Here is a 57,671-nt window from a genome sequence, read left to right on the forward strand (position 1 = left end):
GAGAGGCCAGCGCCTCCAGCGCGCAGGCGGCCTCGCCCTCATAGCTAAGCGATGCTGGCGTGCAGCGAAGCGCGGCAGCCACCGCGTCGAACAACCTCCCGCAGGAAGAGGCCAACGGGGCATTGACGCCGCGCTCAATGGCACGCGCCAGGACATTCCAGTTTTGCTGTTGCAGCCCCGCTGTCTCCGGATAATCCTGCCAGTCCGGCACAAAGCGCAGGCACTGCGCCAACAGATTACGCCACGGATGTTTGGCAGCCAGATCGCCTCCCGGCAGCGCCACGGCGGGTAAACCGCCTAAATGTTCGCACTCGCGATAATTGACCCGCAGACATTCTCCGCCCCATAGCGCGCCATTCTCACCCATGCCGATACCGTCTACCGTCAGGGCAATCACCTCTCCGCCGTCCAGCGGCCAACCATGCTCGGCCAGGCAAGCCGCCGCATGGGCATGATGGTGTAACACCGTCTCTGTCGGCAGACGCATCTCACTGGCCCACTGACTGGAAACATAGCCCGGATGCGCATCACAGACGATACGCTCTGGGGTAAAATCGTAGATTGACTGGATCAAACGCAATGCCTCGCGCCACTGCGCCTGGATACCGTCATCGCTGAGATCGCCTAAATGTTGGCTGACAACCGCCTGTTCGCCGCGTACCAGACAGAACGTGTTTTTCAGATCCGCGCCCAGACAAAGTATCGGCGGCACATCGCGAAATCCGGGCGGCAACGCAATCGCGTCCGGCACGTATCCCCGCGAACGACGCAGCATTTCGCCGCTGTCGCGCACAACAGAGTCGTCCATGCGCTGTACAATGTCGCGATTGTGCAACAGAAAACCATCGGCAATATCGTGTAAATCGTCCAGCGCCTGTTCGTTGGTGATGGCGGGCGGTCTGCCGCTCAGGTTGCCGGATGTCATCACCAGCGGGTAATTAAGCGCCTGCAACAAGAGATGTTGCAATGGGTTGGCTGGCAGCATCACGCCCACCTCCGTAAGCCCTGGCGCGATGCCCTCACTCAGCGAAGGTACATACTGCTTATCCACCAGTACAATCGGGGCCGCTGGCGTGGTCAGCAGCGAACGCGCCGCGCTCGGCAGCGTTTGCGCCGTGGGCAACATCACCGCCAATGGTTTCGCCGGGCGATGTTTACGCGCCCGCAGCATCGCCACTGCGTTATCGTTGCGCGCATCGCAGGCCAGATGAAAACCACCCAGCCCTTTAACGGCAATAATGCCTCCGGCGTTCAGTTGGGCGACCGCCGCCTGCAAAGCCGCCTCTTTTTCCGCTCGTTCATGTTGGCTCCGCCACTCAAGATGCGGCCCGCATGACGGACAGGCAACGGGCTGGGCATGAAAACGGCGATCGTACGGATCGCGGTATTCGCTGTCGCATTCCGGACACAAGGGAAACGCCGCCATCACCGTAAATGGCCGGTCATAGGGCATAGCGCGAATAATGGTGAAGCGTGGTCCACAGTGGGTGCAATTGATGAAAGGATAACGGTAGCGCCGCTCGCCTGGGGTATTCATCTCGGCAAGACATGCCGGGCAGGTCGCCGCATCCGGCACGATTTGCGTGTTCATCGAACCGCCTGCGCTCTGACGAATGGTAAAATCCGTCGGTGCGCGCTCCCATACCAACGACGCGTGTTCAACGCTGTCAATGCGCGCCAGCGGCGGGCAATCCTGATAGAGCGCGGCAATAAATTGCGACGGCTCTTCCAGCAGCCGAACGACGACGCCGTCGCCGTCATTACACACGTCGCCGTGTAATCGCAACTGCTGCGCCAGCTGCCAGACAAAAGGACGAAAACCGACGCCCTGTACTTTGCCCCGAATGCGTAGCTGTACGCCGGAAGGTGTGTCTATCGCCATCTTATTTTCCCGCCATCATCGAACCCGGATGCCTGATGGCGCGACGCTTATCAGGCCTACAACCGCACGGACCGTAGACCGGATAAGGCATTGATGCCGCCATCCGGCAATGCTTTGTGGCGTATTCTACGCGCAATCGCAGAAATCAGAAAAGCAGCGATGCCGTTGAATCCAGCGCCGCACGACGGCGTTTTTCCGCGCTTAGCTGTTCAAGCTTATTGCGGTCCACGCAGATGAGGGCGTGCGTTGGGCAAGCAGCCATACAGGCCGGACCGGCCTCACGGTGGTGACACAGATCGCACTTGTTGGCTTCGGCTTTTTCAGCACGCACGTTCAGCCCCGCGCCGCTATTGCGAACCACCGGACGTACCACCACTTCCATGGCGCCGTAAGGACATGCCACTACGCAAGTTTTACAGCCAATGCAGCGTTCCTGCATCACATGAACAAAGCCTTTGTCACGGCTGATGGCGCCATTCGGGCAAACGTTGGCGCACGGCGCGTCTTCACACTGGCGACACAGCGTTGCCGTGGAAACGTTCACGCCTTTGATGACATGGATACGAGGTAAAAAGGTTTCAGGGGTCAGCGATGCGCAATCCTGATTTTCCTGATGGGATACGACGCAAGCCACTTCACAGGTACGGCAACCAATGCATTTACTCGCGTCTGCAATGATGAAACGGTTCATCAAATTCTCCAGCAATAACAGATGATGTGCCGATATATACACGAATCGTGCCAATTTTTATTTCATTGTTATTTAAGAATATTATTTCTATTTTCGTGAGCATTTACGTGTCATCGTCACAAGTGTCGATGACACGTAATGTCGCCAGTGGTGGTCAAGATTTACAGTGATAGCCATCCGATTCTGCACCGAAACTGGCATCAATCCTGATTAACGCCCGGCAATACGTTACCGCGTATTAAACAGCGCTGCGTAAGGGAAAGATCGTCCGTTTGCGGATTCCTTCCGGCAATAGGTTTGATAATTAATTTACGGCCAGGATAGTGATTAAAGCGGGTCAGCGCCGGATAACTCAACCGGCCAAACCAGCCGTGTACGCGCTGCCAGCGGGCGTCCTTCACCTGATATAAATTGGTTATCCAGTAGCCTGAGTCAAACTGCATATCCAACAGTTGCGTGCGACCATTGCCCTGTAAATCAAGCAAATCATCGACGCCAGTATCGGTGGCGGTATAAAACCCCCACGGTTCAAAGACGCAGGGGCGGCCATTCTTGAGAAAGGTGAAAATGATGTATTGCGCGCTCGGCGCCAGGCCCAACCCAGGATTGCCCAACCAGATAACCAGGTCCTGAATGCCGTTACGATCGAGGTCAGCGCGATAAAATTGCGCATTACCCGCCAAATTAATCAGCCTTCCCACCGGGACAACCCACGAATTACCGGCTCTGTCTTTTCCGCTAATCCGCCATTCGTTATCTTTTTTCGGCTCCGGCAGTAGCGTCACGCCACTGACTCCGACCTGGCGAAAATGCCAGGTCTGGTCGGGCGATACAGAATAAGGCAGGATCAACAGCGGCTTCAGCGCACGCTTTTGCGCATATTCACCGTCGCTCATCGGCAGGTAACCGACAACACCGGTAGCCAGTGCGCGTGCGGCGAGGCAGAGAAATAGCAGTCCGCTCCATACGATAATCTTCACGTTCTTCTTACCGCCTATGCCGGGTAACACAAATCCATCCAGAATGGGTACGCATTTTACGCCTCCGGCGCGTCCAGCGCGGCAAATCCGCCGTTTCCCTGCCAGCCTTCCAGGCGCTGATAGACGATGTTTACCGCGTCCTTAATCGGTTGAGTCATCGGATAATAAAACCCGACGATATCCGGCTGGATACCAACAAAAATCACCTCGCCGACATCCTCTTTCAGCTGATCGATAAGGTAGTTCAGCGGCATATTGTGGGTGGTCATCATAAACATTTCGGCGATATCATCCGGATCGATGATGCGGATCTCGCCCGGATTAAGTCCCATATCGGTGGCGTCGACAATCAACAGACGCTGCGGGCGCAGTTCGCGAATCGCCACAATGTCGTTTTCCGGCGCGCTGCCGCCGTCGATGACAACCCAGTTGCCCTTCGGCTGCGCCGCGCACATTTCCGCCAGTAACGGGCCTGCGCCGTCGTCGCCCATCATGCTGTTGCCGACACAGAGTAAAACGTCAGTCACGAAGCCTCCTCACCATCAGGTAGATGGCGCTTTCCTGATGAATGTCATGCAGCATACTGAGCATCAGTTTGCTCCATTCTTGCTGCTGCGGGGTCTGCGCGGCGCGCGCCTCATCAAACGCGCGCGCCAGCATTTGCACATGGTTGAAATCGATAACGATCTCGCCATACTTCGGCACGCCTTCCATTTTACGCCGGGCATCGCTACCGGCTTCCAGGGTGGCGATCCACGCCAGATACTCATCCCATGGGCAGGTGAGCGCGGCCTCCAGACAATCGATGACCCCCAGGTGGTGACCAATCGCCAGGCTGTAATAGACAACCTGCTGCGCCTCGGCAAGCGTCGCATCGTTCTCATCAATAAACTTACGGCTCAGTTGACTGAACACCACCTGTTCGCTCATCGGATACGCGCCTCTTCAACAACATGATTGAGATGGGTGACAATTTCGGTTAAACGCGGATCGTTTTCCGCTTCCAGCCAACGCGCCACTTGCTGCTCGCCCTGCCCCAACTGTGTCAGGTAATCATCGGCGATCTGACGACCATAGCGATAACCCGCCAGCCGGCGCGCCGCGCGATCCACCTTCACGCGCAGCGGCTGCACCATATCCGGATGCAGGATCTCTGCGGGCTGATCGTCCAGCTCACCCGGCGCGCGGGCGTGGATTTTCTGCTCCAGCAGGCCAAGCGCCATCGCAAAGCCATACAGCGTCGCCGCAGGCGTTGGCGGGCAGCCTGGAATATACACATCCACCGGTACGATTTTATCCGTACCGCCCCAGACGCAGTACAGATCATGGAAGATGCCGCCGCTGTTGCCGCAGGCCCCATAAGAGATACAGATTTTCGGGTCCGGCGCCGACTGCCAGGCGCGCAGCGCCGGAGAGCGCATGGCGCGGGTCACCGCGCCGGTAAACAGCAGAATATCGGCATGACGCGGCGACGGTACCACTTTGATGCCGAAACGCTCGGCATCAAACAGCGGCGAAAGCGTCGCAAAGATTTCGATTTCACAGCCGTTACAGCCGCCGCAGTCCACGCGGTAAACGTATGCCGAACGCTTAATATTTTTCAGTAGAGACGCCTTCATGCTGGCGATGGATTCATCCACCGTCATCGGTACCGGAATGCCGTTGGCGTCACGCGGGCCTAATAAATTGCTCATTAGCTGACCTCTTTCATATGGCGAGTCAGTTCAATACGGTCGGACGGCACCAGGCATTTCTGACGCTTACAGTCCGGGCAGGTCTCAAAGCTTTCGCGGTGGTTTTCCGCGCGGCTGTCGCCGTTGTGCGCAAGCAGCGCAATGGCGTAGTCAATCTCTTTCTGTACCGCGAAAGGACGATTGCACACGCGGCAGTTGCACAGCGCGAAGCGGGACTGTTGCAGGAAGTCTTCTTTCTTCCACACTGCCAGTTCGTACTCTTGCGACAGCTTGATCGCCGCCGTCGGGCACACCTCTTCGCAGCGACCGCAGAAAATGCAGCGGCCAAGATTGAACTGCCACGCCAGCTCATTGGTTGCCAGTAAGGTTTCCACCGTCAGCGCGTTCGACGGGCAGGCATTAACGCAGGCGGCGCAGCCGATGCACTGCTGCGGATTATGTTCCGGCTTGCCGCGGAAGTTTTTATCAACCGCAATCGGCTCCAGCGGATAAGACGAGGTCGCCGTGCCGGTTTTGATAACTTTTTTGATAAAGGTAAACATGGCGATTCCTTATTTCAGCGGCGAGTTTTTACGCTCAATGCTGTAGCGCTCAAGTTCTTTGTACGGCACGACTTTGCTCTTCTTCTTACGTACATCGACCACGGTCATCCGGTCGGTACAGGAGTAGCAAGGGTCGAGGCTGCCGATAATCAGCGGCGCATCGGAGACGGTGTTGCCGCGCAGCATATAGCGCAGCGTCGGCCAGTTGGCGTAGGTCGCCGCACGACAGCGCCAGCGGTAAAGCTTTTGGTTGTCGCCAGTCATGCTCCAGTGGATATCGTCACCACGCGGCGCTTCAGCGAAGCCGAGCGCAAAACGGTGCGGAATATAGGTAAAGCCTTCCACCATCAGCGGGCCGCCCGGCAGATTATCCAGACCGAAATCGATCATATTCAGCGAGGTGTAGACTTCGTTGATACGGACTTTCAGACGAGAAATCACGTCGCAACCCTGCTCGCTATGTACTTCCATCGGCAGCAGGCCGTAGCCGACAAACGGGTGGTCGGCGCGGGTGTCGCGGGCGTGACCGCTGGCACGCACCATCGGGCCGACATTACTGAAGTCGCGGGCAATTTCCGGGTCCAGACGACCGATACCCACGGTACGCTGTTCCATATTCGGCGTGCTCAGCAGCATGTCCACCAGCTCCTGCACGTCACGACGCATCTGCTGCGCCAGTTGACGGGTCTGGATCATGTCCTCTTTGAGCAGATCGCGGCGAATCCCGCCGATCAGGTTCAGGCCGTAGGTTTTACGCGCGCCGGTAAGGATCTCTGCCATTTTCATGGAGGTTTCACGCACGCGGAAGAACTGCATAAAGCCGGAGTCAAAACCGGTAAAGTGGCAGGCGAGGCCTAGGTTCAGCAGATGCGAGTGCAGACGCTCCACTTCCAGCAGAATGGCGCGGATCATCTGCGCACGCTCCGGCACCTGAATGCCCATCGCGTTTTCCACGGAAGTGGTGTAGGCAGTGCTGTGGGCGAAGCCGCAGATACCACACACGCGATCCGACAGGAAGGTGACTTCGTTATAACCCATGCGGGTTTCCGCCAGTTTTTCCATACCACGGTGGACGTAGAACAGGCGGTAGTCGGCGTCGATAATGTTTTCACCATCGACGAACAGACGGAAGTGGCCCGGTTCATCGGAAGTGACATGCAGCGGGCCAATCGGCACCACGTTATTTTTCTTGTCACCCAGCTCGTTAATGAACTCGTAGGTTTCCGCATCGGTGGTCGGCGCCGGGCGCTGACGATAATCCATGCTGTCTTTACGCAGCGGATAGAGTTCATCCGGCCAGTCGTCCGGCAGCACCAGACGGCGCTCGTCCGGCAGACCGACCGGGATTAAACCATACATGTCGCGTACTTCGCGCTCACCCCACACGGCAGCCGGCACGCGCGGCGTAACGGATGGGAATTCCAGCTTATTGACATCCACTTCAACGCGGACGGTAATCCAGCACTTCGTGCCCTGCTCCATCGACAGCACGTAATAAACGGCATAGTGGCCGCACAACTGGCGTTCGTCATTACCGAACAGCACCGACAACCACCCACCCTGCTGGTAGTAAAGAAACTCCACCACTTCCGGCAGATAGTTCACTTTTACCGTAATAGTCAGCTGATCTTTGGTCTGCCAGGCTTCGTCCAGCACGACGCCCGGAAACGCCTGGTGCAGCGCCGCAAGGTATTGTTGACCTAATTTTTCTTCAGACATGCTCAAACTCTCTTAAATCACGCCGCCAGCAAGGAGACGAAGGCTAAAAACGCAAACCCAAAACCGGCCCAGGTCACGCGTGAAGTGGCGCAAAAACGCAGTCGCGCCATGCTGTTTTCAAACAGGGCGATCACCAGTACGCCGACAATCAGCTTGACGACGGCAATCACCAGCGCCAGCAACAGTCCGCCTGCGCTGAAGGTTTCCATCTGTCCCCACGGCAAAAACACGCCGACGAACATTTGCAGCACCACCAGTTGTTTAAGGCTGATGCCCCATTTCAGCACCGCAAAGCCGCTACCGCTGTATTCGGTCAACGGCCCTTCCTGCAACTCCTGCTCCGCTTCCGCCAGGTCGAACGGCAGCTTGCCCATTTCGATAAAGGTGGCGAAGGCGCAGGCGCACAGCGCCAGAATCAGCGGAATACTGCGCGCGACAGGCCAGTGATAAATGGTATCGGCGATATTGCTGATATGCGTTGAACCCGCAACCTGCGCAGCAACCCACAGACCCAGCAGCAGAATCGGCTCCACCAGCACGCCGAGCATCGCTTCACGGCTGGCGCCGATCGCAGTGAACGGACTGCCGGTATCCAGGCCTGCAATAGAGAAGAAGAAACGGGCGATGGCGAACAGGTAAATCAGGGTGATTAAATCACCCAGTTGCGGCAACGGAGATCCAACGGTGACAACCGGCAGCGCGGTGGCGATAGTCAGCATCACGCCGACCATCACAAACGGCATCAGGCGAAAAACCCAGCCAGAATCAGCGGGCGCAATACTCTGACGACCGAGCAGTTTGATAATGTCGCGGTACTCCTGCAACACGCCCGGCCCACGGCGATTGTGTAGACGGGCGCGCGCCACGCGAGTAATACCGGACAGCAATGGCGCAACGGCAAATAGCACCAGCGCCTGAATTAACGGATAAAACACACTCATTTTCAGGCTCCTCGTGAAACCACAATCACCACCAGCACCGCCAGCTCAATCAGCGCCAGACGACGGAACAGCACCGCGGCCGCCGCGTTCTGCCAGCCCGGTACCAGCGATACCGGGTTAAGCCATTTACGCAATTTGAGTACCGGGGCAAAGGCCTCTTTCACCGGCATGGCGAAACCGTGCGCGGTAATCACCATCGACTGCTCATGGTCGTAGCCGCACACCCAGGCCGCGCCGCGAGAACGCGACGGCAGACGGTTGCCTTTGAACATCGCCATAATGATGAATGGCAGTAGCGGACAGGCGACCAACAGCAGCGTGATCATCGGCTGCGATACGGTGGTGTGCGCGGTTTCCAGCGGCAACGGTACCGCAGTGGAAATCATCGGCAGCAGCCACGGCGCGGCAACCCCGCCCAGTACGCAGCAAACCGCCAATGCCACCACGCTGACGCCCATCAGGATCGGCGCGCAGCTGGCATTTTCAGCTTCCTTCGTGCGCGGCGCGCCAAGGAACGTCACGCCATACACTTTCGCCATACACATCACCGCCAGCGCGCCGGTAATCGCCAGGCCAACCGCCAGCAGCGGTCCTAACAGACGACCAACAAACGCGCCGCTGTTGCCCAGTTTGAAGAAGGACTGGTAAATCACCCACTCGCCGGCAAAGCCGTTCAGAGGCGGCAGCGCCGCCATCGCCATCAGACCGACCAGCATGGCGATAGAAATAACCGGCATCCGTTTACCAATACCGCCCAGTTTTTCGATATCGCGATGACCGGTACGGAACCAGATGCTGCCCGCGCCCAGAAACAGCACGCTTTTGAACAGGCTATGGTTCAGCAGGTGATAGAGCCCGCCGGTCAGACCCAGCGCGATCAGTACCGGCTGATTGAGAGCAATCCCGGTAACGCCTGCGCCCAGACCGAGCAAAATGATGCCGATATTTTCCAGCGTGTGATAGGCCAGCAGGCGCTGAATGTTATGCTCCATCAGCGCGTACAAACCACCGACAAAGGCGGTGATCATCCCAAGCACCAACAGCGCCACGCCCCACCACAGCGGCGCATTGCCGCCAAGCAGAGATAGCGTGAGAATGCCCAGCAGCCCGATTTTCATCACCACGGTCGAGAACAGCGCGGCGGCGGGAGCGCTGGCGTTGGCGTGCGCCTGCGGCACCCAACCATGTAGCGGGATAATCCCGGCCAGCAGACCAAAACCGATAACGCCGAGCAGCCAGATATCGGAGCCCAGCGGCAGTTGCTGAGCGCGTTGATCCAGCAGCCCCAGATCCAGCGTGCCGTAGCGCTGCCACACCAGCCAGCAGGCGATTGCCAGCAGCAGCGTACCGAGACGGCCCAGCGCAAACCACAGTTTGCCCTCTTTGCTACCGCCGGTGAGGAACACGGCGCAGAGCGCCATGATTTCCGCCATTACCACCATCGTCCCAAGATTACTGGCGACCACGGCGCAGACGGCTGCCGCCATCAGCAGGTTGATCAACAGTCCGTTGGCTTTTACCTGTGGATGGCGATGCCAGTCGATATTGAACAGGCTGACGAACAGGCCGCACAGCCCCAGCGTAATCAGCCAGATAGCATTCAGCGGCGTTATTTGCAGCATGTGGCCGGTAAACGGCATCACGCCGCTCACCGTAACGGCGCTGGTCAGTGCGGTGAACCCCGCGCCAGCCGTATACAGGCTGCCGACCACGCCGCCGATACCGGCAATCCAGCCACTCAGCGCTTTATGAAACGAAAACAGAAACGCCAGAACGGCGGCGGCGGCAAACCACGCGACGCCGCTAGTAATCAGTGAAAGTGAACTCATTATGCATCCCCACTCTGAGCCTGCTGAAACAAGGTGAGATCGCCAAAATCGGTATTAAACGTCAGCTCACGTTTACGTTTGCTGGCGCGGGCGATATCCGTGTTATCCACCAGGTGTAGCGCTTTAGTCGGGCACATCCGCACACAGGCCGGGCCTTGCTCGTCAAAGCTGCACAGGTCGCATTTCACCGCGATAGCGCGTACGCCCGGCACCCAGTCGAGCAACGTACTGACGCGCGCAGGCGCTGGCGGCGCGGGCGGCGCTTTCGGCGTATTGGCGTTCGCCGGAATATGCAGCGGACGGCTGCCGGAAAACTCAATAGCGCCAAACGGACAGGCAATACCGCACAGTTTGCAGCTCACGCACAGGCTTTCATTAAGCTGGACAGCGCCGTCAACGCGATTAATCGCGTTAACCGGGCATACCGTGGCGCATGGCGCATCTTCACAGTGGTGACAGAGCTGCGGCGCAGATTCTTTTTCATTCAGCATCACTTTCAGGCGCGGCATTGACTGCAGGCCATGCTGGCGATGCGTCTCTGAACAGGCGGCCTCACAGGTGTGGCAGCCGATACAGAGAGTGGAGTCAGCAATTACAAAACGATTCACCAGGCATTCCTCAGGTGATTGTCATTTTTGACGAAAACATGCCGTTGAAATGTCATTTTCGACACTTATCGACACGCCCATCCCCAAAACATTCATGACATGGCGCAACGCCACATCGCGAATCAAAGCGGGCAACGCCTCAGGCTTATACAGCCGGGCTGTGTCCCTTTACCAATTGACGCAAATTAACCGGCGAGTTGGTTTCTACAGCGGTATAGAGGCTGTCGTAAACGCTGGCGATTTTTTCCAGATAGTGCTCCAGCACCTGCTCGCGATCGCGGTTGTTAACCCGTTCATCAACCTTGCCGTCGATATCGAGCTGCGCCTGTGCAATCAATTGCTTATCTTCGCCATCTTTGGTTTCAACGTAGTACTCAATGGTGTGGCTGTTAAAACCATCCGCCAACGCGACGTAAATACGAAAGTGCTCAAACAGGACAAAGCAAAGATCCCTTTCCGGCGCGCAGCTCATTGCGTGATGCAGGCGCGCTTTCGAGAGGGTGATCCCCTGAACCAGCGAGTTGCAGTAAATATGCCACTGGTCCTGTAGGCGACGATGCCGTTGCGCGATGTAATCGGCCTTTTCGCTTATTTCCCAAATAGTCATGTCAGGTTACCCGTTTAACAGAGATGCCTGCGTTAAGCATTTTCCATGCCAATTTTTAACTTATTGTTTTTAATGGCAGACGAGCACAGTCACTGCCGTTTCGACGCGGTGACGACATGTCATTTCGTCATCGTCGACATTAACCTGCCAGGGGATAAAAATATTGGCATAAATATTGCTTTACAGGGGCAACCACTACGGGAGGCGATATGCACGAAATCACCCTCTGCCAACGGGCACTGGAATTGATTGAACAACAGGCTTCAGCATACGGTGCAAAACGTGTGACAGCCGTCTGGATCAAAATTGGCGCATTTTCTTGCGTGGAAACCAGCGCTCTTTCCTTTTGTTTTGATCTGGTATGCCGCGGCACGATAGCAGAAGGTTGTAAACTGCACCTCGAAGAACAGGAAGCCGAATGCTGGTGTGAGCATTGTCAACAATATGTCACGTTGTTAACCCACCGTGTACGTCGTTGTCCGCAATGTCATAGCGATACGCTGCGAATTGTGGCCGATGACGGCTTACAAATTCGGCGCATAGAGATTGATGAAACTGAAGATTAATGCCGGATAGACGCTCGCGTCGCCATCCGGCAGAAAGCCTGTAACAAGAAAAAGATCAGGAGTAAGCGATGTGTACGACTTGCGGTTGCGCTGAAGGCAACCTTTATATAGAAGGCGATGAACATAATCCGCACTCAGCGTTTCGTAGCGCGCCCTTTGCCCCAGCGGCTCGCCCGGCGCTGAATATTACCGGCATTAAAACGCCTGACTTTGCCCCAAGTCAGACCGCAGAAGGCGATCTGCATTACGGCCACGGCGAAGCCGGAACCCACGCGCCTGGTATGAGTCAGCGGCGGATGCTGGAGGTTGAAATCGACGTGCTGGACAAAAATAATCGTCTGGCTGAGCGCAACCGCGCCCGTTTTGCCGCCCGCCAGCAACTGGTGCTCAACCTGGTGTCCAGCCCCGGGTCCGGTAAAACCACCCTGCTGACCGAAACGCTGATGAAATTGAAAGACCGTGTACCGTGCGCGGTGATTGAAGGCGACCAGCAGACAGTGAACGACGCCGCCCGCATCCGCGCTACCGGCACGCCCGCCATTCAGGTCAACACCGGTAAAGGCTGCCATCTTGACGCGCAAATGATCGCCGACGCCGCGCCGCGCCTGCCGCTGGATGACCACGGTATTCTGTTTATCGAAAACGTCGGTAATCTCGTCTGCCCGGCCAGCTTCGATCTGGGCGAAAAGCATAAAGTCGCAGTGCTTTCCGTGACCGAAGGTGAAGATAAGCCGCTGAAGTATCCCCATATGTTTGCCGCTGCGTCGCTCATGCTGCTCAATAAAGTCGATCTGCTGCCCTACCTCAATTTTGACGTTGAGAAGTGCATCGCCAGCGCGCGTGAAGTGAACCCGGAGATTGAAATTATCCTGATTTCCGCCACCAGCGGCGAAGGCATGGATCAGTGGCTGGCCTGGCTGGAGGCGCAGCGATGTGCATAGGCGTGCCGGGTCAAATCCGCGCCATTGACGGCAATCAGGCAAAAGTTGACGTCTGCGGCATTCAGCGCGACGTCGATCTCACATTAGTCGGCAGTTGTGATGAAAACGGTCAGCCGCGTCTGGGTCAGTGGGTGCTGGTTCATGTCGGATTCGCCATGAGCGTCATTAACGAAGCGGAAGCGCGCGACACGCTCGACGCGCTACAAAATATGTTTGATGTTGAGCCGGACGTCGGCGCACTGCTGTATGGTGAGGAGAGATAATGCGTTTTGTTGACGAGTACCGTGCGCCGGAACAGGTAATGCAGCTCATTGAACACCTGCGTGAACGCGCCGCCCTTCTTCCTTACACTGCCGAACGTCCGTTGCGCATTATGGAAGTCTGCGGGGGTCATACCCACGCAATTTTTAAATTTGGTCTCGATCAGTTACTGCCCGAAAACGTGGAGTTTATTCACGGCCCCGGTTGTCCGGTCTGCGTGCTGCCGATGGGACGCATCGACAGTTGCGTGGAAATCGCCAGTCATCCGGAGGTGATTTTCTGCACCTTTGGCGATGCCATGCGCGTGCCGGGGAAACAGGGTTCTCTGTTGCAGGCTAAAGCGCGCGGCGCGGATGTGCGTATTGTTTATTCTCCGATGGACGCGCTGAAGCTGGCGCAGGATAACCCGACCCGCAAAGTGGTATTTTTCGGGCTGGGCTTTGAAACCACCATGCCGACCACCGCCATCACGCTACAGCAGGCAAAACAGCGTGACGTGCGAAACTTCTACTTTTTCTGCCAGCACATTACGCTGATCCCGACGCTGCGTAGCCTACTGGAGCAGCCGGACAACGGCATTGACGCCTTTCTTGCGCCAGGCCACGTCAGCATGGTCATCGGCACCGAGGCGTACCAGTTTATCGCCGCCGATTTTCATCGCCCGCTGGTGGTAGCTGGATTCGAACCGCTTGATCTACTGCAAGGCGTGGTCATGCTGGTTGAGCAGAAAATAGCGGCCCTAAGCCAGGTTGAAAACCAATACCGTCGCGTGGTGCCGGATGCCGGAAACATGCTGGCGCAGCAGGCCATCGCCGATGTGTTCTGCGTTAATGGCAACAGCGAGTGGCGCGGTCTGGGCGTGATTGAATCCTCCGGCGTCCACCTGACGCCAGAGTATCAGCGCTTTGACGCCGAAGCGCATTTCCGCCCAGCGCCACAACAGGTCTATGACGATCCGCGCGCCCGCTGCGGCGAAGTGCTGACCGGCAGATGCAAGCCGCATCAGTGCCCGCTATTTGGTAAAACATGTAATCCAGAGACCGCGTTCGGCGCGCTGATGGTCTCTTCCGAAGGCGCATGCGCCGCCTGGTATCAGTATCGTCAGCAGGAGTGTGAAGTTTGAACAATATACAACTCGCCCACGGCAGCGGCGGCCAGGCTATGCAACAGTTGATTAATAGCCTGTTTATGGAGGCCTTTGCCAACCCGTGGCTGGCGGAACAAGAAGATCAGGCGCGTCTGGAGCTGGCGCAGCTGACGGCGGAGGGCGACCGTCTGGCGTTTTCTACCGATAGCTATGTGATCGATCCGCTCTTTTTTCCCGGCGGCAATATCGGCAAACTGGCGATTTGCGGTACGGCGAACGACGTAGCGGTGAGCGGCGCGATCCCCCGCTATCTCTCCTGCGGCTTTATCCTTGAAGAAGGGCTGCCGATGGATACGTTAAAAAGCGTGGTCAATAGCATGGCGGCGACCGCGCGGGAAGCGGGTATCGCCATTGTAACCGGCGACACCAAAGTTGTGCAGCGCGGCGCGGCGGACAAATTATTTATCAACACTGCCGGCATGGGGGCGATTCCCGCCGATATTCACTGGGGCGCGCAAACGCTGAGCGTTGGCGATGTGCTGTTAGTCAGCGGTACGCTTGGCGATCACGGTGCCACTATTCTCAACCTGCGTGAGCAACTGGGACTGGATGGCGAGCTGGCGAGCGACTGCGCAGTATTAACGCCGCTTATTCAGACGCTGCGTCATATTGACGGAGTGAAGGCATTGCGTGACGCCACGCGCGGCGGCGTGAATGCGGTCGCCCATGAGTTTGCGGCGTCCTGCGGTTACGGTATTGAATTGTCCGAATCCGCACTGCCGCTCAAACCTGCCGTGCGCGGCGTCTGCGAGCTGTTGGGGCTGGATGCCCTGAACTTTGCCAACGAAGGAAAACTGGTGATTGCCGTTGAACGGCAGGCCGCAGATCGGGCGTTGGCGGCATTACGCGCGCATCCGCTGGGACGTGATGCAGCGCTGATTGGCGAAGTCGTGGAACGCAAAGGCGTTCGCTTAGCCGGACTCTATGGCGTGAAGCGAACCCTTGATTTGCCACACGCCGAACCATTACCTCGTATATGCTAGCAGCCTGTTGGCAGCATACTGTAGGCCGGATAAGACGCATTTGCGTCGACATCCGGCATTAACGCTGCATTAACGCCTGATGGCGCTTTGCTTATCAGGCCTACGGAGTGTGTGACCAGCGAGTTTGCGGTCAGCCATCCGGCAATAACTTACGACTTATACCTATAATTCATTTACCGTTTTCGCACCGTTTTGCGGTATTTTCCTGGAAAAGCAACATGTCGTATACACCCATGAGCGATCTTGGACAGCAAGGCTTGTTCGATATCACTCGTACCTTATTGCAGCAGCCCGATTTGGCGTCGCTCAGTGAAGCGCTTTCGCAACTGGTAAAGCGTTCAGCGCTCGCCGACAGCGCCGGCATTGTGCTATGGCAGGCGCAGTCGCAACGCGCACAATATTATGCGACGCGAGAAAATGGCCGTCCTGTTGAATATGAAGATGAAACCGTACTGGCGCACGGCCCGGTACGTCGCATCCTTTCTCGCCCCGATGCATTGCACTGTAATTTCCATGAGTTTACCGAAACCTGGCCGCAGCTTACCGCGAGCGGCCTCTACCCTGAATTTGGTCATTACTGTCTGCTTCCTTTAGCCGCGGAGGGCCGTATTTTCGGCGGCTGCGAATTCATCCGTCAGGAAGATCGCCCCTGGAGTGAAAAGGAATATGACCGTCTGCATACGTTTACCCAAATTGTCGGCGTGGTCGCCGAGCAAATTCAAAACCGGGTAAACAATAATGTCGATTATGATCTGTTGTGCCGCGAACGCGATAACTTCCGTATTCTGGTTGCGATCACCAACGCCGTCCTGTCGCGTCTGGATATTGATGAGCTGGTAAGCGAAGTCGCAAAAGAGATCCACCACTATTTCAATATCGACGCGATCAGCATCGTGTTGCGCAGCCATCGCAAAAATAAGCTGAATATCTACTCCACCCACTACCTTGATGAGCATCATCCGGCGCACGAACAGAGCGAAGTCGACGAAGCCGGCACGCTCACGGAGCGCGTCTTTAAAAGTAAAGAGATGCTGCTTATCAACCTCAACGAACGCGATCCGCTTGCTCCCTACGAACGCATGCTGTTCGATACCTGGGGCAATCAGATCCAGACGCTTTGCCTGCTGCCGTTGATGTCCGGCAAGACGATGCTTGGCGTGCTCAAACTGGCCCAGTGCGAAGAAAAAGTGTTTACCACCGCCAACCTCAAGCTGCTGCGTCAGATTGCCGAACGAGTAGCCATTGCCGTGGATAATGCGCTGGCCTATCAGGAAATCCACCGACTGAAGGAACGCCTGGTCGACGAAAACCTGGCGCTCACGGAGCAGCTTAATAACGTCGACAGCGAGTTTGGCGAGATCATCGGGCGCAGCGAAGCGATGTACAACGTGCTAAAGCAGGTTGAGATGGTGGCGCAGAGCGACAGTACCGTGCTGATTCTGGGCGAAACGGGAACCGGTAAAGAGTTGATTGCCCGCGCCATTCACAACCTGAGCGGACGTAGCGGGCGCAGGATGGTAAAGATGAACTGCGCCGCGATGCCGGCGGGGCTGCTGGAAAGCGATTTGTTTGGTCATGAGCGCGGCGCGTTTACCGGCGCCAGCGCGCAGCGGATTGGCCGTTTCGAGCTGGCGGATAAAAGCTCGCTGTTTCTGGATGAAGTGGGCGACATGCCGCTGGAGCTACAGCCTAAGCTGCTGCGCGTCCTTCAGGAGCAAGAGTTTGAACGTCTCGGCAGCAATAAACTGATCCAGACCGACGTGCGGCTGATCGCCGCGACTAACCGCGATCTGAAAAAAATGGTCGCCGATCGCGAATTCCGTAACGATCTCTACTATCGGCTGAATGTTTTTCCGATCCAGCTTCCTCCGTTGCGCGAACGTCCGGAAGATATTCCACTACTGGTCAAAGCGTTCACTTTCAAAATCGCCCGCCGAATGGGGCGTAATATCGACAGCATTCCCGCCGAAACGCTGCGCACGCTTAGCAGCATGGAATGGCCGGGGAACGTTCGCGAGCTGGAGAATGTCGTCGAGCGCGCCGTGCTGCTGACGCGCGGCAATGTGCTACAACTGTCGCTGCCGGATATTACCGCCGTAACGCCCGATACCTCGCCTGTTGCGACTGAAAGCGCCAAAGAAGGCGAAGATGAATATCAGCTTATTATACGCGTGCTGAAAGAGACCAATGGCGTAGTGGCTGGACCAAAAGGCGCGGCGCAGCGTCTGGGGCTTAAACGAACCACCCTGCTGTCGCGTATGAAGCGATTGGGTATTGATAAAGACGCGTTAGCGTAACGGGTTGCCGGATCTGATCCGGCCAGGAGATGATGCGCGCCGTAGGCCTGGCGCTTCCCCTTCACTTCTTGCGCTGATATTTTTCCGGCAATTCCGGAACGGGGCGCTTATCGTCGATAAGGTGCCGCACGGTCAGGACAGGATGCCGCCAAAGCATTCGCGGACCTGCCCAACGCATAATCTGCTTCATCTCCTCGCGTTTAGCCGGCTGATAGCAGTGCACCGGGCACTGCTTACAGGCGGGTTTTTCCTCGCCAAATACGCATTTATCAAGACGTTTTTGCGCGTAGGCGAACAGCGCGTCGTAATGCCCCTGCACCGCTGACGCCTGTGGGCACTGGCTTTCATACAGCGCGATCATTTTTTTGATCGTCAGTTTTTCACGAGCGATACGTTTACCAGGCATCGTGCTCTCTCCGAACATTAAGGTGCATTTATTTTACATCTTATCCCTCTTTAGCACTATCACTGCATATCGTCGCCATTACGCAAATAAGAATTATTTTCATTTATTCATGCCTTGTGCTATATAACATAGCAAAGGCTATATTCGATGATTAATTAACCACATTGTTGCGAGGGATACTATGACGAATCTACATCGTCTGAAAACACTCCTGCTTGCCGGTATTGTCGCGATACTCGCGCTATCGCCAGCCTATGCAAAAGAGAAATTTAAAGTCATCACCACGTTTACCGTTATTGCCGACATGGCGAAAAACGTGGCGGGCGACGCAGCGGAAGTCAGCTCGATTACCAAACCCGGCGCTGAAATCCATGAGTATCAGCCAACGCCCGGCGATATTAAACGAGCGCAGGGGGCACAGCTTATCCTCGCGAATGGTCTGAACCTGGAGCGATGGTTTGCCCGCTTTTATCAGCACCTTTCCGGCGTGCCGGAAGTCGTCGTCTCCACCGGTGTCAAACCGATGGGCATTACCGAAGGCCCGTATAACGGTAAACCGAACCCGCACGCCTGGATGTCGGCAGAAAACGCGCTGATTTATGTCGATAACATTCGCGACGCCCTGGTGAAGTACGATCCGGATAATGCGCAGATCTATAAGCAAAACGCCGAGCGCTATAAAGCGAAAATTCGCCAGATGGCCGATCCGTTGCGTGCCGAACTGGAAAAAATTCCCGCCGATCAGCGCTGGCTGGTCACCAGTGAAGGCGCGTTCTCTTACCTGGCGCGCGATAACGACATGAAAGAGCTTTATCTCTGGCCAATTAACGCCGATCAACAGGGAACGCCAAAACAGGTGCGTAAAGTGATTGATACTATTAAAAAGCACCATATTCCCGCCATCTTTAGCGAGAGTACGGTTTCCGATAAACCGGCCCGTCAGGTCGCGCGTGAATCCGGCGCGCATTATGGCGGCGTGCTGTATGTCGATTCTCTGAGCGCCGCTGACGGCCCTGTGCCAACCTATCTGGATCTGCTGCGCGTCACGACCGAAACCATCGTCAACGGCATTAACGACGGACTGAGGAGTCAACAATGAGTCAATCTGCGATTACCGTTGATCAGGTCACGGTGACGTATCGCAACGGTCATACCGCCCTACGGGACGCCACTTTTCAGGTGCCTGGCGGTTCAATCGCCGCGCTGGTAGGCGTAAATGGTTCCGGTAAGTCTACGTTATTTAAAGCGTTAATGGGCTTTGTGCATCTTGCGCAGGGCGATATCACTATCCTGCAACAGTCAGTCAACAAGGCGCTGAAAAAAAACCTCATTGCTTATGTTCCGCAATCGGAAGAAGTGGACTGGTCATTTCCGGTGCTGGTAGAAGATGTGGTGATGATGGGACGCTACGGCCATATGGGCTGGCTACGCCGTCCCACTGCGTATGATCACGCCTGTGTTGACGCCGCGCTGGGGCGGGTAGATATGCAGGAGTATCGTCACAGGCAGATTGGCGAGCTGTCCGGCGGGCAGAAAAAACGTGTGTTTCTTGCCAGGGCCATCGCTCAGGATGGACAGGTAATCCTGCTGGATGAACCTTTTACCGGCGTGGATGTAAAAACCGAAGCGCGAATCATCGATCTACTGCGGGAACTGCGCGATGAAGGCCGCACGATGCTGGTCTCAACGCATAATCTCGGCTCCGTCACCGAGTTTTGCGACTATACGGTAATGATTAAAGGAACCGTACTGGCCAGCGGCCCTACCGAAACCACGTTTACCGCCGCGAATCTGGAACAGGCGTTTAGCGGCGTTCTACGTCATATCGCGTTAAGCGGAGGTGAAGAGCACATCATCACCGATGACGAGCGCCCCTTTATTTCCCGGCGCGTGGCCAGCGGAGGAAAATCGTCATGAACTGGCTTGTTGAGCCATTTGGCTACCAGTATATGCTCAACGCGATGTGGGTCTCCGCGATGGTGGGCGGTCTGTGCGCGTTTCTCTCCTGCTATTTGATGCTCAAAGGCTGGTCGCTCATTGGCGATGCGCTATCTCACTCTATTGTGCCTGGCGTCGCTGGCGCCTGGATGTTAGGGCTGCCCTTCTCGCTCGGCGCGTTTCTTTCCGGCGGACTGGCGGCAGGCAGTATGCTCTTTCTTAACCAACGCTCACGCCTGAAAGAAGACGCGATTATCGGGCTTATCTTCTCCTCTTTTTTTGGCGTCGGCCTTTTTATGGTGTCGCTCAATCCGATGTCGGTGAATATCCAGACGATTATTCTCGGCAACGTGCTGGCGATCGCGCCAGCGGATATTGCGCAACTGGCGATTATCGGCGCAGTCTCGCTGACGATTCTGCTGTTAAAGTGGAAAGATCTGATGGTCGTCTTTTTCGATGAAACCCATGCGCGTTCTATCGGGCTTAATCCGGGTCGACTAAAGCTGTTGTTTTTCACTCTATTGTCCGTCTCTACCGTGGCGGCCCTGCAAACCGTTGGGGCGTTCCTGGTAATCTGTCTCGTCGTCACGCCGGGCGCGACGGCCTGGTTACTCACCGACCGTTTTCCACGTCTGCTCATGATTGCCGTCGTGATTGGCAGCCTGACCAGTTTTCTGGGCGCATGGCTTAGCTACTGGCTGGATGGCGCCACGGGTGGAATTATTGTCGTCATGCAAACCTTACTGTTCATCACAGCCTTTATTTTCGCCCCGAAACACGGTCTGTTAGCCAACCGTCGACGCGCCCGCCTGCAGAAGGAGCCGACATGTTCTTAACAACGTTACTGGAACCCTTTCAGTTTGATTTTATGGTGAACGCCCTTATGGTTTCGGTCATTGTGGCGATTCCCTGCGCCTTACTGTCCGTGTTTTTAGTGTTAAAAGGCTGGGCGTTAATGGGCGATGCAATGAGTCATGCGGTATTCCCCGGGGTCGTGCTGGCATATATTGTGGGGATCCCCCTGGCGATTGGCGCCTTCATTGCCGGATTATTTTGCGCTATCGCGACCGGCTATCTGGACGATAACAGCCGCATCAAACGTGATACGGTGATGGGCATCGTCTTTTCCGGGATGTTTGGCGCAGGTCTGGTGCTCTATGTTTCTATTCAATCGGAAGTGCATCTGGATCACATCCTGTTTGGGGATATGCTGGGCGTATCGCTGGGGGATATCGTACAAACGTCAGTTATTGCACTGGGTATTGCGTTAATCATAGGGCTGAAATGGAAAGATCTCCTGCTACACGCTTTTGACCCGCACCAGGCGAAAGCCAGCGGGCTGAATACCACGCTACTGCATTATGGCCTGCTATGTATGATTGCGCTGACTATCGTCGCCACGCTGAAATCGGTGGGCATTATTCTGTCAATCTCACTACTTATCGCCCCCGGCGCAATTGCCATTTTGCTGACGCGACGCTTTGCGCGCGCGCTGGGATTAGCGGTGAGTCTGTCAGTTATTACCGCTTTTGCGGGCGTCTATCTGTCTTTTTACCTTGATAGCGCGCCAGCGCCGACCATCGTGGTATTATTTGCCATCGTGTTTATTGTGGTATTTATTTACGCAACATGGCGCGACAGGAGTAATGAAATCGTACCAGAGGCGCAAGGTTAACACTTTTTTGCCTGCTATTCAGGAAACATACGGTCATAATATAGAGTAGTTTTATGGCGCTGGAAGGATTTCCTCTGGCAGGCAACCTCATAATTTCATTACGGTTTAAGTAAAGACTTATATTCAGCTATCCTTTTTTTATGAGCGGATATAGAGAGTTTTTTATCGTTTAGCATAACGGCATTGTTATCGAATCGCTCATAAAGCGTTTCATTCTTTTTGTTTACTATACTGCTTCCCGCCGCCGGATTGGCCTCCACATATTCATTTAATCGTTGTACGCCTTGAGTATGTTTGTAAAAACTCACCGGCAGATAGCGGTCTGCTTTATCGGACGGGAGAAAAGGTTCTTCACCACACAGACGTTCACAAATATTATCTTCATGAATTTTTACTAAGTTCATAAATTCAAGCTGAAGTTTTTTGGCGAGCGCCAGGCTAAAAATACCGCATTCAGAAGAGCTTCGTTGAATGTCCAGCTCGACCATAGCAAAATAACAATCAGGCAGTTGTTCACGTTCAAGAGCTGCTTTGGTCCTCAACGCCAGTAAAGCAGGTCCAAAAGCGCTACACGCTGCTGGTTCGAACAAAATCACCGATGTCTTTCCGTCCATAACTCTAAAATCGACGACTGAAATATGGATACCTGAACTTCCCATATTTACGAGAAATCGGGCAGATTCAACGCCTTCCATTCTGGTCTCCTTTATAGAGGAAACAAGCTCATGGACTGACATAACAAATTTAAGATTTAACTCTGGATACTTCTTATTGGCCTGTGCAACAAGAAAAGGCATCATTTCGAGATCGGTTTCCTCGTAACTGATATGAATCCAGCTGCCATCTATAATTTCACTTTCCAGACGCTCAACAATACAGGTCAATGCTTCGGTGTTTAGCTCCCCGCTGACGTCAGGCTGAGGCGATAAACTCGCCCCCATATTACGAGTCGTAGGACTTAGCATACTTTTCCCTCCACATGATAGCTCCTGCACCGAAAATATCATCTTTAACTTTTCAGATTCAATATATTGCCTGCAAAAATATGCCTCAATGATTGAGCCAGGCTACCAACCACCTCCGGATGATTATATATAAGAATTACTACTCAAAAAATCTTTTTTATAATAAAAGCTCAACACATGGTCATAAATGATAAAAAATATTTTAATTCATTCCTACCGCAATCGGTAACGCGCAATTATCGTCAGGTACAGCAGGGTTATGTGCAAAAGCAGTGCGCTGTAAATGCGCGTCTAGTTTCAGTCCCCGGAACAGCGATAGCGGTGAAGAGTCCATCCCCAAACGATACATAACCTTCTTACGATAAATACTGACGGTTTTTGTTCCCAGACCAAATTTTTTCGCCAGTTCAATTGCCGGATGTCCGGAGGATAATAATATCAGCAGCGCATATTTCGCCTGCGTGACACCGGGAGGTAGATTCCACCAGGCGTATTGATTGATATTAAACAATACCTCTTCCGGCGTCTCGCCGGCATTAAAAGCATACGTAGCAGCCACGGTTTTCTTTTGTGGCCTGTGGCAGAAACGCAGCCAGGCTTCCGGAAGACGGAGCTTCTCTCGCTCCGAGCGGATAGCGCAGGATAGTTCGTCTTTTAAAACATAATCCATAACGCCAAAATATTGCAGCACACAGCGATCGATATAATACAAGCGATCTGCCACTACCAAAACTTTACGGTTCTGCAACCGCGTCAGCAACGCATGAAAAAGATAAACATGCTCATGCGGGTTCAAAGCTAAAATCAGCCCGGCGTCCGGCATATCGGATAGGGAATGCAAAAGTGCAGTTAATGAGTTACACGTTTTAACGCACTTTTCCGGATATTTTTGCTTAAAAATAGACTGTAGGGCATAACAATTAGTCCAGTTAATACCGTATATAATTACATTTCTCATTTATTTATCCTTTTTTGAAAACTGACCACAGCTTCGGTAATGATTTTTCTTCCTGGGCGACTACTGCGCAAGTAGATAACGCCTTCTTACTACAAAGGTAATAAGACCAGATACGTTATTACATGCGCAATGTCGTTACCGAAATGAATTCCTTTTACAAATCTGATAATGATTAAATTTGCTGTTTTACTTTACTGTAATCTCTTAGAGTACAACGATTGCCCGGCGCCTGGTGGCCATGTATGTCTGACAATGAACGCTTTCGATTCCCTTTCATTAACTACATATCACTGGTGTAGCGATACTGAAATATACACTACGATTAAAAAAATATTTGGTATCTGTAACGCAAACAGATAGTAACGTTTAAAATAATTTCACAAATCAATGGTTCATTGTACGCATAAAGCTAAGCGGTGTAATCTTAAAATGCCGTTTAAAAATAGCGATAAAATAAGAAGGCGTATCATAGCCACACATCGTCGCGACTTGTGAAATATTTCCAGCCCCCATACGTAATAATTTTATAGCCTGATTCATACGAGCATCCAGGTATATTTTGCTAAAACTCACCTCTTCAGCGGCCAGTTTTCGCTTCAGACTTGATACGCTCATAAACAGCTTTCCTGCCACCTCAGCCTGTGACCATTTGCGGGTGAGATCGCTGATAATAATGTTATAAACTTTCTCTTTTGTCGTAATTTTTATTGCTCGCTCAAGGAAATCAAACCCACCGGGCTTACGTACAAATGCCGATATAAGATACATCAATGAGAAATATGAATAATCATGATCATCAATACTCACATTACTACAAACCCGTGGACATGCCACACCATGCAAAATAGAGTCAAAAGTATCACTCATCCCTGGCAACAAGTCCGCATGAAAAAAATACTTTGGTTTCGTTTTTAATGATAGCTCTCGATCATTATAGTTTCTTGTACTGTAAAAAACTTTGTAGAATTTTTGCATTAAGTCATAGGAAACTTCCAGTGAAGAAAAATCAATATGCCCTTCTATTTCGCTCATACTAAGCGTGATTGTTTGATCTTTTTCCAATAAAAATAAACACGGCGCAGATTGTTCGATGAACTCCCCAAATTCGTTTTCAATTCGCAAACTGCCTTTATTAAGTTTAAACAATAAGCAGTTTGCGACATAATAGTCTCTTACGTCAGCTAATCCATTTATTAATGGAAATTTGTTCGGCTGTTGAAGGTGATTATTGCTAATGGCCTCAACTGATTTATTCATTGAAGGCAATACCATATTTTATCCTGTGTGCTATAAGGAACTCAAAATCGTTATATTCTTATAAACAAATAATTAAAACTCACAGAGATGATTTAAATCCGATTTTTTTATTATTATAGCCAATAATTACATTCCAACGCGCGTTCATTTCGTCACAAAAAGATACCCTTACAAACTTTATGCACAATTTTGTAATGAAAGCTTACAATATTAATATAATCATTTCAGAATAAAACGGCTGGCAGACATCTTAATAATCCATATACATCAATAAGATAGACACACTGGCATGGTGCATTTTCTGCATTATTTGCTGATATATACACCATACCTTATCACAAATCGCCAGCAATGGGGGTTCACCAGTCAATTGCCTCTTTGTTTTCCCCGCCCGATAAAATAATCTCCTGCATCCAGGAGGTCATTTGTGACTGTGCATTCATTGTACCAACTAATACCCCGTTTAAAGCCTCATATAAATGGGTGCCCGGTTCAACTTTTGCTAACATGTTTTGTAGCATAGCCGTTTGCTGCTCAAAAGAAACAAAAGCCGAATCACCACTGTTAGGATCTTTGAAGGCATTCATCTCTTGATAAATGCTATCTTTAAGCGTTTCAGAAGAGGCTGACTCAGGAAGCGCCAAAAGTCGTTGGTAGAATGCATCATAAAGATCAACGTCGCCGCCATTGCTTAAAGGCGCGCTATCCACATTATTCAGCATAGCGGCCCTGGCACTCAACGAAACCACACCCGTCGCTTCAGTATCTGCTGTCGGGACCAAATAAGAAGTCGGAATCGTACCCGGTATCACCTTATAACCTCCGCTTGCGTTTTTGTCTTCCATTCATCAATAAGTGCGTTAATGGCGTTATCAGAAATTGTCCGGCAGTCTTGTGGAAGTTCATCAAGATGATGCTTAATGACGCCTACTGCCGTTTCAACAAATTGTTCAGGTGAAAATTCTGCGATCTGATCGCCGCAACTCATGATAAAGCGCTGTTCCTGATGATATTTAAGATTAAAAGTGCCTGGCCAGTTCTCCATAAGCAACACCATCAGTTTTTGGTGATCTTTTTTCGCATTAACTGGCAGTGTTAAAAAAAGTTGCCCCTCAGGCTTATCGAAATCCCTTAGCCACTCATCCAGGACGGTTAAAAGCGTTTCGGGATGGTCGACCGCAGCTGAAAATAACTCGCGGGCATAAATCTGTATTTTTTCCATCCACTTCCAGGCCATTGTCTGATTATCAGTAAGATAAGCGGCGACCTGCTGTAACGCGTCTATCATTCCCTGCTCGTAACCTTCCTGATAGGCGTACATCCGCAAGGTCTTTGCCTCTTCTTCCGCCTCTCGCAAAATACGCTTAGCCCGTTGATGCGCCTGCTGTTCTAATCTTTCAATAGAGAAATAACGTTCCAGCGTTTTACGCTTTATCAGTATCCCCTCAACAGGCGAAAGCGGGGACGGTATTGGGATATTTTTGAGCATATTGTAAGGCCAGTAGCAAAATTGACATTTCTACAGCATCCTGCTTCAATGCCTCCTCAATAAATGGAGGAAAAAGCAAAGGAAAACGCTGTGCTAAAGATTCAGGTAAAAATTCATTTAGGGCATTTAACTGTGCATACCCGACGCTAAGTAAAAACCGGTGATTCGGCGCCTTATTGCAGACAGATAAACTTGTTCCCTGATGCATTGCCAAAAATGCTTGCGCCCAATCCGGCAGGCCAAGCAAGGCTCCCTGCCTTGCCAGATCGGCTCTCAGTTTATGGCAACCGAGTAAATACGCTACTTGCGGCAGTCGGCGCCACTGACGCAGCCACAGCTGCGTCAGTGAGTTTTGAATACACTCCTTTTCTCCGTTCTTAAGCCGCCATGCCGCCAGTATTAACTCATTTGCCGCCGCCCTGGCGGCGGGTCTGACAATCATTTCCGGCGCTATCTGCAACCGCTGAGGATGGATATACGATAACGGATCAAAAATGATTCTTTGCCAGATAATGGGTAATGGCTGCCTATTCATTTGACGATTTCGCCTTATCATCAGCCGTTATGCCTTTCTTATTGCGGGCATAATGGTTTTTGTAATACCAGACGCCAAAGCCTGCTGACATCACGGATAACAAAATAATCAACACAATCCAACTGGTTGCAAAAGAATTACGTTTTACTGGTGTGCCGGGAGCCTGTAATTGGGCATCAGAACGTTCTGACAACACAACAGAAATGTTGTCATAATCCACATCGGCAAAACTATTCTTTAAGAAACGCTTGATATCGCTGATCTGATGCGCAAGCGGCGAACCTCGTTCATATACGGCTAATGCCGACAGATGAACAGGTTTTGGCGGGCGGCCATTTTCACCAGCATCAATATCATAACTAATATGGACCCTGGCGGAGAGCACGCCCTCCATCGTCTGTAATGACTGTTCCAGTCGCTGTTCAATAGCCGAATATAACCTGGCCTTTTCAGCTCGCGGAGACGATACCAGCGAATCCGCCGGGAACATCTGCGCTATTTCCACCCGTGGCCGGGGAGGAAGCTGATAAGTTTTAATCCAGTACACCGCAGCGGTAAAATCAGGCTCAGCAACGGTAATGCTATAGCCCAATTTTCCGCTATCAATTTTATTCGCCTCTATATTGTGCATTTGCAGAACGGCAATGACCTCATTAGCCTGTTCCTGGTCCAGTCCTTTTAAAAGATCCTTATCTTTACAGCCGGCAAGGGTCATTACCAGCAGAAAAGTATATAGATATCGACGAATCATGAGCGTAATAGCGTTTCAACAGCCCCGACTCCTTTACGAGTAAGGGTACTGACCATAGAAACATACAGGTTATAATCTGAAATCATCTCTTGCGAAATAGCCAGCTCTTTAGGATCCGTCACCAGATTAGGGTCCTCAATCCTGTTGGTAATCGTCTGTTTATCCACAGCCGTGGCAATCGCCGAACCAGAAAAAGCCTGGAGTAGCCGGTCATCCAGCGAGACAATGTCCGTTTCCATAGACCTGATATTGACCGCCTGCCCTATAACGGCATTCTCAGGGACAATAGTTGCAATCGACATAATCCACCTTATAACTGATTAACGGAAGTTCTGAATAATGGCAGCATCAATATCCTTAAAGACTTTTACCGTGTTCGATTGCGCGTTACGGTACAAGTTATATTCCGAGAGCTTACTCTGATACGCCGCCAGTAGCGCCGGATCGGAGGGTTTTGCTGCTAATTTATCCAGCGCCTCTGTTACCTGCGTTTGTAGATTATCAACGCCCGTATCAAATTTTGCTGAGACGCCATCCAGATAGCCTGACCAAGGTGTTGCCATAATGACTTCCTTATTTGCGTTAAATTAAAGTGGGCTTGGGAAATACCAATGGCCTGGGCTCATTTTGATATAACCTTCCGCCCCGTACTGAAATGAGCGCCCCTTGAGCCAGTCATCTTTTAATTCGATCGCAAACTGCACATAGCGTCCTCCCCATGTGCGGTAATAGCTATCGACAAATTGACGGGCTCTGAGTATTTCTACATCATCGAGCGCCCCCTGAATAACAAACGTTACGCCCCCCTTATGATTCCTGCGGGAATAAGGTAACGCCTGCTGTTTTAGCCCCGCTTCCGCCTGGCCTGCTGCGGTAACATCGTCCATCAACGTGATGTTAACCGAATCCGCGTAAGGCATTAGCGCTCTCAGCTTTTGACTTAACACCTCGAGCTCTTTCTTGCTCATCGTGTTTCGCTGGCGGCTTAGCCAGAAAACGGGTTTACGCGGCTCATCGAAATGAAGCCGATAATAAGCAAGCTGCGGATAATAGGTATCCAGCCAGGTAGAGATACGCTTATTTTCTTCGTTTTCGTTAATCACTCGCGCATTTTTATCATAATCGCCCCTCGCTAAAACCTGACGAGCCCACAGCGTATCTCTTTCATTTTGCGCAGCGACATAGAGCATTTTGTCCCGTCCTGGCAACACCTGAAAACGCTCCTTCTCCTGCCCCAATAACGAATCGAGCTCTGCGGCCTGCCGCTGCGGCGAGTTAAGTATCCATAACGTCCCCACAGTCCCAATTCCCAATATAAAAAACCCGGCCAGTGCGGCTACAATTCCGTTTTTAAAACGCGGCTCGTTCTTTTTTGCAGACGTTTCTAACTTCTCAGGCTGCTCGGGCACCCACGGCTCGCTTTCCGGGCGAATCAGGATAAGCAATTCACCGACCTGTATTGGCGTATTTAATTGCACCGAACGAGATTCAGAATTTCCTTCTTTCAGCTCATGGAGTATAATTTCGGTCGCATCCGTATCCACCTGGATTTCAAAATTTACTCCGCCATGGTCCAGCGGGATAAAAAAGCTATCGGCAGGTATATCAGGGAGTTGACCTGAAGCAGTGAGCGCATCACTCTGACCTACCACAAAGAGTGTTCGGCCTGTCAGCAATGGAAACTCACAGCCGTTCAGTGAGCTGTTAAGTAATCGAACTATGTATGGCCCTGGGCTTGTTATCGTCTTCTCTTTTGATGTTTCCATATATACTGTTAGCGATGTCTGTCGTTCTCGATAGCAGCAGATTACCGCACAGGACACAGGGATTCCTGATGAAAATAGAATGAAAAGTGAGAAATAAAATCAATTTATTCTGTATAATGCGTCTCAACACATATTAAAAGAACCATCATCCCCATTGGGGCTTAAACTACTGTAGATAAATTACCCAAATTTGGGTTCTTTTGGTGTAACAATCAGACCATTGCCAACACACGCTAATAAAGAGCATTTACAACTCAGATTTTTTCAGTAGGATACCAGTAAGGAACATTAAAATAACATCAACAAAGGGATAATATGGAAAATGTAACCTTTGTAAGTAATAGTCATCAGCGTCCTGCCGCAGATAACTTACAGAAATTAAAATCACTTTTGACAAATACCCGGCAGCAAATTAAAAGTCAGACTCAGCAGGTTACCATCAAAAATCTTTATGTAAGCAGTTTCACTTTAGTTTGCTTTCGGAGCGGTAAACTGACGATTAGCAATAATCACGATACGATTTACTGTGACGAACCTGGGATGTTGGTGCTCAAAAAAGAGCAGGTAGTTAACGTGACGCTTGAAGAGGTCAATGGCCACATGGATTTCGATATACTCGAGATACCGACGCAACGACTTGGCGCTCTCTATGCACTTATCCCAAACGAGCAGCAAACCAAAATGGCGGTACCCACAGAGAAAGCGCAGAAAATCATCTATACGCCTGACTTTCCTGCCAGAAGAGAGGTATTTGAACATCTGAAAACGGCGTTCTCCTGTACGAAGGATACAAGCAAAGGTTGCAGTAACTGTAACAACAAGAGTTGTATTGAAAATGAAGAGTTAATTCCTTATTTTCTGCTGTTCCTGCTTACTGCTTTTCTCCGACTCCCGGAGAGTTATGAGATCATCCTTAGCTCGGCTCAGATAACGTTAAAGGAGCGCGTTTACAACATTATATCTTCGTCACCCAGTAGACAGTGGAAGCTTACGGATGTTGCCGATCATATATTTATGAGTACGTCAACGCTCAAACGGAAACTTGCAGAAGAAGGTACCAGCTTTAGCGACATCTACTTATCGGCAAGAATGAATCAGGCAGCAAAACTTTTACGCATAGGCAACCATAATGTTAATGCTGTAGCATTAAAATGTGGTTATGATAGCACGTCCTACTTCATTCAATGTTTCAAAAAATATTTTAAAACTACGCCATCGACATTCATAAAAATGGCGAACCATTAACATTTTTTGTATCTGCCACTCAAGTAAAGATTTTTATTAAAATTGTAATAATTTAAAATTCAGACTGCGCATTAACACGCTCTATCAGGATGGGAGGCTATTCAATATCATTGTTCTGTCCGGAAGACAGCTTATACTGATATCTCTGGTAATTTAAAGTAAGGCTGATTATATAACACGATTTTTGTGAACTTGTCATCGCTATGATGACTGGTAAAACGATATTGCCTTATTCACAGCGTAAGAATTCGTCCAGATGACACTATCTCCTTCCGGCTTTAACCCTGTGGATTAAGGCCGGCATTTTATTCATATTTATACATCATCCGTTCCCTCTGAGAACTATTTGCCTGAACGGTCTATACCGAAACAGTCACGCTTGTTAGCTTTCTGCCAGGCATACCTCCTCTCTTCCTCCTGATATCGATATAATGCCTGGGGCCAGCCTGAGGATGATACTGCTCATAAACCCCCTGCCTTTTTGACGCTATAGCTGAAGGGAGTAAAGAAAAGACGATATCATTATTTTGCAAAAAAATATAAAAATAAGCGCACCATTATAAACAGTCTTTCATTTATATTTTGGAACCTAAGACAAATTACACTCTTAAACTTTCAACGAATGGTCATTTAGTGGAAATCTTCGAGAAAAATGGTTCTGATGGTGTAATTATCAGACCATTAACCATGAAGATATAATAAGCAGCATTTACACCCAAAAAAAATGCAGTAAGATAGCTACAAAACTAATCTCTATTGCAATGAGGCCAAGTTAAATATGTAAATATTTAGATGCCCGGCGCTGACTCTCTCTGCACCAGGATATACGGCAGCGTCCATTCGATAATCACAGTTAGTTATAACAATATTATTACCAACATGTCAGTTATTTAAAGCACAGGCATAAGCTAAATAATCAAATGTTAAAAACATATAAACCCGAGCCCGTAGAATATGACATTAAGCTCATAATAAAAGCTCAACCTGACCGTTAGTACTAACAGCAGAATTACTGAAACAGTAGATTCTATCCTAACGACTTGTATTAGTTATTATAACTTTTCACCCTGTAAGAGAATACACTATTATCATGCCACATTTTAATCCTGTTCCTGTATCGAATAAAAAATTCGTCTTTGATGATTTCATACTCAACATGGACGGCTCCCTGCTACGCTCAGAAAAGAAAGTCAATATTCCGCCAAAAGAATATGCCGTTCTGGTCATCCTGCTCGAAGCCGCCGGCGAGATTGTGAGTAAAAACACCTTACTGGACCAGGTATGGGGCGACGCGGAAGTTAACGAAGAATCTCTTACCCGCTGTATTTATGCCTTACGACGTATTCTGTCGGAAGATAAAGAGCATCGTTACATTGAAACACTGTACGGACAGGGCTATCGGTTTAATCGTCCGGTCGTAGTGGTGTCTCCGCCAGCGCCGCAACCTACGACTCATACATTGGCGATACTTCCTTTTCAGATGCAGGATCAGGTTCAATCCGAGAGTCTGCATTACTCTATCGTGAAGGGATTATCGCAGTATGCGCCCTTTGGCCTGAGCGTGCTGCCGGTGACCATTACGAAGAACTGCCGCAGTGTTAAGGATATTCTTGAGCTCATGGATCAATTACGCCCCGATTATTATATCTCCGGGCAGATGATACCCGATGGTAATGATAATATTGTACAGATTGAGATAGTTCGGGTTAAAGGTTATCACCTGCTGCACCAGGAAAGCATTAAGTTGATAGAACACCAACCCGCTTCTCTCTTGCAAAACAAAATTGCGAATCTTTTGCTCAGATGTATTCCCGGACTTCGCTGGGACACAAAGCAGATTAGCGAGCTAAATTCGATTGACAGTACTATGGTTTACTTACGCGGTAAGCATGAGTTAAATCAATACACCCCCTATAGCTTACAGCAAGCGCTTAAATTGCTGACTCAATGCGTTAACATGTCGCCAAACAGCATTGCGCCTTACTGTGCGCTGGCAGAATGCTACCTCAGCATGGCGCAAATGGGGATTTTTGATAAACAAAACGCTATGATCAAAGCTAAAGAACATGCGATTAAGGCGACAGAGCTGGACCACAATAATCCACAAGCTTTAGGATTACTGGGGCTAATTAATACGATTCACTCAGAATACATCGTCGGGAGTTTGCTATTCAAACAAGCTAACTTACTTTCGCCCATTTCTGCAGATATTAAATATTATTATGGCTGGAATCTTTTCATGGCTGGTCAGTTGGAGGAGGCCTTACAAACGATTAACGAGTGTTTAAAATTGGACCCAACGCGCGCAGCCGCAGGGATCACTAAGCTGTGGATTACCTATTATCATACCGGTATTGATGATGCTATACGTTTAGGCGATGAATTACGCTCACAACACCTGCAGGATAATCCAATATTATTAAGTATGCAGGTTATGTTTCTTTCGCTTAAAGGTAAACATGAACTGGCACGAAAATTAACTAAAGAAATATCCACGCAGGAAATAACAGGACTTATTGCTGTTAATCTTCTTTACGCTGAATATTGTCAGAATAGTGAGCGTGCCTTACCGACGATAAGAGAATTTCTGGAAAGTGAACAGCGTATAGATAATAATCCGGGATTATTACCGTTAGTGCTGGTTGCCCACGGCGAAGCTATTGCCGAGAAAATGTGGAATAAATTTAAAAACGAAGACAATATTTGGTTCAAAAGATGGAAACAGGATCCCCGCTTGATTAAATTACGGTAAAATCTGAGAGAGGAGATATGCATTATTTTTTTATCATCGTAATCTGGTTGCTTAGCATAAATACGGCATGGGCTGATTGCTGGCTTCAGGCTGAAAAAATGTTCAATATTGAATCCGAACTACTTTACGCTATCGCCCAGCAGGAATCGGCGATGAAACCTGGCGCCATTGGTCATAACCGAGATGGTTCAACCGATCTTGGCCTGATGCAAATTAACAGCTTCCATATGAAAAGGCTGAAAAAAATGGGGATTAGTGAAAAACAGTTGTTACAGGACCCCTGCATTTCTGTCATTGTGGGCGCCTCCATTTTATCAGATATGATGAAAATCTACGGTTATAGCTGGGAGGCCGTTGGCGCTTATAATGCCGGGACGTCGCCGAAACGATCGGATATAAGGAAACGTTATGCTAAAAAAATTTGGGAGAATTACAGAAAATTAAAAGGAATGTCAGCAGAAGAGAAAAACAAAAGACTTTCTATCGCGGCAAACAAATAATTATACAGAAATAGCTTACTTTCAGATAGTTCTAAAAGTAAGCTATGTTTTTATCAGCTTGCCGTCGTCATAAGCAACTGGGCTTGCATTGCTTTTAGTTGTACAAACTGTGAGGCGTCTTCCAGCATTCTATTGTTCCGTGAATCCCGGAAATCTGCACGTACCTGCTCCAGATTACTATGAGGATTATCCTTAAGTACAAGGGCCGCCGCCATCGTTCCGGTTCTCCCCACTCCGCCCAGACAATGAATCATCGGTAAATGCTTATCTGATGAACTACGCCCCGGCGCGCCATTTTGGTTACTATTTTTCACCCTATCCGCCAGGTATTCTAACTGATCCGTAGACGGTAACGGCTGGTGATCTGGCCAATTTTTCACATGCAATACCGGGATTGTATACCGCTTTTCCCCGCAGGACAGTTGCATATTGTATTGGTCTATCGCTTCTCCCTGACTGGCTGAGCTCACTTTTTGGCTGTTGGTATGCACCTCGCCAAAGGTGTAGCTCCCTCTGAAATAGGGTGGTAATTGTTTTGCCTGCATCTGATCTTCCGACGTTAACACCACCAGGCACGAGCATTCTTTTTCAAGAAGCATTTTCATATGCGCTTCCAGCGCATCCGGCGTATTTTTTGGGTACGAACCGGCTAATGCCACAGGCTTACCGTCAAAAGTTAACGTATTCACTGGCACAGGCATTCCATCGCTCAGTTTCACCTGGGTTTGCTGATTAATTGGAATGCTGCTGACCGCAAATCGTGCCAGGCCCAGTGTCGGTCCGCTCATCGTCTGTGGCATTGGCGCGCCGGCTTCTATTTTCTCAAGTTCAGCTGTAACATTTTTCAGTTCTTTAGCAATAACGTGAATTTTTTTTACAGCCTGGGTTAATTCATGAGTAGAGGCTTTATCAACCCACCTCTCAACCTCTCCTCCACAGGTTCCCCATTGTGAGAACCGGGCTACACCGACCTGAATATTTGTTAACGTTGTAACATAATCATTAAGTTGTTTAGCCTCTGGAATTTTATTTAAATTCTGTAAATTCGTCATTAATGAACGCAGCGGGCCGTTACCTGAAGCCATCTCCTGGAAGTTTTCTCGCAGGCTATTTCCATCCATTTGTTCCAGTTGCGGTAATGTTCTTTTAAGTCCCTTTAGCGCGATATCGAGTAAAGGTTGCTTACTTTCTGCTCCAACATCGTTATTTTTTTCTGCCACTTTTGTATCGCCGCCTTTTATGACTAAAGCGGCATTCCTGACACCAACATTATCCTTGCTCTTAATAAGGTTTATAAACCCTTCGTCAGCAGCTTTTACACACTCCGTGATCTGCACTGCTAAACGTTGGGTAAGGGGTTTGTTCATATTTATACGGGACATTAACAGTGCGTCATTAACCGCTGTTTCCCCATATTTTTCCGTTAGTGCATGGAGAAATGTCTGTAAAATCTTTTGGTCCTGTACTCTGATATTTTCCGTATGTTTTTGCACCACTTCAGTGTTTTTAAATAACGGCATTTTTCCAAGCCAGGTTAATACTTTTGACGAAAATTTTTCAGGCGCAACATATGCCTTATCAGTATTTTCCTTAGCAATATAAAGTCGGGCATCATTCGACACACTAACTTTTGAAAACGAAGACAACGTTAAATTATTCAATTTTCTCTCCTCATACTTTAGCATATTCCTGCAGTATGTTTTTGAGCGCTTCCTGCTGATTCACAAATGACTCAAGCTGCGATATAATATGGTAAGTATTTGTCAGATCGGTAATTGCATGTATAAACAACAACGTCTCTGCGGCATCAATATACGCTAACGTACCTTCATTATTCGCAGCCAGTTCACCATTAATCACCATAATCTGCCGCCAGATAGAATCGCCACAAAAAGGCGATAACGGTATAATCATGCCGTTCAATAACCAGATATCATCTTTAGCTTCAATAGACGTAAAAATATCGCTATCGAGTAGTAATAAGCACTGATTGTTGTCGTCAAAAGTGAGCGGTAAACCCAATTTCTCACCAATATTAGCGATAATATCCTGGTGTGCTTGCAATTTACTTTCCTCTTTAATTATATCTTTTATAAGATTGCTTCTTCAAATTTAATCTGGTTACATGATGTTTTGATGCATTTTCGCGCCCATCGCCGGGCGCAATATTTCTCTCCTTTAATCCAGTAGAATAACCATTCACTACGCATCGGAACACATATCAGCAGTTCCTTCGGATCATTTTCAACATGACGTAACTTGCCTTTAATAACAAAACGCGGACTGTCAGCAATATCATCATATATTGCAGCCATACCTGAACCGGGTACTACATGTGTGATGATTTTCATAACAATTAATCTTGTTCAATTGTTGTCGAGCGAGAGAAAAATACTACACCCTGGACTCAAGACTTTTTTTAACAACACGGCATATATCCGCAAAGGTCGTCATATCAGGAAGATCGTTTTCATTACAACTAATGTCAAACTCCTCACTAAGACCAAATACAATATCAATTAAATCCAATGAGTCAGCGTAAAGATCCTCAACCAGATGGGTCTGACCATTGATACTATCAACATCAACGGCAATACAGGAGGTGATCACTTTTTTGACTCTTGCTTCAATATCCATATTCATCGCATCTTTCCCGGTTAATTAACGCTGCATGTGCAAGCCATCAACGGTAGTAATAACCCGATCCACACCAGGTTTATTCAGGTATGACTCGTAAGCCGGGCCAGCTCGCCAGCTACCGTCTCCGATAAGGCCGTCCAGCACATTACTTAACACATAGTCAGTTTCCCCTTTTTGCCTGGTCAACCCCGCCTCTCTGGCAAACTGCAGTGCAATCTCAGCCAGTTTTTCTTTTTGTGGATGATGAGTAATGACCTCTTTGAGAGTCTCCATTTTCGCTTTCAATTCTGGGTGCTTGTCAATATCGCTACATTGCGCTTTCAACGCTGCACTCTTTATCGTGTCATTGGGTAATATTTCCGCACGCAAGCCGTCAAACGCTCTGCGTACAGGGAACGGTGTGGAGGTATCTGGCTCCAGGGCTTTACGTATCACACCCAAAAACGTCTCACGGGCGTCGAAATGCATTGAATGCATATTCGTAACGCTCGGTACTGTTGAGAGGAAACTATTTTGCTTAAACTTCAAACCAGAAAATGGGCCAGTCTTATCTGTCTGGCTATTATCATTATCGGTCGTACCGGCTTTATTACCTGTAATTACCGTCGAGTCTGATTGTAAGGTATCGATTTTAACATTCTCGACGCCAGCCAGTTGACTGGCAAGCGGCTTCACATTCACAATCTCTGCCGTCTGGCTTTGCTGTTTATTATCATCAACGCCGTGCACCGTGGCCTGTACCGGCTTGCCGATAATGCTCTTGCTGGTTACGCCATCGACTTCATCAAAAGAGGGTGTTTCACCCGTAGTGCCTTTTTCTGACGTGACCACCTTTCCATTTTTACTTTCGGATGAAGCGTTGGTCACAGCCTCTGCCGTCGCATGAGCCGTGACGTCAATTTTACCCGCGATGCCATGGTCAATTGCCCCTGTGCTGGCGCTGTGTGCCGTCTCCGTTTGATGCGTAGTCGAATCCACACGCGAATGACTATGACTTACGTTGCTGCTGTTAGTCGAATGGTGTGACTCGCCATTGCGTTGGCTGTTATCAATAAATGTTCGGCTATTATCAATCGTCTTCCGGCTATTATCATGGTTGCTATTATCGATATGGCGCTGGCTATTATCGACATGGCTTCGGCTATTGTTAATATGCTTACTGTTATCCACGCTATGGTTACTGCTATCAATATTAATATTGATATTAATACCCGTAGGTTCTGCTTTTTTCCCACCATCAGGTACTGGTCCAGCCGCAGGCTCCGGAATTTTAGGGTCAGGCAGTTTATCTGCAGGAATTTGTGCAAAAACATTACGTAGCAGCAGGGGTATCAACGTTTGCATTTCAAGGTGCCGGGCTTCCCGTCCTACGCTGGTACCCTGCTCTTGCGTTAATTTTTGGTGGCACATATCAAGCGCCTCAACCGCCTTCGCCGCCGCTTTGTCAACAAGGTGCGTAAGATTGCTGCGGGTTAACGGATCTAACGTACAGCCAAAGTTATGTTCAATGCAGCTGGCAATATAGGGCATCACCTCCTGCATAACAAGATTCGTCGATAATTTACTTAATTCACCACCAGTGTTATTTTTGATAATATCTAACAGCTGCTTTTCCAGGTTTTCCAGCTTCGCTTCCGCTTTCTTTGTTTCTGGCAGCCATGGCCCAAAAGCTGACTTTTCTTTCAGGCCATCTTTTATGATTTGCGCGGTATACTCTGCCCCCACCTTCATCAGTAGCGTCTTCGCCTCAGGAGAATCACTGGTGGCGTTGAGCGCTGAACGAAAGAGCCCGGCAAACTCCATTATCGCTTTCTTACCGGCGACATTATTTGAATTGGTAAAAACTTCTTTTAACGCCTCAGCGTCTTTCCCGCATTTAAACAATGCATCCAGACTCGCCTGTTTGATCAGCGCGGGAAAATCTTCCAGTTGCGGGCCTTTAATTTCCCCTGACAGCGTCGTTGTGGCACTTTCTCTGACTGCGGAAAGATTCGCCGCAAGATTCGTGGCCTGCGTTTTGATCTCGGTCTGCATACCTGGCATTATGACGGGGGGCTGAGTCCTTACACTTGTAACCATTATTAATATCCTCTTCTGTTATCCTTGCAGGAAGCTTTTGGCGGTTTCCAGGCTGCTACTTATCGTACTGCTCAGCACTTTTACCAGGTTGTCGTACAATGAATTGGCATTGCTATATTTTTGCGTCAGCGTCTGTAATGTGGTTTTCATATTTTCTTCCTGCGCTTTAAAACCCGACTGCCAGGCTTGATATTTGGCGTTATCCATTTCGAGTTTTGAGTCTTTTCCCGGCGCGCCTAAACCATCAATATCCTGAACCATTTTTTGTAATGGCGTCAGATCAACGGTGACGACATAACCGGATCCATAAGATTTCAGGCAGCTATTCGGTAAATTCAATTCACTGAGCCACTGTCTCGCTTCCGCTTCAGTGGCTACTTTAACGCCGCTGCCTGACTGCGCTGGAAATAAAACGGTATTACTGTTTATTTGATTATATTTATTGACTAAACTGTTTAAATCATTTTTGAGTGAGGTAACATCTAGCTTAACGGTATTACCGTCCTTACCTGGTAATAACCAGCCTCCCATTTTGGAAAGAATATCACTGAAGGCCTGATAAAAATCGGTATAGACTGCGACAACGTTTTCATAAACGCCCAGATAGCTGTCACCTATCGCCGATATATTTTGGGAAACCATATCCCAAATCTCAGCATCAGAAATGGTTGTTCTCGGCTGCGCCATAGGCGAAGCGCTAAATAAGGCCGACGTCGGCGCAGAAAACGCGCTCCGCAGGTTCTCATTTTGTTCTGCGGATAATGACACGCCAGACTTCGCCAGCGCATTCAGGCTGCTGGTCAACTGTTGGCGCGCCAGCGTGCGCTCGTCATTATTCTCTTCAGAGATCGGTGGCGTTGACTGCAGCGTCTGCTGTGCCTGCTGGATTTTAGTAGCCGCCTGCGATAATGAAATGATATCTGTACCGCGATGTTCTGTGGTAGACGGTACCACGGCAGTCTCGACGTGCTCGCTCGCCGAGGGAGTCTGCGGCCGTTCGGCAACGATCCCCGGATGAGGAGAAGCGGAATAATTTTGAATATTAAGCATAATATCCCCAGTTCGCCATCAGGAGCGCGATTAAATCACACCCATGATGGCGTATAGATGACCTTTCAGATTAAGCGCGAATATTGCCTGCGATAGCAGCAAGTGCGGATGCTTTCGACTGGTTAATGCTCTCCATTGTTTTCAGCATTTCCTGAATCAGGCTGGTCGATTTACGTGAACTTTCACGGGCTTCGTCCGATGCGGTGCTGGCAACACGGTTATTCACCTGGCTAATTTGCTGCTCGGAACGTTCCTGAGTAGCGGCGTACTGCCCGGACGCCCCTGCAATACCACCGACCGTGACCGAGTTCTTCATAATCAGATCGCCCGTCATCTGCATCTTGCGCGCATCAATTCGGGTCATATCCATGGTATTCTGCTCAAGACGAATATCGGATTCGACAGACTCAAGACGTTTCGACAGAATAGCCTGATGTTCAGGGGAGATTTGTTTATTACTGTCTTTAATACCCAGACTTTCCGTGGCGCTGGTTCCGGCATTAGATTTAAGCGTCGCATCATTAAGATTTTTCGTCGCATCGGTACCGGTTTTCTTCATATTTAACGATTTCAGAGAATCGACGCCTTCAGCACCGAGTTTGACGCTATTCTGCCCGTTCAGCACGTTTTTAATACTGTGGCTTTCAGTGGTCAGTTTATCGATCTTCGCGGCATTATGTTTAAGCGCGCCTCTTTCATTCTGCAGCCCCTTATATTCCAGTTTGGCGCCCACGCCAGTGATCCCCAACTGAAGCGCGCTCTGGGAAATACTACCGGACAACGCATTCATCCCTTCGCGCATCATGGAGCTTGCTGTCGTTTTAGCTGCATCAAAACTGACTAATGACAACTTACCAGACAGTTTGCTATCAGCCTGGTTCAACGTCAGCATTAACGTATTCGCGGCAGCCAACAGCGCAACGGCACTGGAAGACATTCCGCTAATATCAAAAAACTTTCCGACTTCTGCCTGCTGCTCGCGTAACTGGGTTTGCACAACCTCATTCGCTTTAGTCGTGACATTATTTGCCAGAGCATTCAAATCCTGATTCATGTCGGTATTTTGAATACTGGCTTTTAAAAAGGACGTGATCGTTCCGGGGGTTTGCGTTAATACCCCTGGCGCAGGCGCGCTCAGTGTAGGACTCAACCCCAGGTCACTGACTTTACTGCTGCTAATACCAATACTATTCAGAATATCTTTAGCGCTAACGGATTGCGAAGCTGTCTGTGAACTATTCTCAACAGAATGATTATTTAAATAAGCGGCGGGATTTATTCCCACATTACTAATTAACATATTTTTCTCCCTTTATTTTGGCAGTTTTTATGCGCGACTCTGGCGCAGAATAAAACGCGAAGCATCCGCATTTTGCTGTACCGCAGAAGACATGGCTTTTTGCAGTTCCGCCGTTACCTTCTGGTTTTCACCAAATATTTCTACGGATTGTTTAAGCCACTGCTGAATCTGATCCATGGCAAAACGGGCGAGCATAAAATCAGCAAGCGCCTCGCTGGCATTTTTAATAAATACGCCCTCGGCAACACCACCGGCTGACTGGGCTGCGGTATTCGTGACTTCCATGCCCAACGCCACTTTATTTAGGGTATTACCTACCAGCTCTTTACTTAAGGCATTCGTTTGCAGGCCCATCTTGCTACCCACATTACCCAGGCCGCTAGTAATACGTTGCATCCCCTGGGTAAAGAGTTTGCTGCCGTTTTGCGCCAACTGTTTCAGCACGTTAGGCACCAACTTCTTAATCGTTTCGCCCATCATTTTGCTCAGCGCGTTACCCAGTTTCGCCGCCGCGCCTTTCCCGACAACTGCGACCACCACAATGACCGCTACCATCGCAATAGCGGCAACAATCGCACCAACAATGCTGCCTGCCATCTCTGCCGTTTTCTTATCGACGCCTAATCCTTCCAGCGCTTTGGTAATCGCCTTGCCAATCAGCTCCATTAATGGCTTCAGCACATGCTCCATAATCGGGTTTAGCGCCTGCTGAATAAACGACACCCCCGTCGCCGCCTTCACAATTTCATCGGCCACCATTACCGCAAGTCCCACCGCAGCCAGCGCCAGACTCGCCCCACCGGTAAAAACAGCTGCCACAACGCTGACAATGGTTAGCAGCGCGCCGAGGACTTTCCCGATACATCCCATAATGCGGTTCGTTTCCTCGGCTTTGCGCGTCTCTTCCTGGAATTCAGCCGATTTCTTTTCCATCTCCGCCTGACGCCCTTCCTGCAAGGCGTTGAAAAGCGCAAGATCGTTTTGCAGGCTTTCTTCCGTATTTTTGCCCACAATCTCAATAAACATGGCCATGAGCATAGTGAGGCGGGCGACATTAGACAGATTATCCTGCTCACCCTGGGAAACCTGATTCTGAGAGGCGGCATTAGCCGTTCCCTGGAATTTGGTCAGAATGTTATCCGCTTTCTCGGCTTTCGCTTTGGCGTCTGTGCCTGCTTTAACCGTCGCATCCGTGGCCTTATCTAAGGCCTCTTTCGCCTCTGTCGCTTCTTTTCCGGCCTGTTCTACCGCGGCTTCAGCTTGTGCATAGCCGGGGTCAGCCGGGTCCAGCGATTGCAATTTATTTTGCGCCTGCGTCAGTTTTTTGGTCGCAGCGTCATAAACACTCTTGGCGGTATCCGTCTTTTTGATACTGGCTTCATAGAGATCCGTCGCCTCCTGAGCCTCTCCCAGAGCCGTCTGGAATTCTTTCGATACCTGAATCCCCATCTCTTTTTGTGACTCAATCATCGCCTGCCATACCGCCAGACGAGACTCCAGTTGAGACAGCGAAACATCGCCCAGTAGGGTCATTAACTTGCCAAGCAGTAATGTCAATTGCCCTTCGCTGGAGAGTTTTTCCCGGGCGGCGTCCGTAGGCGGCTTTAGACCCACCGTATTAATAGCGCTCTCGCCGGACTTTGTTCCGGCTTTAAGGTCGCCCGCTTTCGTTGCCACCACATCTTTAAAAGCTTTATCCGCCGCTTTTAAAAAGTCCGTGTTCTTACGAACGCCTTCAAAAGCCGCCTCAGCGAGGCGCGGATTTTGGGTATATCCGCTACGGCTAATGCTACTTGCGTCATTTACCATAATTATTCCTTTTCTTGTTCACTGTGCTGCTCTGTCTCCGCCGTTTTTAGCGCCTCCAGATAGACCAACGCTTTTGCCCGCAGAGACTCATCTTCAGTACGTTCATTGACAAGTTCAAAACACTGTCTGGCTTTTGCCGCCTTACGCATTAATAATTGACACTGCCCGGTAAAAAAAACGGGGCGATAATCATTTTTAAGTAACGTAAACGCTACTGCATAAAGGTCACATGCTTTCTGAAATTGTTTTTTCAGTTGGCATACCGCCGCCAGTCCCATGGTGTAATCGGGGTTGTAAAAATCATAAATGCATAAGAAACGAAAGAATGTCTCAGCTTCATCCAGTCGTCCCTGGTTATAAAACTCATAAGCATGAGCATATAAACCGTCCATCATATCTTGAGGGATCCCGTGAACGTCTTTTAGCGTGGCGCCTTCACTAACGGCATCCCAAATCATTTCCGCAACACGTTCTTCGCTGACATTATTTTGATAATCCATTACTTACTCCTGTTATCTGTCACCGACTTTGTAGAACTTAACGACTGCGTTTATCTGATGCAGTTATTAAACCCCGACGGTGGTTAGTGAACATTCAAAAAACGCCCAATGAATACATCGCTACTGCTTTACGCGGCTCAATGCCGTACCTCGTTTTCTTGTGGCTGAATAACGTCTTTGCCCGCGTTTTCTACCTCTTCCAGCCAAACCAGAAGACGTAAAACTTCATCAATTTCTTCCAGACTCACCAGATCATAACGGCGATGGGTTTTGAAAAGACTGCGCGCCAGTTTGATATCGACGATCACAGGTACGCCAACCTTCTCCGCATAGGCGCGGACGGCCAGTGCGCGCTGATTCGTTTCATACACCGAGATCATCGGAATCGGCATCAATTCGGGTTTAAAATAAATCCCGATCGTAATATGCGTGGGGTTGGCAACAATCAGGCGTGAGTTTTCAATATCAGATTTCACCTGTTCAGACAGAATTTCCATATGAACTTCACGTCTTTTAGATTTAACCTCTGGGTTCCCTTCCTGCTCCTTCATTTCACGCTTCACTTCTTCTTTATCCATTTTCATATCTTTCATGGTCAGGAAATATTCCGCAATAGCATCCAATAATAAGACAATCAATGCGCAAGCAAGGCAAGTTAATACCAATGCGAGGAGAAGTTCACGCCAAATGACGGCAATACCTACAATATTGCCATTTAGCTGAGAAAAGATTTCAACCTTATATTTCTTCCAGCAAATGATGGCGGCCACCACAAAGGATGAGAGATACAGTAGGGTTTTGACCGTATCTTTAACCGTGCGCATACTAAAAAGTTTTTTTGCCCCTTCTACCGGGTTTAACGCCGATAAATTAGGCTTTAATGCTTCTGTCGCCAGCACAAAACCGGCCTGTAATAACGCCGGTAATGCGGAACACACTAAGCAGAGCAGCATAAATGGAATCAGATATTTTAACCCTATCCCAAAAACGGCCAAACTGTAGTCAGCCATGCTCTGATCAAAATTATCCGCAATAATGATCTTAATTATCCCCATAAACTCATTAAATGAGCCATACGACACCAGATAGGCAATTCCTCCCAGCGTCAGGCAGGCGATAATGAGATCTTTACTTTTAAATGACTGGCCTTTTTTAGCGGAGTCTTCCAGCCGTTTTTTAGTCGGTTTTTCTGTTTTATTCGAGGACATGCGTCGCCCCTCGCTCGTAAAACCAACTGCTTAACCCTGTGGCCTGGAAAGAGAGTCGCAGTACATTGTCCGGTAGTACCGGAGAGAAATAAAGCAGCATAATTAAAACGGCAATGCCGCTTTTTACCGTCAGTGAAATCGCAAAAGCGTTCATTTGCGGAGCAAAGCGCGACAATAAACCCAGGAATACTTCTGACAGCAACAGCACTAATACCACCGGGCTGGCCAGAACCAACGCGTTTTGAGCCACCTGATTAATAAACGTTAATAGCGGCGGTAATGAAGGCGTGCACTCGTTCATCGGATCGCATAGCTGATAGCTTTTATTTAACACGTCAACCATCGTGACCAGACCGCCGTTTTGTAAATAAACGACAGCGGCAAACATATTCAGGAAATTAGCCATTTCCGAGGTATCAATACCGTTTGCCGGATCGATACTGCTACTTAGCGTTGCCCCTCGCTGGTTATCGATAATACAACCCAGCGCATGCATAACCCAAAAAGGCCATGACAGCAGACAGCCCAGCATGACGCCTACCGCCGCTTCTTGCAGAACTAACGGGATCATCGCCACCGATAAAAACGGCGGCGCCTCGTTCAATGCATGCGGCCATACTCCCAATGCCACCAGGATGATAATGGCGTTTCTCGGCGCACCGCTTAATACCCCGCTATTCAAAAACGGCAGGAAGAAAAAAATCGGCGCCACGCGAGCAAACCCCAGTGCCGCAGACGCAACCAGGTGATGAATTTCAAAGTACAACGCGTAAAACATTTTTTACCCCTTAGCCAACGCCAGGAATATCACCTGACGCCCGTAAGAGAGTAAAACTTCGCCATACCAGCCAGACAGTAAAAACAAGCACAAACACACGCCAAGTAATTTAATGCCAAAAGGCAGCGTCTGTTCCTGTAATTGCGTTACCGTCTGGAATAACCCTACCAGGAGGCCGATAATCGTTGCGACAATCGTCGGCCATCCTGACAGGATCAAAACAAGATAGAGCGCCTTATTACCTGCAAACACTAAATCATCCATTTAACTATCCCGTCTCGTAATGATGTCATGTTGCAATGTCCATATACTGTAATATCAATCCCTTAGACAGTAAGGTCCAGCCATCAAGCGCGACAAAAAGCACCAGCTTAATAGGTGTAGATATCGTCACCGGACTCATCATCATCATCCCCAGCGCCAGTAGCACGCTGGATACCACCAGGTCGACGACAACAAAGGGCAAATAGAGATAAAAACCAATTTTAAACGCGCTTTTTATTTCGCTCAGCGCATAAGCAGGTAATAACGCAAATATTGATGGTTTTTCAATTTCATCTTTGTCACGCTTTACCGTCTCGGTCTCTTCTCCATACTGACGCTTCAGTTGCGCGTTTTCAAAAAACTGAACTAACTCGCGATCTGAATATTTGATCAGATAATCGCGATAACCATCCAGACCTTCATCAACGTGTTTACTTAATGACGAAATATCATTAAAGGTGACATCTTCGTCCTCAAAATAGACGTAGGCATCATGCATTATGGGCCACATAACAAACATAGAAAGCAGCAATGCGACGCCGTTAAGCGTCATATTTGAAGGTATCTGCTGCAATCCCAGGGCGTTACGCACCATGACAAATACAATAGAAAATTTAACGAAACAGGTTCCTGACGCAATAATAAATGGCAACAGGGTGGAAAATGCCAGTAAGGCAATTAATGAGATATCATTCCCCATTACCAGACTCGCTCAGCCATTCATGGATCTCAACGCCTAAGGTGTCATTCATCTGTACCAGTTCGCCATTACCCAGCAAAACACCATTCGCCATAATTTCAACGTTAAGTTCAGCATTGGTCGGCAGTGATAATAGCTGTTGCTGCCCCATGGCTTCGAGTTCGGCGAGGGTAACGTTCTTACGATACAAAACAAATTCCAGTTTGACGGGCAATTGGTTCAAGCCAGGCAGAGTTTCTGCAGTTTCAGTTGTATTATTTTCTTCTTCGATATGTTGAATATCTAACGTTTCCACAATAATTCCCCCTTCAACACGGTTGAAATGACCTAACTTTTTCGCGTAGCAATAAACTTCCGCACGGGAAGTACGAATCAGGAGTACATCTCCGATCCCGATTCGGCCCAGCAACGAACGCTGCGTATCACTGCTACCGATTACAAAGCGCAACGGCCAACGCAGCATTTTCGGCCTGCCGCCCCCGACTGCAGGCAGTTCAGGAAGATGCTCAAACCACAGGCCGCCCCGATCGCTCATAATGTGCAACAATTTCCCTTCCGGCAGCGCGCTTCCCGGTACGGGGTTCTCTACGCATAAACGCCGACAGGACAAATGCGGCACGGGCAACTCAAACGGTCGCTCTGTTGCAGCAAGCCAGGGAACGACCAGGTGCTCAGCGCCAGCAGAAACCGCCGCCCCAGCCAGAGCGGGAGAGACATGCTCAAGCCAGTCCCCAGGTTGAATCCACGCCGACCACCGTTTTTCTGCATCGCTCAACCGAACCCACATTCCCTGTCGCGTCGGATATTCCAGCGTCGCTTCCCGGCCATGGCGCTGGCATTCTGTCGCGGTTTGCGCCAATAGCCATTCGCGACGATCAATCTGTCTCACACGCAATGACATCAGGCGTCATCCTCCTCGCCAGATTGTTGTCTGTGCTGTTGCTGCTGCGGATTTTGTTGATCGTCTCGCGTCAGGTGCCAGCGCTGGGGATTACCGTTTTGCCATTGATCATGCAAACGATGTTCAACCTGCGTATTTGACGGTATTAACGAAAACTCCCCTGCTTGCCGCGCCTGAATATTGACGGAATAGTCATTTCCCCAGCGCTGAAAACGGTAAGTCAGCGAGCTATCCTCTCCTTTCACGCCATCGGCAGTGGGAAAAATAGTCATCATCGGCTTTGATTGCGCCGCTAAAGGCATTTTTTCATCGCCGCCGGTTAATTGGCTAAGATCGGCGATAGTGGTTGGTTGCAGCGGAAGCTGAGAAACATCTTTAACCTTTTTATGATCTTTATCTTCAGGCTTACCGGTATTGGCTGCGGCCATTCGGGCAGGTGCGACATCCCGCGCCAGCGGCGCGCCCTCTTTACGAACGCCTTCGCCCGCGATGGCTTTATTATCCCCAGGCAATGCCTTGATATTATCGTCAGAGATTCCCGTGGCGTTATCGGTTACTTCACTAACGGATTCCACAGCTTTTAAATCAGCAGATAATTTTTTACCGCTTACGCTTTCTAACGGCCTATTTTTAGGCGATAGCAACGCTGCGGATTTATCTACTTTGGCCTCCGCAGAGATCAAACCGACAGATTTTTCAGCAGTGACTTTCAACAGTTTTTCAGCAATCCTGAGTTCGCCTTTTCCGTTATGATGCAGACCAGAAACGTTGCCATTGTGATGTTCTGATTTCGCTGGCGCGCCATGTCGCCATGCCGCCAGTAATACCGGTAAAGCCGTTTCTTTATGCATTACGAAAGCATCGCCATAGTCGCGATCTTTTTTATCACCGGAATATTCTGTCTTATGTTTTTCCACTGCTTTTTTTAATGCTTCTGATAAACCGCCAACCTCATCCTGCTGCGGCAGTAAAATGTTCCCGGATGAACAGACAGCTGACACATCGCCCATTAAATTATCTCCTCTGACTCGGCCTCTTCCTGCTGTATCTCTCGCTGGATATAGAATCTTTTCTGACGGATTATCCAGCGTTGATAGTTCCCTTCTTTGCGCAACCAATATTTACTTTTTTTCTGAAACTCTTCCCTTTTCTTTTCCAGCTCGCTCCGTTTTTCCTGAATTTGTATAATCTGGAGTTCTAAATCTTTTATCTGCCGGCGAACAATAGACTGCTTACGTAATAACGTATAAATTTCCTCACGACTGAGCTGTCTGTTTTCTGCACGCAGCGTATCTAATAACAATTTCAGACCCGCTATTTGTTCAAGGATCGCCTCCTCCTCGGCCTGCAGCCCGCGGTCCTCATCCTGATAGCGAAGTAATATCGACTCACACTGTGAATGAAATACCGTACAGCGCCGCTGCAATACTTTAATTCTGGTCAGCGAATGCATTCATACCGCTCAACGTGTCATCAAAGGATGAATACTGCGCTACCGGCTGGCATAACCAGGCTTTCAGGCTATCCCGCATCTGCATCGCCCGATCGTTATCGATATTTTCGCCAGGACGATATTCTCCCAAGTCAATGAAAAGCTGGAGCTCTTCCAAACGCGTCATTAATTTACGCACGGCAGATGCCTGTTCAGCATGTGTCGGCGTCGTGACTTGTCCAAAAACGCGGCTTACGCTTTTCAGTACATCGATTGCCGGGTAATGTCCCTGCCCGGCCAGCTTTCTGCTCAGATACAGGTGACCGTCAAGGATAGAGCGAATTTCATCCGCCATCGGGTCCGCCTCTTCCTCGCTTTCCAGCAGTACCGTATAAAAGGCAGTAATGCTTCCCTCGCTGGTCGCCCCTGGGCGTTCCAGCAAGCGGGGCAAATTATCGAATACGGAGGCGGGATAACCTCGACGAGCCGGACGCTCTCCCGACGCCAGTGCCACGTCTCGCAAAGCACGCGCATAACGGGTCATGGAATCGATAAAAAGCACGACCCGTTTTCCCTGGTCGCGAAAATATTCCGCTACGGTTGTCGCCAGTTGCGCCGCATTGCAGCGATCGACCGAGGGGAAATCGGAAGTGGCAAAAACCAGCACGCATTTTTCTTTCTTATGCGAAGCGCGCAACATATCCACGAATTCAGTGACCTCACGGCCTCGTTCACCGATAAGACCGATAACAAAGACATCCGCCTCCGTTTGCTCGATCAGCATATGCATCAGCATGGTCTTACCGCATCCTGCGGAGGCAAAAATGCCCATTCGCTGGCCTACGCCACAGGTCAATAACCCGTCAATCGCGCGCACACCGGTAATCAGCGGTTCACGGACGCCAACGCGCGAAGCGTAAGACGGCGGTGCGACATCAATAACGCGTTCTTCGCTAATCGGCGCCACTTCAGGGGTAAAACGCTCAACGATTTTCCCCGTCGGATCCAACACCGCGCCTAATACCGAGTATCCCACCCACGCCGATAACGCACGTCCAGTGGGATAAAGCACGACATCGCGGCTCAGCCCCTGGGCGTTGCCGATAAGGCTCAGCACAGTGCGTTCCCGCTGTAAGCCAACCACCTGCGCACGTGCAACAACCTGTTTTTGGTGCCAGCCACGGCGTATTTCACACAGTTCGCCAATGGCTACATCGCGCAATTCCGCCTCAATAATTGGGCCGGTTATTTTTTGTGGGTAGGCCAGATATTGCAGTAAACGAGGTGTTTTCATCTCATTAGCGACCGACTAAAAACTTCCAGATAGTTGTAAAACCCATTCAAGGCAGTAGAGAACTTTTCACCGTCAGATAAAAAATCCGGATGCACTAAGGCTTTAAGCGTTAGCTCCCCATTCTGCTCCCCCAGTAGTAATTGCCCGCCGCGGGCAAAATGGCATCCTTCCATGATGGTCATTAAGATTTCATAAGCCCGCTGTTGTAATACCACCATGCTGTCAGCACCCAATTGCGCCCAGATCCATACATCATCGTCCTTGACGCTGATACAGATACTTGGCAATGCAAATAAATCCAGAACAATTGTTGAATGGCTATCTATTCCTCCGATGAGTGAAGGATCGCAACCACTTACTTCCAGTGCGGAACGAACTAATTCAGCGATATCCAAATGTTGCATAGATCTTTTCCTTAATTAAGCCCTTATATTGTTTTTATAACATTCACTGACTTGCTATCTGCTATCTCACCGAAAGATAAAACCTCCAGATCCGGAAAACGACCTTCAATCATTTTCTTAATAAATCGACGGACATCGACAGACGTAAGGAGGACAAGATCTTTATGTGCAATCAATAAATCATCCAACTTAAGTGTAATGAGATCCATCAAATTAGCGGAGGCTTCCGGGTCAAGGCTGAGGAAGGTACTGCCAGAGGTCTGACGGATCCCTTTGCGAATAACATCCTCAACTTCAGCAGATACCATTACTGCTCGTAATTCGCCGCCATTGGCGAATTTATGACAAATATAACGCGCCATTGCCCCACGAATATGCTCCACAAGGTTAATGACATCTTTTTCTCTTGGCGCCCACAATGCGAGCGCTTCCATAATTAATTTCATATTACGCACGGAAACACGTTCACTTAACAAACGCTGCAAAACTTCAGATATACGTTGTACCGTGGCATGTCTGAGCACTTCTTTAAGTAAATCAGGAAATTTCGCTTCCAGTTGGTCCAGCATATGTTTTGTTTCCTGAATACCGAAATATTCATTGACGTTGCGCGCCAGCGTCACCGCCAGACAGTGGTAAAGCTCATCAAGCGCGTTCCGCAACACATAGCCAAGCTCCCGGAGTTTCTCCCCCTCTTCATGCGTTACCCAGAAATACTGGCTGCTACCTTGCTGATGGATTGTTGGATTAATACCAAAGGACACGACTTCATCGGAATAATTTACCACTCGCATCAAATCAAAATAGACCGTAAATTGTTCAACACGGATCTCATTAATCAACAATACGATGCTGTTATCGTCCAGGCCCTCGCCATCGCGTAACAATACTTCCGGCAGGCGCACGCCATAATCAATAAAGAACTGACTACGTAGACGCTCCGCAAGTTGAGCTTTTTCCAGATCTTCACGCCGGCTCTTCGGCACAAGTAATATCAACGGTACGGTCTCTGTAGAGACTTTATCGAGATCGCCAATCAGTCCTAACGACGACCCTTCTTTTTCCTCAATACTGAGCGGCTGCTCGCCTTTACTGGTTTTAGGTTTGGCGGCGCTACGTTTTGCTTCACGGAATTTAAAATAGAAGAGTACGCTTAAAACCACTGATAAAATAACAAATACCGGCAGCGGGAATCCCGGCAGAGTTCCCATTGAAATGGTCAAAATAGCCGTAACAACCAATACAAATGGGTTGTTCAACAGCTGCGTCATGATATTCCGCCCCATATTATCGCTATCGCCATTTACGCGAGTCACGATAAAACCGGCACTAATCGCAATCAACAATGCGGGGATCTGGGCGACAAGACCATCACCAATGGTCAGCATGGTATAAGTAGACAGAGCGGAGGACAAATCCATACCATGGCGGGTCATCCCCACCGAAATACCGCCAATAAAGTTAACAAAGATAATAATGATGCCGGCAATAGCGTCACCTTTGATAAACTTCATCGCACCGTCAAAGGAACCGTAAAGCTGGCTTTCCCTTTCCAGTACGCTTCGCCGTTCGCGCGCGGCATCCGCATCAATAATACCGGCCTTCAAATCGGCATCAATACTCATCTGTTTACCGGGCATACCATCCAGAGAAAATCGGGCCGCGACTTCCGCGACGCGTTCTGAACCTTTGGTAATAACGATAAACTGGACCACGGTGACAATAGAGAAGACAACAAAACCCACCGCCAGGCTATCGCCAATAACGAATTGCCCGAACGTGGCGATAATTTCACCGGCATCGGCTTCAATCAAGATAAGACGGCTGGTACTGATCGATAATGCCAGACGAAAGAGTGTGGTAATTAACAGTACCGCAGGAAACGTTGAAAAACTGAGGATTCTGTCAATGTAGAACGACCCCATAAACACCAATATCGCCAGTACGATATTCAGTGCGATCAGGAAATCAACCAGATAGGTAGGTAATGGAATGACGAACATAGAAATGATCATCACCATTAGTACCAGAATCAGTAATTCAGGTCGTAAACGAGCACTGTTAAGTAGAGAAAGCAGCACTATAGGTATCCTGTTAATATTAAATTAAGACAGCTTTTCAATAGTACGACGCTGTTCTGCCATTTCATGCTTGTAGGCAATATCGGTCATACTACGTAACGCCATTAACAATTCTTCCTGCCAATATTCTTCATAAAAGAGTGAAGAGGGTATGGCTTTACATACTTGATAAAATATCTGCAAAAAGGATGCATGTTCTTTATGACTAAGCAATAACGCATTCAAGCCTATAATATCGGCTAACAGCGAATCCACTTCATGTGGCTGTTGCAATAGCGAAAGCATCAGTAGTAGCCACGACGACTCCTCCGCATTAAACGCTTTGGTAAACGAATACGACAACAATGTACTCACAAACAGCAGGTCAGCGGAGCGCAACATTTTAAGTTGCGTCAGGCGTCGTAAAAGCTGGCCAAACTCCAGGCGCGAACAGCTGGCGTCATTCGCGTCAATATCGGTTAATAGCGAACCCTCGATAAAATCCAGTACCACCAGTCGACGTTGATAGCCATAACTGGCTATCCAGTCAGAGTAAATCTCCACTTCATGTGATTCACTCTGGATAAATTGCCGATAGCTGGCGCGCAATAAGCCTGGTTTTAACGATAATGTTTTCCCAAAAAGCCGGGCCTTCAACGCACAATTAATCCCTGCCTTGAGGGTCTTCGGATCGGTTTGCTCTTCAACGTGCTTAAGTAACGACTCCAGCTTTTTCCGCACGATCTCTTCCAGATCTTTACGACGAAGCAATTCGCGTAACACAAGGACTAAATCACTGGGGTCAGGAAATAAGCTACGCGCCTGACGTAAAAAATCTTCTAACGCGCCGCCATGTACGCTAATTAGCTTTAATATTTGCTTCGCCTTCGGTAAAGCCTCATCCTCCAGCACGCGTTCAAAACTGTTAGATAAATTACTGGATTTTTTTTCATAATCGCGACGGTTACGAAATTGCGCCAGCGCCGCTGACATTTCGTCCGTCGACTGGACAAATTTTTGTACTTCCGCCCCTGGAGACGAATCCTCCGCGGCCTGTTGTATTTCCGCCTGTTGCGCATCAGTATGCTGGGTCGCATCCTGGTGAGATGTCTGCCGGGACAATATTCTGGAAAATGAAATACCGGAGGTTGAGCCAGGAATCATTTAATTACCTCCTGACCTCTATCCAGATAAACACGAACCCATTTCTGTAACTTATCGTCCCCACTCCAGGCACCGCTTTGTTTCAGAATATTGTTTACCGATTCGCTGGCATCCGGCGTTAACGGGTCGACAATTTCTTTTGGTTCAATCATGAACACACGAACAACATTACTTTTATTCTTACTGGAATAACGGAACAGGCTACCAATAAGCGGTAATTTGCCTAAAAACGGAATACTTTGGACAGTATCGGTATTTGCATCCCGTGTATAACCCCCGACCAGCAAACTTTTTCCGTGCGGCACTCTCGCAATAGTGCTAATTAACGTTCGCCCGACTTCGGGTAACGCATCTACGGAGGTGGTAGTATCAGATTGCGGCGTCTTATCGTTGCCATCTTCAATGTCCAGCGACATTTCTATCTGACCATCTGCGGAAAAACGGGGCAGCACTCGGATCATTGTTCCGTATGTTACATGCTCAAGCGCCACATTACGTTCCCCAATCAGCTTGGTGTAAAACGTTCTGTTGTTATCAAAAATAGCGGGAACATTTTCCTGAGTCAGTAATACCGGGCGCGAAACCACCGTCGCCTGTTTCTTCTCTTCTAACGCATTGACCGCGGCGATGAATCGACTGCCATCGAGGGTACTTATTGAAGACTGGTTTAATGACACGCCAAGTTTGTCCCCAATAGTAATGCTGCCGCTCCATGAAGTGCCCAAACGCTCCAGATCGCTTTTATTAAGATCGACAATCCACAGGGATAATTCTACGTGACGTTTGGCGACATCCAGCGCTTTAACCAGCATTTCGATAAAATGCACCTGCTCAGCCGTTCCTTTTACTAACAAACTGTTGGTATCCGGATAAGCCACGATTTTAATATTGCCCGCCGCGGCATTTTGCTTTAAAGCTTCCTGCAGACTCATGCCACCGGCATAATTTGCTGCTTTACCTTTTTCTCCATTCGCTGAAAACGCTGGCATCGCCGGGGGTTCGCTACTGACAATATTACCTAAGGGTTGTTCCTCTCCCTGCAATAACCTTTCAATGGCCGTGGCAATACCGGGGATAACCATTTTCTGATCGCGCAGATTGTAGGTACGATCGCCCACGAAGGTATTATTCAGACGCATCACCCCTATTTTCTGGCGTCCCAGCTCAATACCATCGTTTTGCTTGTCCATCATGGTGGCGGCGTTGACCACCATATCAACATAAACGGGTGGCCCTGAAACATAGAATGTTCCTTTACGGTTATCGCCACGTAGCGGATAATTTTTGTTATATAAGCCTGAGCGTTTTAGAAAATTGTTGAACTCATTGAGTGAGACGTTGCGTAAAGAAACCACGGCATTGCGCATTTCACTGGCGTCATAAATATAGATAGCCTGCCCATCGAAATACCAAATCAGCCCCAGTTGTAGGGAAAGCTTCTCCAGTAATGCGTTAGGATCGTGAAACTCAAAGTTGCCCGTAATTTTTTTTCGTGCCGCCATTTTGCTAACAATGACAGGCTCCTTTAGCTGTAGCGCCATGGCATCGAAAAATGTCCGCAGGCTATCGTCTTTCGCAACAAACCCACTTCCCGTTACAGGTATTTTTTCACTAGAATAACCAGGTGCAACCAGAACAAGCGCGGCACATGCCAGCACTCTGGCCAAAAGAATATGTGTCTTCATTTGTCTGCCAATTGAATAATATTTGATAATTTCCGCGGCGAAACGCCGATCAGCTCTTTGATCTCACTAGAAAAATGTGAAGGCGATGAGTAACCATGATTAACGGCTAATTGGGTGATGTTCTCGTGGCCTTCTACACTATTCAGCAGCGATTGTGCCATACGCCAGTTTCGTAATTCACTCTTCGCTTTTCCGCCCAACGCTCTGCTGCACAAACGACGAAAATGGGTATAAGAAACGCCATAGTCTTCTCCCAGCATTCTCATCGTGTTGCCGCTGGTTGACTGAGCGAGTAAATAGCCAACCAACCAGTAACTCTCGCTTTTTCGTAACAGCGCCAGTACCTTATTGAAGGCCGGAGAAGGCGTAATAATTTGCTGCAAAAACCAGTACTCGCAGCGTTTACGATCTTGCCAAATAGCGCGAAACTCAGGACTCAGCAAAACCCATTTATCGGATTCAGCATATGTCGTGTCCACTAATCCTGCGCCATCGATAAATGCCAGTAATTTGCTGAGTACTTCAATTTTTAACGGTCGAAAAACCAGGTCTCCTGATACTGGTGCGACAACGGCCTGCTCGCAAAAAAGCAGCGCGCCTTCCTGAATCAGGCAGTTTTCATTGTGTCGGCTTTCAGAAAATGACATATGCAGCTTTTGCGCGGAACACGTCTGTATAAACCATGCTTCCGGGCTGCGGATTTTCCGCTTCTCTCCTTCTTTAAGTACTTCCTGCGTATTTAGCATAGTTGTCAGCACCAGTTAAAAATCATTTTAATATGTAAACAATACCGGGAGCGGGTGGCAAAATCCTGATGCAAACATTATGAAACTGATGCCACCCGCTAATTAAATTGGCCCACTTGCACAGCGCTTGATAATTTAAAACAGAAAATCAGCTCATAGTGTATAAATTCTGGCTTATTGTTCTACAGCCGCAAAAATTCAGATATTGTCATCGGGATGGAGAATTAATTATTTATATCAGGAGTTTTTTTTGCTAGCATTCCTGAAACGCATTCGCCCCTTATCACTATTGTCAGATAACGTTCTGACGGTTGTGTAAAAACATGGCGCCTCATTCTTCTGTAGTTGGAGTTAATATGAAAAAATTTTATAGCTGTCTTCCTGTCTTTTTACTGATCGGCTGTGCTCAGGTGCCCCTCCCTTCCTCCGTGAGCAAACCGGTACAGCAACCTGGCGCTCAGCAAGAGCAACTGGCCAACGCAAATAGTATTGATGAGTGTCAGTCTCTTCCGTATGTGCCGTCAGACCTTGCGAAGAATAAATCATTATCAAACCAGAACGCTGATAATTCCGCATCAAAAAATAGCGCAATCAGCTCAAGCATTTTTTGCGAAAAATATAAACAAACCAAAGAGCAGGCGCTCACCTTCTTCCAGGAACATCCACAATACATGCGTTCGAAAGAAGATGAAGAGCAACTCATGACCGAATTTAAAAAAGTTTTGCTTGAACCCGGAAGTAAGAATTTAAGCATATATCAGACGTTACTTTCTGCCCATGAAAGACTGCAAGCCTTATAAGGCCATATCACCGTTGGCTGAACTCATCATGATATAATTAAGACCATATTTTGCATTGCCACTTAATATCAATATAATTATTATAGCTATGGTCACTTTTACGGTTGGCCATTTGTCTCTTACGTTGCATTTATCAATCTGCTTTTTGATACAGCAGCACCTCGCTGCTGCTTTTTTTATTTGCGATAAAGAACTGCCTCCCAGACTCGGGAAAATAGCCGAAACTTATACTGACAAACTATCGTCTCGTATATCGCGATAAACTGACATCCCCCTCTTGCCCCACATGTTGGCATTCTTACGATACCCCATCCGCTTTCGCGGATAACGTTCTTTTTACCCGTGACAACGTATTGACGACCAGGCTAGTATAGCGGCAGAAACGTCCCGATGTCTGGAATGAATGGCAAACAGTCTATAAGGTGATTGAATGGATACGACAGAAGAACTAAACGGAACCTACTTCTACCACGGACAATCGAACCTGTCAGCAGGTGAACTATTTGATGTAATTTTCCTTGAGCAATTTTGTGATGAACCTGGGATTGGCATTGAGTCAGGTGCTGCCATCCTCGCCGGGCAACCGTGGTTAAAAACCAGAACGAAACCGGGAGAGGCAATCAAAGGGACAAGTGTTATCTCCAGGTATGGGAGAATGCTTTTACGAAATGCACGAACTCCTTTTGGTATTAGAGTTCCTACACCCGTTGGTATAAGAATGCGAAAAACAAATAATCTTGCCGCAGTCATAGCACGATATGTTCCATGGTTAGGTTGGGTTGGTCTTGTGAATTCAATTTACCAGGTATCAAGGAGAACTCAGGCAAAATACAACCTAATAGCACGCCCTAAAGATCGTATACAATGGACATCCTTTTGATGGACACAATTCAGCAAGAGGTGTTAGCACTCTTCCGTGAAGAGATTCCCGG

The 57,671-nt window shown here is 49.2% G+C and carries 61 protein-coding genes (2 of these 61 only partly in view); 16 read left to right on the plus strand and 45 right to left on the minus strand.

Annotation, left to right across the window (positions count from 1 at the left end):
* From hypF to hycA, 12 genes are all read right to left on the minus strand, one after another.
* On the minus strand, positions 1–1,882 hold the 5' portion of the coding sequence (gene hypF / locus J4613_RS18705; protein ID WP_000963444.1) for a carbamoyltransferase HypF. Its footprint begins 359 nt before the window's first position; the window shows 1,882 of its 2,241 coding nt (coding positions 1–1,882); its start codon is at positions 1,880–1,882; the stop codon falls past the left edge of the window.
* A 145-nt stretch (positions 1,883–2,027) separates the two neighbouring features.
* A complete protein-coding gene (gene hydN / locus J4613_RS18710; RefSeq protein ID WP_001078791.1) occupies positions 2,028–2,573 on the minus strand; it encodes an electron transport protein HydN in 546 nt (181 codons plus the stop codon).
* Positions 2,574–2,773: 200 nt separating this feature from the next.
* Entirely contained in the window at positions 2,774–3,583 is an 810-nt protein-coding gene (locus tag J4613_RS18715) for a hypothetical protein (protein WP_000936687.1), read from the minus strand.
* A 26-nt stretch (positions 3,584–3,609) separates the two neighbouring features.
* Complete coding sequence (gene hycI, locus J4613_RS18720; protein WP_000132983.1) at positions 3,610–4,080, minus strand: hydrogenase maturation peptidase HycI; 471 nt, start codon at positions 4,078–4,080, stop codon at positions 3,610–3,612.
* Positions 4,073–4,483 carry a formate hydrogenlyase maturation HycH family protein gene (locus J4613_RS18725; protein WP_111742253.1) on the minus strand — a complete coding sequence of 137 codons (411 nt, stop codon included), beginning with the start codon at positions 4,481–4,483 and terminating at the stop codon, positions 4,073–4,075. Before J4613_RS18725 ends, hycI begins: the two co-directional genes overlap by 8 nt.
* Complete coding sequence (hycG, locus tag J4613_RS18730; protein WP_000067419.1) at positions 4,480–5,247, minus strand: formate hydrogenlyase subunit HycG; 768 nt, start codon at positions 5,245–5,247, stop codon at positions 4,480–4,482. Before hycG ends, J4613_RS18725 begins: the two co-directional genes overlap by 4 nt.
* Complete coding sequence (gene hycF / locus J4613_RS18735) at positions 5,247–5,789, minus strand: formate hydrogenlyase subunit HycF (RefSeq protein ID WP_000493773.1); 543 nt, start codon at positions 5,787–5,789, stop codon at positions 5,247–5,249. Before hycF ends, hycG begins: the two co-directional genes overlap by 1 nt.
* Positions 5,790–5,798: 9 nt before the next feature.
* A complete protein-coding gene (gene hycE, locus J4613_RS18740; RefSeq protein ID WP_045718295.1) occupies positions 5,799–7,508 on the minus strand; it encodes a formate hydrogenlyase subunit HycE in 1,710 nt (569 codons plus the stop codon).
* Between the two features lie 17 nt (positions 7,509–7,525).
* Positions 7,526–8,449 carry a respiratory chain complex I subunit 1 family protein gene (locus J4613_RS18745; RefSeq protein WP_079899031.1) on the minus strand — a complete coding sequence of 308 codons (924 nt, stop codon included), beginning with the start codon at positions 8,447–8,449 and terminating at the stop codon, positions 7,526–7,528.
* Positions 8,450–8,451: 2 nt separating this feature from the next.
* Entirely contained in the window at positions 8,452–10,278 is a 1,827-nt protein-coding gene (gene hycC, locus J4613_RS18750) for a formate hydrogenlyase subunit 3 (RefSeq protein ID WP_080169758.1), read from the minus strand.
* Positions 10,278–10,886, minus strand: coding sequence for a formate hydrogenlyase subunit HycB (gene hycB / locus J4613_RS18755; protein WP_001079163.1), 609 nt, complete (start codon positions 10,884–10,886; stop codon positions 10,278–10,280). The genes hycC and hycB overlap by 1 nt, the downstream gene beginning before the upstream one ends.
* Before the next feature lie 145 nt (positions 10,887–11,031).
* A complete protein-coding gene (gene hycA / locus J4613_RS18760; RefSeq protein WP_000158074.1) occupies positions 11,032–11,493 on the minus strand; it encodes a formate hydrogenlyase regulator HycA in 462 nt (153 codons plus the stop codon).
* A gap of 209 nt (positions 11,494–11,702) precedes the next feature.
* On the opposite strand from hycA, the gene hypA reads away from it, so the two are divergent.
* The 6 genes from hypA (at position 11,703) to flhA (ending at position 17,688) form a co-directional block, all read left to right on the plus strand.
* On the plus strand, positions 11,703–12,059 hold the full coding sequence (hypA, locus tag J4613_RS18765) for a hydrogenase maturation nickel metallochaperone HypA (protein WP_000544461.1): 357 nt from the start codon (positions 11,703–11,705) through the stop codon (positions 12,057–12,059).
* Between the two features lie 68 nt (positions 12,060–12,127).
* Positions 12,128–13,000, plus strand: a complete 873-nt coding sequence (gene hypB / locus J4613_RS18770; RefSeq protein ID WP_000337636.1) for a hydrogenase nickel incorporation protein HypB — start codon at positions 12,128–12,130, stop codon at positions 12,998–13,000.
* Positions 12,991–13,263 (plus strand): hydrogenase 3 maturation protein HypC, encoded by a 273-nt coding sequence (hypC, locus tag J4613_RS18775; RefSeq protein ID WP_000334871.1) that lies wholly within the window; start codon positions 12,991–12,993, stop codon positions 13,261–13,263. Before hypB ends, hypC begins: the two co-directional genes overlap by 10 nt.
* Entirely contained in the window at positions 13,263–14,384 is a 1,122-nt protein-coding gene (gene hypD / locus J4613_RS18780; RefSeq protein ID WP_001212959.1) for a hydrogenase formation protein HypD, read from the plus strand. Before hypC ends, hypD begins: the two co-directional genes overlap by 1 nt.
* Positions 14,381–15,391, plus strand: a complete 1,011-nt coding sequence (hypE, locus tag J4613_RS18785; protein WP_001059950.1) for a hydrogenase expression/formation protein HypE — start codon at positions 14,381–14,383, stop codon at positions 15,389–15,391. The genes hypD and hypE overlap by 4 nt, the downstream gene beginning before the upstream one ends.
* Positions 15,392–15,609: 218 nt before the next feature.
* The gene (flhA, locus tag J4613_RS18790; RefSeq protein ID WP_000122696.1) at positions 15,610–17,688 is read left to right on the plus strand and encodes a formate hydrogenlyase transcriptional activator FlhA; all 2,079 of its coding nucleotides are present in this window, start codon (positions 15,610–15,612) and stop codon (positions 17,686–17,688) included.
* Positions 17,689–17,749: 61 nt separating this feature from the next.
* Here the strand turns inward: flhA and J4613_RS18795 are convergent, their stop codons facing one another.
* On the minus strand, positions 17,750–18,094 hold the full coding sequence (locus J4613_RS18795; protein WP_001117938.1) for a nitrous oxide-stimulated promoter family protein: 345 nt from the start codon (positions 18,092–18,094) through the stop codon (positions 17,750–17,752).
* A 181-nt stretch (positions 18,095–18,275) separates the two neighbouring features.
* Here J4613_RS18795 and sitA point away from each other — a divergent pair, with 181 nt between their 5' ends.
* The 4 genes from sitA to sitD are packed head-to-tail and all read left to right on the plus strand — an operon-like array spanning position 18,276 to position 21,707.
* Positions 18,276–19,193: an iron/manganese ABC transporter substrate-binding protein SitA gene (gene sitA, locus J4613_RS18800; protein WP_000182931.1), complete on the plus strand. Its 918-nt coding sequence runs from the start codon at positions 18,276–18,278 to the stop codon at positions 19,191–19,193.
* Positions 19,190–20,011: an iron/manganese ABC transporter ATP-binding protein SitB gene (gene sitB, locus J4613_RS18805; RefSeq protein WP_000083159.1), complete on the plus strand. Its 822-nt coding sequence runs from the start codon at positions 19,190–19,192 to the stop codon at positions 20,009–20,011. Before sitA ends, sitB begins: the two co-directional genes overlap by 4 nt.
* Positions 20,008–20,868 carry an iron/manganese ABC transporter permease subunit SitC gene (sitC, locus tag J4613_RS18810; RefSeq protein ID WP_001104336.1) on the plus strand — a complete coding sequence of 287 codons (861 nt, stop codon included), beginning with the start codon at positions 20,008–20,010 and terminating at the stop codon, positions 20,866–20,868. The genes sitB and sitC overlap by 4 nt, the downstream gene beginning before the upstream one ends.
* On the plus strand, positions 20,859–21,707 hold the full coding sequence (sitD, locus tag J4613_RS18815) for an iron/manganese ABC transporter permease subunit SitD (protein ID WP_000480210.1): 849 nt from the start codon (positions 20,859–20,861) through the stop codon (positions 21,705–21,707). The genes sitC and sitD overlap by 10 nt, the downstream gene beginning before the upstream one ends.
* Positions 21,708–21,805: 98 nt before the next feature.
* Here the strand turns inward: sitD and avrA are convergent, their stop codons facing one another.
* The 10 genes from avrA to prgH all read right to left on the minus strand — a co-directional run bounded on the left by avrA (position 21,806) and on the right by prgH (position 29,428).
* Positions 21,806–22,714 carry a type III secretion system YopJ family effector AvrA gene (gene avrA / locus J4613_RS18820; RefSeq protein ID WP_077905364.1) on the minus strand — a complete coding sequence of 303 codons (909 nt, stop codon included), beginning with the start codon at positions 22,712–22,714 and terminating at the stop codon, positions 21,806–21,808.
* A 160-nt stretch (positions 22,715–22,874) separates the two neighbouring features.
* The gene (gene sprB, locus J4613_RS18825) at positions 22,875–23,630 is read right to left on the minus strand and encodes a transcriptional regulator SprB (protein ID WP_001246659.1); all 756 of its coding nucleotides are present in this window, start codon (positions 23,628–23,630) and stop codon (positions 22,875–22,877) included.
* Between the two features lie 384 nt (positions 23,631–24,014).
* On the minus strand, positions 24,015–24,902 hold the full coding sequence (hilC, locus tag J4613_RS18830) for an invasion transcriptional regulator HilC (protein WP_000243998.1): 888 nt from the start codon (positions 24,900–24,902) through the stop codon (positions 24,015–24,017).
* A 344-nt stretch (positions 24,903–25,246) separates the two neighbouring features.
* On the minus strand, positions 25,247–25,699 hold the full coding sequence (locus J4613_RS18835; RefSeq protein WP_000612179.1) for a type III secretion system effector protein OrgC: 453 nt from the start codon (positions 25,697–25,699) through the stop codon (positions 25,247–25,249).
* Complete coding sequence (gene orgB / locus J4613_RS18840) at positions 25,696–26,376, minus strand: type III secretion system linker protein OrgB (protein WP_000916654.1); 681 nt, start codon at positions 26,374–26,376, stop codon at positions 25,696–25,698. Before orgB ends, J4613_RS18835 begins: the two co-directional genes overlap by 4 nt.
* Positions 26,333–26,932, minus strand: coding sequence for an oxygen-regulated invasion protein OrgA (gene orgA, locus J4613_RS18845; RefSeq protein ID WP_001574876.1), 600 nt, complete (start codon positions 26,930–26,932; stop codon positions 26,333–26,335). Before orgA ends, orgB begins: the two co-directional genes overlap by 44 nt.
* Positions 26,904–27,662: a type III secretion system inner membrane ring lipoprotein PrgK gene (gene prgK, locus J4613_RS18850; RefSeq protein ID WP_000621238.1), complete on the minus strand. Its 759-nt coding sequence runs from the start codon at positions 27,660–27,662 to the stop codon at positions 26,904–26,906. The genes orgA and prgK overlap by 29 nt, the downstream gene beginning before the upstream one ends.
* On the minus strand, positions 27,659–27,964 hold the full coding sequence (prgJ, locus tag J4613_RS18855; protein ID WP_000020431.1) for a type III secretion system inner rod protein PrgJ: 306 nt from the start codon (positions 27,962–27,964) through the stop codon (positions 27,659–27,661). The genes prgK and prgJ overlap by 4 nt, the downstream gene beginning before the upstream one ends.
* A gap of 18 nt (positions 27,965–27,982) precedes the next feature.
* Positions 27,983–28,225, minus strand: a complete 243-nt coding sequence (prgI, locus tag J4613_RS18860; protein ID WP_080087150.1) for a type III secretion system needle filament protein PrgI — start codon at positions 28,223–28,225, stop codon at positions 27,983–27,985.
* A 24-nt stretch (positions 28,226–28,249) separates the two neighbouring features.
* On the minus strand, positions 28,250–29,428 hold the full coding sequence (prgH, locus tag J4613_RS18865; RefSeq protein ID WP_000450196.1) for a type III secretion system inner membrane ring protein PrgH: 1,179 nt from the start codon (positions 29,426–29,428) through the stop codon (positions 28,250–28,252).
* Positions 29,429–29,743: 315 nt separating this feature from the next.
* Between prgH and hilD the strand changes: the two genes are divergently transcribed.
* The 3 genes from hilD to iagB all read left to right on the plus strand — a co-directional run bounded on the left by hilD (position 29,744) and on the right by iagB (position 33,925).
* The gene (hilD, locus tag J4613_RS18870; RefSeq protein WP_000432700.1) at positions 29,744–30,673 is read left to right on the plus strand and encodes a transcriptional regulator HilD; all 930 of its coding nucleotides are present in this window, start codon (positions 29,744–29,746) and stop codon (positions 30,671–30,673) included.
* 1,090 nt (positions 30,674–31,763) lie between these two features.
* Entirely contained in the window at positions 31,764–33,425 is a 1,662-nt protein-coding gene (hilA, locus tag J4613_RS18875) for a transcriptional regulator HilA (RefSeq protein ID WP_001120085.1), read from the plus strand.
* Between the two features lie 17 nt (positions 33,426–33,442).
* Positions 33,443–33,925, plus strand: a complete 483-nt coding sequence (gene iagB / locus J4613_RS18880; RefSeq protein WP_000558928.1) for an SPI-1 type III secretion system invasion protein IagB — start codon at positions 33,443–33,445, stop codon at positions 33,923–33,925.
* 53 nt (positions 33,926–33,978) lie between these two features.
* Here iagB and sptP read toward each other — a convergent pair whose 3' ends face one another.
* The 22 genes from sptP to invF form a co-directional block, all read right to left on the minus strand.
* A complete protein-coding gene (sptP, locus tag J4613_RS18885) occupies positions 33,979–35,610 on the minus strand; it encodes an SPI-1 type III secretion system effector GTPase-activating protein SptP (RefSeq protein ID WP_001748716.1) in 1,632 nt (543 codons plus the stop codon).
* Positions 35,597–35,989 (minus strand): chaperone SicP, encoded by a 393-nt coding sequence (gene sicP / locus J4613_RS18890; protein ID WP_001748715.1) that lies wholly within the window; start codon positions 35,987–35,989, stop codon positions 35,597–35,599. The genes sptP and sicP overlap by 14 nt, the downstream gene beginning before the upstream one ends.
* Positions 35,990–36,015: 26 nt before the next feature.
* Positions 36,016–36,276 (minus strand): hypothetical protein, encoded by a 261-nt coding sequence (locus tag J4613_RS18895; protein WP_000692249.1) that lies wholly within the window; start codon positions 36,274–36,276, stop codon positions 36,016–36,018.
* A 43-nt stretch (positions 36,277–36,319) separates the two neighbouring features.
* Complete coding sequence (locus J4613_RS18900) at positions 36,320–36,568, minus strand: acyl carrier protein (RefSeq protein ID WP_001055579.1); 249 nt, start codon at positions 36,566–36,568, stop codon at positions 36,320–36,322.
* Between the two features lie 18 nt (positions 36,569–36,586).
* A complete protein-coding gene (sipA, locus tag J4613_RS18905; protein ID WP_001748714.1) occupies positions 36,587–38,644 on the minus strand; it encodes an SPI-1 type III secretion system effector SipA in 2,058 nt (685 codons plus the stop codon).
* A gap of 18 nt (positions 38,645–38,662) precedes the next feature.
* On the minus strand, positions 38,663–39,694 hold the full coding sequence (gene sipD / locus J4613_RS18910) for an SPI-1 type III secretion system needle tip complex protein SipD (RefSeq protein WP_000932249.1): 1,032 nt from the start codon (positions 39,692–39,694) through the stop codon (positions 38,663–38,665).
* A gap of 70 nt (positions 39,695–39,764) precedes the next feature.
* On the minus strand, positions 39,765–40,994 hold the full coding sequence (gene sipC, locus J4613_RS18915) for an SPI-1 type III secretion system needle tip complex protein SipC (protein WP_000909019.1): 1,230 nt from the start codon (positions 40,992–40,994) through the stop codon (positions 39,765–39,767).
* Between the two features lie 27 nt (positions 40,995–41,021).
* Positions 41,022–42,803 carry an SPI-1 type III secretion system needle tip complex protein SipB gene (gene sipB, locus J4613_RS18920; RefSeq protein WP_000245788.1) on the minus strand — a complete coding sequence of 594 codons (1,782 nt, stop codon included), beginning with the start codon at positions 42,801–42,803 and terminating at the stop codon, positions 41,022–41,024.
* A 2-nt stretch (positions 42,804–42,805) separates the two neighbouring features.
* On the minus strand, positions 42,806–43,303 hold the full coding sequence (gene sicA / locus J4613_RS18925) for a SycD/LcrH family type III secretion system chaperone SicA (protein ID WP_000386309.1): 498 nt from the start codon (positions 43,301–43,303) through the stop codon (positions 42,806–42,808).
* A 137-nt stretch (positions 43,304–43,440) separates the two neighbouring features.
* A complete protein-coding gene (gene spaS / locus J4613_RS18930) occupies positions 43,441–44,511 on the minus strand; it encodes an SPI-1 type III secretion system export apparatus protein SpaS (RefSeq protein ID WP_000097719.1) in 1,071 nt (356 codons plus the stop codon).
* Positions 44,498–45,289: an SPI-1 type III secretion system export apparatus protein SpaR gene (gene spaR / locus J4613_RS18935; RefSeq protein ID WP_000498965.1), complete on the minus strand. Its 792-nt coding sequence runs from the start codon at positions 45,287–45,289 to the stop codon at positions 44,498–44,500. Before spaR ends, spaS begins: the two co-directional genes overlap by 14 nt.
* Before the next feature lie 3 nt (positions 45,290–45,292).
* Positions 45,293–45,553 (minus strand): SPI-1 type III secretion system export apparatus protein SpaQ, encoded by a 261-nt coding sequence (spaQ, locus tag J4613_RS18940; RefSeq protein WP_000342503.1) that lies wholly within the window; start codon positions 45,551–45,553, stop codon positions 45,293–45,295.
* 25 nt (positions 45,554–45,578) lie between these two features.
* Complete coding sequence (gene spaP / locus J4613_RS18945) at positions 45,579–46,253, minus strand: SPI-1 type III secretion system export apparatus protein SpaP (RefSeq protein ID WP_000526016.1); 675 nt, start codon at positions 46,251–46,253, stop codon at positions 45,579–45,581.
* A complete protein-coding gene (gene spaO / locus J4613_RS18950; RefSeq protein WP_000058739.1) occupies positions 46,243–47,154 on the minus strand; it encodes an SPI-1 type III secretion system protein SpaO in 912 nt (303 codons plus the stop codon). The genes spaP and spaO overlap by 11 nt, the downstream gene beginning before the upstream one ends.
* The gene (spaN, locus tag J4613_RS18955; RefSeq protein ID WP_000503085.1) at positions 47,154–48,164 is read right to left on the minus strand and encodes an SPI-1 type III secretion system protein SpaN; all 1,011 of its coding nucleotides are present in this window, start codon (positions 48,162–48,164) and stop codon (positions 47,154–47,156) included. The genes spaO and spaN overlap by 1 nt, the downstream gene beginning before the upstream one ends.
* Positions 48,164–48,607 (minus strand): SPI-1 type III secretion system protein SpaM, encoded by a 444-nt coding sequence (gene spaM, locus J4613_RS18960; RefSeq protein ID WP_001520714.1) that lies wholly within the window; start codon positions 48,605–48,607, stop codon positions 48,164–48,166. The genes spaN and spaM overlap by 1 nt, the downstream gene beginning before the upstream one ends.
* Positions 48,585–49,880, minus strand: coding sequence for a SctN family type III secretion system ATPase InvC (gene invC / locus J4613_RS18965; protein WP_000856766.1), 1,296 nt, complete (start codon positions 49,878–49,880; stop codon positions 48,585–48,587). The genes spaM and invC overlap by 23 nt, the downstream gene beginning before the upstream one ends.
* Complete coding sequence (gene spaK, locus J4613_RS18970; RefSeq protein WP_001164066.1) at positions 49,877–50,284, minus strand: SPI-1 type III secretion system chaperone SpaK; 408 nt, start codon at positions 50,282–50,284, stop codon at positions 49,877–49,879. The genes invC and spaK overlap by 4 nt, the downstream gene beginning before the upstream one ends.
* A gap of 23 nt (positions 50,285–50,307) precedes the next feature.
* The gene (invA, locus tag J4613_RS18975) at positions 50,308–52,365 is read right to left on the minus strand and encodes a type III secretion system export apparatus protein InvA (protein ID WP_000927219.1); all 2,058 of its coding nucleotides are present in this window, start codon (positions 52,363–52,365) and stop codon (positions 50,308–50,310) included.
* Between the two features lie 24 nt (positions 52,366–52,389).
* Positions 52,390–53,508, minus strand: coding sequence for a type III secretion system gatekeeper InvE (gene invE, locus J4613_RS18980; protein ID WP_000612171.1), 1,119 nt, complete (start codon positions 53,506–53,508; stop codon positions 52,390–52,392).
* On the minus strand, positions 53,505–55,193 hold the full coding sequence (invG, locus tag J4613_RS18985) for a type III secretion system outer membrane ring protein InvG (protein WP_000848102.1): 1,689 nt from the start codon (positions 55,191–55,193) through the stop codon (positions 53,505–53,507). The genes invE and invG overlap by 4 nt, the downstream gene beginning before the upstream one ends.
* Entirely contained in the window at positions 55,190–55,840 is a 651-nt protein-coding gene (gene invF / locus J4613_RS18990) for a type III secretion system transcriptional activator InvF (RefSeq protein ID WP_001674874.1), read from the minus strand. The genes invG and invF overlap by 4 nt, the downstream gene beginning before the upstream one ends.
* A 455-nt stretch (positions 55,841–56,295) precedes the next feature.
* Between invF and invH the strand changes: the two genes are divergently transcribed.
* The 3 genes from invH to J4613_RS19005 all read left to right on the plus strand — a co-directional run.
* A complete protein-coding gene (gene invH, locus J4613_RS18995) occupies positions 56,296–56,739 on the plus strand; it encodes an SPI-1 type III secretion system invasion lipoprotein InvH (RefSeq protein WP_000715102.1) in 444 nt (147 codons plus the stop codon).
* 430 nt (positions 56,740–57,169) lie between these two features.
* Positions 57,170–57,619 carry an STM2901 family protein gene (locus J4613_RS19000; protein WP_000381617.1) on the plus strand — a complete coding sequence of 150 codons (450 nt, stop codon included), beginning with the start codon at positions 57,170–57,172 and terminating at the stop codon, positions 57,617–57,619.
* Positions 57,604–57,671, plus strand: partial view of a DUF1493 family protein gene (locus tag J4613_RS19005; RefSeq protein ID WP_001555786.1) — the 5' portion only. Its footprint extends 280 nt past the window's final position; only the first 68 of its 348 coding nucleotides appear in the window; it begins with the start codon at positions 57,604–57,606; its stop codon lies off the right edge, out of view. The genes J4613_RS19000 and J4613_RS19005 overlap by 16 nt, the downstream gene beginning before the upstream one ends.

It is taken from the genome of Salmonella sp. 32020114201800008SM, from assembly GCF_017572025.1.
Taxonomy (GTDB): Bacteria; Pseudomonadota; Gammaproteobacteria; order Enterobacterales; family Enterobacteriaceae; genus Salmonella; species Salmonella enterica.

What these genes read in the sequence shown, in the direction of transcription:
- hydN (WP_001078791.1), bottom strand. Translation starts at nt 2,573, where the DNA reads ATGAACCGTTTCATCATTGCAGACGCGAGTAAATGCATTGGTTGCCGT.
- J4613_RS18725 (WP_111742253.1), bottom strand. Translation starts at nt 4,483, where the DNA reads ATGAGCGAACAGGTGGTGTTCAGTCAACTGAGCCGTAAGTTTATTGAT.
- hycG (WP_000067419.1), bottom strand. Translation starts at nt 5,247, where the DNA reads ATGAGCAATTTATTAGGCCCGCGTGACGCCAACGGCATTCCGGTACCG.
- hycF (WP_000493773.1), bottom strand. Translation starts at nt 5,789, where the DNA reads ATGTTTACCTTTATCAAAAAAGTTATCAAAACCGGCACGGCGACCTCG.
- hycE (WP_045718295.1), bottom strand. Translation starts at nt 7,508, where the DNA reads ATGTCTGAAGAAAAATTAGGTCAACAATACCTTGCGGCGCTGCACCAG.
- J4613_RS18745 (WP_079899031.1), bottom strand. Translation starts at nt 8,449, where the DNA reads ATGAGTGTGTTTTATCCGTTAATTCAGGCGCTGGTGCTATTTGCCGTT.
- hycC (WP_080169758.1), bottom strand. Translation starts at nt 10,278, where the DNA reads ATGAGTTCACTTTCACTGATTACTAGCGGCGTCGCGTGGTTTGCCGCC.
- hycA (WP_000158074.1), bottom strand. Translation starts at nt 11,493, where the DNA reads ATGACTATTTGGGAAATAAGCGAAAAGGCCGATTACATCGCGCAACGG.
- hypA (WP_000544461.1), top strand. Translation starts at nt 11,703, where the DNA reads ATGCACGAAATCACCCTCTGCCAACGGGCACTGGAATTGATTGAACAA.
- hypB (WP_000337636.1), top strand. Translation starts at nt 12,128, where the DNA reads ATGTGTACGACTTGCGGTTGCGCTGAAGGCAACCTTTATATAGAAGGC.
- hypC (WP_000334871.1), top strand. Translation starts at nt 12,991, where the DNA reads ATGTGCATAGGCGTGCCGGGTCAAATCCGCGCCATTGACGGCAATCAG.
- hypD (WP_001212959.1), top strand. Translation starts at nt 13,263, where the DNA reads ATGCGTTTTGTTGACGAGTACCGTGCGCCGGAACAGGTAATGCAGCTC.
- flhA (WP_000122696.1), top strand. Translation starts at nt 15,610, where the DNA reads ATGTCGTATACACCCATGAGCGATCTTGGACAGCAAGGCTTGTTCGAT.
- J4613_RS18795 (WP_001117938.1), bottom strand. Translation starts at nt 18,094, where the DNA reads ATGCCTGGTAAACGTATCGCTCGTGAAAAACTGACGATCAAAAAAATG.
- sitA (WP_000182931.1), top strand. Translation starts at nt 18,276, where the DNA reads ATGACGAATCTACATCGTCTGAAAACACTCCTGCTTGCCGGTATTGTC.
- sitB (WP_000083159.1), top strand. Translation starts at nt 19,190, where the DNA reads ATGAGTCAATCTGCGATTACCGTTGATCAGGTCACGGTGACGTATCGC.
- sitC (WP_001104336.1), top strand. Translation starts at nt 20,008, where the DNA reads ATGAACTGGCTTGTTGAGCCATTTGGCTACCAGTATATGCTCAACGCG.
- sitD (WP_000480210.1), top strand. Translation starts at nt 20,859, where the DNA reads ATGTTCTTAACAACGTTACTGGAACCCTTTCAGTTTGATTTTATGGTG.
- avrA (WP_077905364.1), bottom strand. Translation starts at nt 22,714, where the DNA reads ATGATATTTTCGGTGCAGGAGCTATCATGTGGAGGGAAAAGTATGCTA.
- sprB (WP_001246659.1), bottom strand. Translation starts at nt 23,630, where the DNA reads ATGAGAAATGTAATTATATACGGTATTAACTGGACTAATTGTTATGCC.
- hilC (WP_000243998.1), bottom strand. Translation starts at nt 24,902, where the DNA reads ATGGTATTGCCTTCAATGAATAAATCAGTTGAGGCCATTAGCAATAAT.
- orgB (WP_000916654.1), bottom strand. Translation starts at nt 26,376, where the DNA reads ATGCTCAAAAATATCCCAATACCGTCCCCGCTTTCGCCTGTTGAGGGG.
- orgA (WP_001574876.1), bottom strand. Translation starts at nt 26,932, where the DNA reads ATGATAAGGCGAAATCGTCAAATGAATAGGCAGCCATTACCCATTATC.
- prgK (WP_000621238.1), bottom strand. Translation starts at nt 27,662, where the DNA reads ATGATTCGTCGATATCTATATACTTTTCTGCTGGTAATGACCCTTGCC.
- prgJ (WP_000020431.1), bottom strand. Translation starts at nt 27,964, where the DNA reads ATGTCGATTGCAACTATTGTCCCTGAGAATGCCGTTATAGGGCAGGCG.
- prgI (WP_080087150.1), bottom strand. Translation starts at nt 28,225, where the DNA reads ATGGCAACACCTTGGTCAGGCTATCTGGATGGCGTCTCAGCAAAATTT.
- prgH (WP_000450196.1), bottom strand. Translation starts at nt 29,428, where the DNA reads ATGGAAACATCAAAAGAGAAGACGATAACAAGCCCAGGGCCATACATA.
- hilD (WP_000432700.1), top strand. Translation starts at nt 29,744, where the DNA reads ATGGAAAATGTAACCTTTGTAAGTAATAGTCATCAGCGTCCTGCCGCA.
- hilA (WP_001120085.1), top strand. Translation starts at nt 31,764, where the DNA reads ATGCCACATTTTAATCCTGTTCCTGTATCGAATAAAAAATTCGTCTTT.
- iagB (WP_000558928.1), top strand. Translation starts at nt 33,443, where the DNA reads ATGCATTATTTTTTTATCATCGTAATCTGGTTGCTTAGCATAAATACG.
- sptP (WP_001748716.1), bottom strand. Translation starts at nt 35,610, where the DNA reads ATGCTAAAGTATGAGGAGAGAAAATTGAATAATTTAACGTTGTCTTCG.
- J4613_RS18895 (WP_000692249.1), bottom strand. Translation starts at nt 36,276, where the DNA reads ATGAAAATCATCACACATGTAGTACCCGGTTCAGGTATGGCTGCAATA.
- J4613_RS18900 (WP_001055579.1), bottom strand. Translation starts at nt 36,568, where the DNA reads ATGAATATGGATATTGAAGCAAGAGTCAAAAAAGTGATCACCTCCTGT.
- sipA (WP_001748714.1), bottom strand. Translation starts at nt 38,644, where the DNA reads ATGGTTACAAGTGTAAGGACTCAGCCCCCCGTCATAATGCCAGGTATG.
- sipD (WP_000932249.1), bottom strand. Translation starts at nt 39,694, where the DNA reads ATGCTTAATATTCAAAATTATTCCGCTTCTCCTCATCCGGGGATCGTT.
- sipC (WP_000909019.1), bottom strand. Translation starts at nt 40,994, where the DNA reads ATGTTAATTAGTAATGTGGGAATAAATCCCGCCGCTTATTTAAATAAT.
- sipB (WP_000245788.1), bottom strand. Translation starts at nt 42,803, where the DNA reads ATGGTAAATGACGCAAGTAGCATTAGCCGTAGCGGATATACCCAAAAT.
- sicA (WP_000386309.1), bottom strand. Translation starts at nt 43,303, where the DNA reads ATGGATTATCAAAATAATGTCAGCGAAGAACGTGTTGCGGAAATGATT.
- spaS (WP_000097719.1), bottom strand. Translation starts at nt 44,511, where the DNA reads ATGTCCTCGAATAAAACAGAAAAACCGACTAAAAAACGGCTGGAAGAC.
- spaR (WP_000498965.1), bottom strand. Translation starts at nt 45,289, where the DNA reads ATGTTTTACGCGTTGTACTTTGAAATTCATCACCTGGTTGCGTCTGCG.
- spaQ (WP_000342503.1), bottom strand. Translation starts at nt 45,553, where the DNA reads ATGGATGATTTAGTGTTTGCAGGTAATAAGGCGCTCTATCTTGTTTTG.
- spaP (WP_000526016.1), bottom strand. Translation starts at nt 46,253, where the DNA reads ATGGGGAATGATATCTCATTAATTGCCTTACTGGCATTTTCCACCCTG.
- spaO (WP_000058739.1), bottom strand. Translation starts at nt 47,154, where the DNA reads ATGTCATTGCGTGTGAGACAGATTGATCGTCGCGAATGGCTATTGGCG.
- spaN (WP_000503085.1), bottom strand. Translation starts at nt 48,164, where the DNA reads ATGGGCGATGTGTCAGCTGTCTGTTCATCCGGGAACATTTTACTGCCG.
- spaM (WP_001520714.1), bottom strand. Translation starts at nt 48,607, where the DNA reads ATGCATTCGCTGACCAGAATTAAAGTATTGCAGCGGCGCTGTACGGTA.
- invC (WP_000856766.1), bottom strand. Translation starts at nt 49,880, where the DNA reads ATGAAAACACCTCGTTTACTGCAATATCTGGCCTACCCACAAAAAATA.
- spaK (WP_001164066.1), bottom strand. Translation starts at nt 50,284, where the DNA reads ATGCAACATTTGGATATCGCTGAATTAGTTCGTTCCGCACTGGAAGTA.
- invE (WP_000612171.1), bottom strand. Translation starts at nt 53,508, where the DNA reads ATGATTCCTGGCTCAACCTCCGGTATTTCATTTTCCAGAATATTGTCC.
- invG (WP_000848102.1), bottom strand. Translation starts at nt 55,193, where the DNA reads ATGAAGACACATATTCTTTTGGCCAGAGTGCTGGCATGTGCCGCGCTT.
- invF (WP_001674874.1), bottom strand. Translation starts at nt 55,840, where the DNA reads ATGTCATTTTCTGAAAGCCGACACAATGAAAACTGCCTGATTCAGGAA.
- invH (WP_000715102.1), top strand. Translation starts at nt 56,296, where the DNA reads ATGAAAAAATTTTATAGCTGTCTTCCTGTCTTTTTACTGATCGGCTGT.
- J4613_RS19000 (WP_000381617.1), top strand. Translation starts at nt 57,170, where the DNA reads ATGGATACGACAGAAGAACTAAACGGAACCTACTTCTACCACGGACAA.